Source organism: Klebsiella sp. I138, from assembly GCF_051131765.1.
In the GTDB taxonomy this organism is placed as follows: domain Bacteria; phylum Pseudomonadota; class Gammaproteobacteria; order Enterobacterales; family Enterobacteriaceae; genus Klebsiella.
In genome coordinates, this window is the sequence record NZ_CP180447.1 from 1317270 (window position 1) to 1373939 (window position 56670).

The 56670-nt window shown below is 52.5% G+C and carries 57 protein-coding genes (2 of these 57 running past the window's edge); 15 read left to right on the forward strand and 42 right to left on the reverse strand.

All coding sequences use genetic code 11. From position 1 onward, the window contains the following. On the reverse strand, positions 1–759 hold the 5' portion of the coding sequence (locus tag ACMYSK_RS06130; protein ID WP_434641057.1) for a LysR family transcriptional regulator. Its footprint begins 90 nt before the window's first position; only the first 759 of its 849 coding nucleotides appear in the window; the start codon lies at positions 757–759; its stop codon lies off the left edge, out of view. Positions 760–850: 91 nt separating this feature from the next. On the opposite strand from ACMYSK_RS06130, the gene ACMYSK_RS06135 reads away from it, so the two are divergent. Continuing rightward, positions 851–1921 (forward strand): NAD(P)H-dependent flavin oxidoreductase, encoded by a 1071-nt coding sequence (locus tag ACMYSK_RS06135; protein ID WP_434641058.1) that lies wholly within the window; start codon positions 851–853, stop codon positions 1919–1921. A 32-nt stretch (positions 1922–1953) separates the two neighbouring features. On the opposite strand, the gene ACMYSK_RS06140 is transcribed toward ACMYSK_RS06135, so the two are convergent. Genes ACMYSK_RS06140 through ACMYSK_RS06155 form a run of 4 tightly spaced genes read right to left on the reverse strand, consistent with a single transcriptional unit; the run spans position 1954 to position 5256 of the window. After that, on the reverse strand, positions 1954–2613 hold the full coding sequence (locus ACMYSK_RS06140) for a methionine ABC transporter permease (RefSeq protein WP_434643923.1): 660 nt from the start codon (positions 2611–2613) through the stop codon (positions 1954–1956). Next, positions 2610–3401 (reverse strand): methionine ABC transporter ATP-binding protein, encoded by a 792-nt coding sequence (locus ACMYSK_RS06145; RefSeq protein ID WP_434641060.1) that lies wholly within the window; start codon positions 3399–3401, stop codon positions 2610–2612. The genes ACMYSK_RS06140 and ACMYSK_RS06145 overlap by 4 nt, the downstream gene beginning before the upstream one ends. Then, on the reverse strand, positions 3398–4204 hold the full coding sequence (locus ACMYSK_RS06150) for a MetQ/NlpA family ABC transporter substrate-binding protein (RefSeq protein WP_434641061.1): 807 nt from the start codon (positions 4202–4204) through the stop codon (positions 3398–3400). The genes ACMYSK_RS06145 and ACMYSK_RS06150 overlap by 4 nt, the downstream gene beginning before the upstream one ends. Before the next feature lie 23 nt (positions 4205–4227). After that, positions 4228–5256, reverse strand: a complete 1029-nt coding sequence (locus ACMYSK_RS06155) for an isopenicillin N synthase family dioxygenase (protein ID WP_434641063.1) — start codon at positions 5254–5256, stop codon at positions 4228–4230. Between the two features lie 284 nt (positions 5257–5540). On the opposite strand from ACMYSK_RS06155, the gene ACMYSK_RS06160 reads away from it, so the two are divergent. Next, complete coding sequence (locus tag ACMYSK_RS06160; protein ID WP_434641064.1) at positions 5541–5819, forward strand: VF530 family DNA-binding protein; 279 nt, start codon at positions 5541–5543, stop codon at positions 5817–5819. 26 nt (positions 5820–5845) lie between these two features. On the opposite strand, the gene ACMYSK_RS06165 is transcribed toward ACMYSK_RS06160, so the two are convergent. After that, positions 5846–6793: an AraC family transcriptional regulator gene (locus tag ACMYSK_RS06165; protein ID WP_434641065.1), complete on the reverse strand. Its 948-nt coding sequence runs from the start codon at positions 6791–6793 to the stop codon at positions 5846–5848. A gap of 108 nt (positions 6794–6901) precedes the next feature. Here ACMYSK_RS06165 and ACMYSK_RS06170 point away from each other — a divergent pair, with 108 nt between their 5' ends. Then, entirely contained in the window at positions 6902–8101 is a 1200-nt protein-coding gene (locus tag ACMYSK_RS06170; RefSeq protein WP_434641066.1) for an MFS transporter, read from the forward strand. A gap of 44 nt (positions 8102–8145) precedes the next feature. On the opposite strand, the gene ACMYSK_RS06175 is transcribed toward ACMYSK_RS06170, so the two are convergent. Together ACMYSK_RS06175 and pgtP are read right to left on the reverse strand one after the other, a co-directional pair. Beyond that, complete coding sequence (locus ACMYSK_RS06175; RefSeq protein WP_434641067.1) at positions 8146–8592, reverse strand: GNAT family N-acetyltransferase; 447 nt, start codon at positions 8590–8592, stop codon at positions 8146–8148. Between the two features lie 189 nt (positions 8593–8781). Then, positions 8782–10167 (reverse strand): phosphoglycerate transporter PgtP, encoded by a 1386-nt coding sequence (gene pgtP, locus ACMYSK_RS06180; RefSeq protein WP_434641068.1) that lies wholly within the window; start codon positions 10165–10167, stop codon positions 8782–8784. Positions 10168–10632: 465 nt separating this feature from the next. On the opposite strand from pgtP, the gene ACMYSK_RS06185 reads away from it, so the two are divergent. The 3 genes from ACMYSK_RS06185 to pgtA are packed head-to-tail and all read left to right on the forward strand — an operon-like array spanning position 10633 to position 15123. Then, complete coding sequence (locus ACMYSK_RS06185; protein ID WP_434641069.1) at positions 10633–11889, forward strand: ABC transporter substrate-binding protein; 1257 nt, start codon at positions 10633–10635, stop codon at positions 11887–11889. Then, a complete protein-coding gene (gene pgtB / locus ACMYSK_RS06190) occupies positions 11886–13889 on the forward strand; it encodes a two-component system sensor histidine kinase PgtB (protein WP_434641071.1) in 2004 nt (667 codons plus the stop codon). Before ACMYSK_RS06185 ends, pgtB begins: the two co-directional genes overlap by 4 nt. After that, a complete protein-coding gene (gene pgtA, locus ACMYSK_RS06195) occupies positions 13879–15123 on the forward strand; it encodes a two-component system response regulator PgtA (protein WP_434641073.1) in 1245 nt (414 codons plus the stop codon). Before pgtB ends, pgtA begins: the two co-directional genes overlap by 11 nt. An 11-nt stretch (positions 15124–15134) precedes the next feature. Here the strand turns inward: pgtA and ACMYSK_RS06200 are convergent, their stop codons facing one another. Both ACMYSK_RS06200 and ACMYSK_RS06205 read right to left on the reverse strand, forming a co-directional pair. After that, positions 15135–16460 carry a uracil-xanthine permease family protein gene (locus ACMYSK_RS06200; RefSeq protein WP_434641075.1) on the reverse strand — a complete coding sequence of 442 codons (1326 nt, stop codon included), beginning with the start codon at positions 16458–16460 and terminating at the stop codon, positions 15135–15137. Positions 16461–16516: 56 nt separating this feature from the next. Continuing rightward, positions 16517–17641: an aryl-sulfate sulfotransferase gene (locus ACMYSK_RS06205; RefSeq protein WP_434641077.1), complete on the reverse strand. Its 1125-nt coding sequence runs from the start codon at positions 17639–17641 to the stop codon at positions 16517–16519. 199 nt (positions 17642–17840) lie between these two features. Between ACMYSK_RS06205 and ACMYSK_RS06210 the strand changes: the two genes are divergently transcribed. Continuing rightward, positions 17841–18869 carry a LacI family DNA-binding transcriptional regulator gene (locus ACMYSK_RS06210; RefSeq protein ID WP_434641079.1) on the forward strand — a complete coding sequence of 343 codons (1029 nt, stop codon included), beginning with the start codon at positions 17841–17843 and terminating at the stop codon, positions 18867–18869. A gap of 31 nt (positions 18870–18900) precedes the next feature. Here ACMYSK_RS06210 and ACMYSK_RS06215 read toward each other — a convergent pair whose 3' ends face one another. The 3 genes from ACMYSK_RS06215 to ACMYSK_RS06225 form a co-directional block, all read right to left on the reverse strand. Further along, on the reverse strand, positions 18901–19449 hold the full coding sequence (locus ACMYSK_RS06215) for a DUF924 family protein (protein WP_434641081.1): 549 nt from the start codon (positions 19447–19449) through the stop codon (positions 18901–18903). A gap of 32 nt (positions 19450–19481) precedes the next feature. After that, positions 19482–20093 (reverse strand): maltose acetyltransferase domain-containing protein, encoded by a 612-nt coding sequence (locus tag ACMYSK_RS06220; protein ID WP_434641082.1) that lies wholly within the window; start codon positions 20091–20093, stop codon positions 19482–19484. Between the two features lie 205 nt (positions 20094–20298). Next, the gene (locus ACMYSK_RS06225) at positions 20299–20880 is read right to left on the reverse strand and encodes a nuclear transport factor 2 family protein (protein WP_434641083.1); all 582 of its coding nucleotides are present in this window, start codon (positions 20878–20880) and stop codon (positions 20299–20301) included. A 109-nt stretch (positions 20881–20989) separates the two neighbouring features. Here ACMYSK_RS06225 and ACMYSK_RS06230 point away from each other — a divergent pair, with 109 nt between their 5' ends. Continuing rightward, entirely contained in the window at positions 20990–21874 is an 885-nt protein-coding gene (locus ACMYSK_RS06230) for a LysR substrate-binding domain-containing protein (protein WP_434641085.1), read from the forward strand. A gap of 8 nt (positions 21875–21882) precedes the next feature. Here ACMYSK_RS06230 and ACMYSK_RS06235 read toward each other — a convergent pair whose 3' ends face one another. Continuing rightward, positions 21883–23106: an MFS transporter gene (locus tag ACMYSK_RS06235; protein ID WP_434641087.1), complete on the reverse strand. Its 1224-nt coding sequence runs from the start codon at positions 23104–23106 to the stop codon at positions 21883–21885. Between the two features lie 223 nt (positions 23107–23329). Here ACMYSK_RS06235 and ACMYSK_RS06240 point away from each other — a divergent pair, with 223 nt between their 5' ends. Continuing rightward, positions 23330–23704, forward strand: coding sequence for a winged helix-turn-helix transcriptional regulator (locus ACMYSK_RS06240; RefSeq protein WP_434643925.1), 375 nt, complete (start codon positions 23330–23332; stop codon positions 23702–23704). Between the two features lie 110 nt (positions 23705–23814). Further along, positions 23815–24177, forward strand: coding sequence for a hypothetical protein (locus ACMYSK_RS06245; protein WP_434641089.1), 363 nt, complete (start codon positions 23815–23817; stop codon positions 24175–24177). Positions 24178–24317: 140 nt separating this feature from the next. On the opposite strand, the gene ACMYSK_RS06250 is transcribed toward ACMYSK_RS06245, so the two are convergent. The 3 genes from ACMYSK_RS06250 to ACMYSK_RS06260 all read right to left on the reverse strand — a co-directional run bounded on the left by ACMYSK_RS06250 (position 24318) and on the right by ACMYSK_RS06260 (position 26598). Next, positions 24318–24635 (reverse strand): putative quinol monooxygenase, encoded by a 318-nt coding sequence (locus tag ACMYSK_RS06250; RefSeq protein WP_434641091.1) that lies wholly within the window; start codon positions 24633–24635, stop codon positions 24318–24320. Between the two features lie 132 nt (positions 24636–24767). Further along, positions 24768–25661 carry a dihydrodipicolinate synthase family protein gene (locus ACMYSK_RS06255; RefSeq protein WP_434643928.1) on the reverse strand — a complete coding sequence of 298 codons (894 nt, stop codon included), beginning with the start codon at positions 25659–25661 and terminating at the stop codon, positions 24768–24770. Between the two features lie 46 nt (positions 25662–25707). Beyond that, positions 25708–26598, reverse strand: a complete 891-nt coding sequence (locus tag ACMYSK_RS06260; protein WP_434643931.1) for a DMT family transporter — start codon at positions 26596–26598, stop codon at positions 25708–25710. 111 nt (positions 26599–26709) lie between these two features. Here ACMYSK_RS06260 and ACMYSK_RS06265 point away from each other — a divergent pair, with 111 nt between their 5' ends. The 3 genes from ACMYSK_RS06265 to ACMYSK_RS06275 all read left to right on the forward strand — a co-directional run bounded on the left by ACMYSK_RS06265 (position 26710) and on the right by ACMYSK_RS06275 (position 28953). Further along, positions 26710–28044: a PLP-dependent aminotransferase family protein gene (locus ACMYSK_RS06265; protein WP_434641093.1), complete on the forward strand. Its 1335-nt coding sequence runs from the start codon at positions 26710–26712 to the stop codon at positions 28042–28044. A 54-nt stretch (positions 28045–28098) separates the two neighbouring features. Next, positions 28099–28533 carry a GNAT family N-acetyltransferase gene (locus ACMYSK_RS06270; protein ID WP_434641095.1) on the forward strand — a complete coding sequence of 145 codons (435 nt, stop codon included), beginning with the start codon at positions 28099–28101 and terminating at the stop codon, positions 28531–28533. An 84-nt stretch (positions 28534–28617) separates the two neighbouring features. Next, on the forward strand, positions 28618–28953 hold the full coding sequence (locus ACMYSK_RS06275) for a YcgJ family protein (RefSeq protein WP_434643934.1): 336 nt from the start codon (positions 28618–28620) through the stop codon (positions 28951–28953). A gap of 163 nt (positions 28954–29116) precedes the next feature. On the opposite strand, the gene ACMYSK_RS06280 is transcribed toward ACMYSK_RS06275, so the two are convergent. The 20 genes from ACMYSK_RS06280 to ACMYSK_RS06375 form a co-directional block, all read right to left on the reverse strand. Then, complete coding sequence (locus ACMYSK_RS06280; protein ID WP_434641096.1) at positions 29117–29770, reverse strand: helix-turn-helix transcriptional regulator; 654 nt, start codon at positions 29768–29770, stop codon at positions 29117–29119. Between the two features lie 14 nt (positions 29771–29784). Continuing rightward, positions 29785–30513: a fimbrial biogenesis chaperone gene (locus ACMYSK_RS06285; RefSeq protein WP_434641098.1), complete on the reverse strand. Its 729-nt coding sequence runs from the start codon at positions 30511–30513 to the stop codon at positions 29785–29787. 24 nt (positions 30514–30537) lie between these two features. Beyond that, on the reverse strand, positions 30538–31638 hold the full coding sequence (locus ACMYSK_RS06290) for a fimbrial protein (protein ID WP_434641100.1): 1101 nt from the start codon (positions 31636–31638) through the stop codon (positions 30538–30540). A gap of 15 nt (positions 31639–31653) precedes the next feature. After that, positions 31654–34200 (reverse strand): fimbria/pilus outer membrane usher protein, encoded by a 2547-nt coding sequence (locus tag ACMYSK_RS06295; protein WP_434641102.1) that lies wholly within the window; start codon positions 34198–34200, stop codon positions 31654–31656. Further along, positions 34169–34924 (reverse strand): fimbria/pilus periplasmic chaperone, encoded by a 756-nt coding sequence (locus tag ACMYSK_RS06300; RefSeq protein WP_434641104.1) that lies wholly within the window; start codon positions 34922–34924, stop codon positions 34169–34171. Before ACMYSK_RS06300 ends, ACMYSK_RS06295 begins: the two co-directional genes overlap by 32 nt. A 59-nt stretch (positions 34925–34983) precedes the next feature. Then, positions 34984–35541, reverse strand: a complete 558-nt coding sequence (locus ACMYSK_RS06305; protein ID WP_434641106.1) for a fimbrial protein — start codon at positions 35539–35541, stop codon at positions 34984–34986. Between the two features lie 2095 nt (positions 35542–37636). Next, a complete protein-coding gene (locus ACMYSK_RS06310; protein WP_434641108.1) occupies positions 37637–38224 on the reverse strand; it encodes a cupin domain-containing protein in 588 nt (195 codons plus the stop codon). Positions 38225–38282: 58 nt separating this feature from the next. Next, a complete protein-coding gene (locus tag ACMYSK_RS06315) occupies positions 38283–38984 on the reverse strand; it encodes a DUF1989 domain-containing protein (RefSeq protein WP_434641109.1) in 702 nt (233 codons plus the stop codon). Between the two features lie 2 nt (positions 38985–38986). Continuing rightward, a complete protein-coding gene (locus ACMYSK_RS06320; RefSeq protein WP_434641111.1) occupies positions 38987–40231 on the reverse strand; it encodes a M20 family metallo-hydrolase in 1245 nt (414 codons plus the stop codon). Continuing rightward, on the reverse strand, positions 40231–41016 hold the full coding sequence (locus ACMYSK_RS06325) for an amino acid ABC transporter ATP-binding protein (protein WP_434643936.1): 786 nt from the start codon (positions 41014–41016) through the stop codon (positions 40231–40233). Before ACMYSK_RS06325 ends, ACMYSK_RS06320 begins: the two co-directional genes overlap by 1 nt. A 31-nt stretch (positions 41017–41047) precedes the next feature. After that, positions 41048–41689 carry an amino acid ABC transporter permease gene (locus ACMYSK_RS06330; protein WP_434641113.1) on the reverse strand — a complete coding sequence of 214 codons (642 nt, stop codon included), beginning with the start codon at positions 41687–41689 and terminating at the stop codon, positions 41048–41050. Continuing rightward, complete coding sequence (locus ACMYSK_RS06335; protein WP_434641115.1) at positions 41686–42345, reverse strand: amino acid ABC transporter permease; 660 nt, start codon at positions 42343–42345, stop codon at positions 41686–41688. Before ACMYSK_RS06335 ends, ACMYSK_RS06330 begins: the two co-directional genes overlap by 4 nt. 10 nt (positions 42346–42355) lie before the next feature. Further along, positions 42356–43201, reverse strand: coding sequence for a transporter substrate-binding domain-containing protein (locus ACMYSK_RS06340; protein WP_434641117.1), 846 nt, complete (start codon positions 43199–43201; stop codon positions 42356–42358). Positions 43202–43566: 365 nt separating this feature from the next. Beyond that, positions 43567–44217, reverse strand: coding sequence for a helix-turn-helix transcriptional regulator (locus ACMYSK_RS06345; protein WP_434641119.1), 651 nt, complete (start codon positions 44215–44217; stop codon positions 43567–43569). A gap of 58 nt (positions 44218–44275) precedes the next feature. After that, positions 44276–44815, reverse strand: a complete 540-nt coding sequence (locus tag ACMYSK_RS06350; protein ID WP_434641120.1) for a fimbrial protein — start codon at positions 44813–44815, stop codon at positions 44276–44278. Positions 44816–44860: 45 nt separating this feature from the next. Further along, the gene (locus tag ACMYSK_RS06355) at positions 44861–45370 is read right to left on the reverse strand and encodes a fimbrial protein (RefSeq protein WP_434641122.1); all 510 of its coding nucleotides are present in this window, start codon (positions 45368–45370) and stop codon (positions 44861–44863) included. Positions 45371–45426: 56 nt separating this feature from the next. Further along, a complete protein-coding gene (locus tag ACMYSK_RS06360) occupies positions 45427–46434 on the reverse strand; it encodes a hypothetical protein (protein WP_434641123.1) in 1008 nt (335 codons plus the stop codon). A gap of 59 nt (positions 46435–46493) precedes the next feature. Further along, on the reverse strand, positions 46494–49079 hold the full coding sequence (locus tag ACMYSK_RS06365) for a fimbria/pilus outer membrane usher protein (protein ID WP_434641124.1): 2586 nt from the start codon (positions 49077–49079) through the stop codon (positions 46494–46496). Between the two features lie 81 nt (positions 49080–49160). Further along, positions 49161–49841, reverse strand: a complete 681-nt coding sequence (locus ACMYSK_RS06370) for a fimbrial biogenesis chaperone (RefSeq protein WP_434641126.1) — start codon at positions 49839–49841, stop codon at positions 49161–49163. Between the two features lie 75 nt (positions 49842–49916). Beyond that, positions 49917–50444: a fimbrial protein gene (locus ACMYSK_RS06375; protein ID WP_434641128.1), complete on the reverse strand. Its 528-nt coding sequence runs from the start codon at positions 50442–50444 to the stop codon at positions 49917–49919. Positions 50445–50828: 384 nt separating this feature from the next. Between ACMYSK_RS06375 and ACMYSK_RS06380 the strand changes: the two genes are divergently transcribed. Together ACMYSK_RS06380 and ACMYSK_RS06385 are read left to right on the forward strand one after the other, a co-directional pair. Continuing rightward, positions 50829–51488, forward strand: a complete 660-nt coding sequence (locus ACMYSK_RS06380) for a helix-turn-helix domain-containing protein (RefSeq protein WP_434641130.1) — start codon at positions 50829–50831, stop codon at positions 51486–51488. 124 nt (positions 51489–51612) lie between these two features. Continuing rightward, positions 51613–52257 carry a helix-turn-helix domain-containing protein gene (locus tag ACMYSK_RS06385; RefSeq protein WP_434641132.1) on the forward strand — a complete coding sequence of 215 codons (645 nt, stop codon included), beginning with the start codon at positions 51613–51615 and terminating at the stop codon, positions 52255–52257. Between the two features lie 144 nt (positions 52258–52401). On the opposite strand, the gene ACMYSK_RS06390 is transcribed toward ACMYSK_RS06385, so the two are convergent. From ACMYSK_RS06390 to ACMYSK_RS06410, 5 genes are all read right to left on the reverse strand, one after another. Further along, positions 52402–53280: an NAD(P)-dependent oxidoreductase gene (locus tag ACMYSK_RS06390; RefSeq protein ID WP_434641133.1), complete on the reverse strand. Its 879-nt coding sequence runs from the start codon at positions 53278–53280 to the stop codon at positions 52402–52404. Between the two features lie 259 nt (positions 53281–53539). Next, complete coding sequence (locus ACMYSK_RS06395) at positions 53540–54256, reverse strand: ABC transporter ATP-binding protein (RefSeq protein ID WP_434641135.1); 717 nt, start codon at positions 54254–54256, stop codon at positions 53540–53542. Next, on the reverse strand, positions 54253–55128 hold the full coding sequence (locus ACMYSK_RS06400; RefSeq protein ID WP_434641136.1) for an ABC transporter ATP-binding protein: 876 nt from the start codon (positions 55126–55128) through the stop codon (positions 54253–54255). The genes ACMYSK_RS06395 and ACMYSK_RS06400 overlap by 4 nt, the downstream gene beginning before the upstream one ends. Next, positions 55125–56411: a high-affinity branched-chain amino acid ABC transporter permease LivM gene (gene livM, locus ACMYSK_RS06405; protein ID WP_434641138.1), complete on the reverse strand. Its 1287-nt coding sequence runs from the start codon at positions 56409–56411 to the stop codon at positions 55125–55127. The genes ACMYSK_RS06400 and livM overlap by 4 nt, the downstream gene beginning before the upstream one ends. A gap of 10 nt (positions 56412–56421) precedes the next feature. Further along, positions 56422–56670, reverse strand: partial view of an ABC transporter permease subunit gene (locus ACMYSK_RS06410; RefSeq protein WP_434641139.1) — the final stretch only. It continues 666 nt past the right edge of the window; 249 of the gene's 915 nt are visible here — the last part of the coding sequence; the start codon falls outside the window, past its right edge; it ends in the stop codon at positions 56422–56424.

The following is a 56670-nucleotide window of genomic DNA, read 5'->3' on the forward strand; positions in this document are numbered from 1 at the left end:
CTGCGCCTGCTTCACTGGCGTAATCTGGCAACCTGCGGGCAGTGTCATGATATCAATCACGCTCTGCGGCAGGATGCCGCTGCAGCTCCCGGCAGCAATGCAGGCAATCATCGCGTGGTACGAGCCTACGTCCTGAACATCAACATTCGCGGTGGAGGCTAAAAATGCTTCGCCGAGAGCCCGATAGGTGCAGCCTCTGGGGAAAGCCGCGAGTTTGATGTCAGCCGAATTTTTCGGGCGCACCAGCATCAGCTGCTCGACGAAAACGGGGACCGCATCGATATCCGCAGGGCAGACGGGTTCACCTTCGGCGGAAACCGGCAGGCTCACCAGTGCACAGTCGAGGGCGGCACTTTGCACCCGTTCAGTTAACTGCCGCGTAGGCTGGGTGTGCAGCGTCAGCTCGACCGCCGGGCAGATCGCGCGGAACTGGGGAAGGAGGTGAATGAGCCGGCTGGCGGCAGTGGCTTCCATAGAACCCATACGCAGGATCCCGGTGGGCTTCGTCGGGTGCAGTGCCTGCTTAGCCTCATCGGCAAGGCTCAGTATTCTTAACGCATAGTCAAGGAAGTGCTTTCCGGCAGAAGAGAGCACCATTTTTTTGTTTCCCCGAACGAACAGTTCAACATCCAGCTCTTCTTCCAGCTGTTGAATTCGCGTGGTGATGTTCGATTGCGCGCGGCCCAGTATCCTGGCGGCCCGGGTGATACTTTGCTCTTGCGCGACAATTTTAAAGATCAGTAACGTGGTGTGGTTCATACTTTTCTTCTAAATATGGAAATGATATTGATCTTATCATCTCAAATAGAGATGGTAAGCACCCGGCATCACACATTCTAGCAGGGTGATTATGACCAACCGCCTTACACAGATACTTGATATTGCTTATCCCATCATACAGGCACCAATGGCCGGTGTCTCAACCCCTGAGCTTGCCGCTGCGGTGAGTAACAGTGGGGGGCTCGGTTCGCTGGGCCTTGGAGCATCGACCGTTTCCCAGGCCGAAGTGCTGATCGCCCGTACCCGTCATCTGACTTCGCATCCCGTTAACGTGAATCTGTTTTGCCACGCGCCGGCGCGCCGGGACCCGCAAACAGAAGCCCGATGGGTAGCGCTTTTGCGCCCGCAATTCGCCCGTTTTGGCGGCGAACCGCCCGAGACGCTGAGTGAAATCTATCAAAGTTTCCTTGAGAATCAACGCATGGCCGAGCTGCTGCTTGACCTGGTGCCTGAGGTCGTCAGTTTCCATTTCGGCGTAGCGGATAAAACGCTGATTCGTCGCCTGAAGGAAAAAGGCGTAGTGACCATGGCCAGCGCCACCAGCGTGCCAGAGGCGCAGCGGATAGCAGCCCAGGGCGTTGATATCGTGATTGCCCAGGGCTATGAGGCAGGCGGCCATCGTGGGATCTTCGATCCTCAGGCCGGCGATCGACAAATGAGTACCCTGACGCTGCTCCAGGCGCTAAAGCAGGCAGTGTCGATACCGGTTGTTGCTGCGGGAGGGATCATGGACGGCGCAGGGATCCGCAGCATGATGCATCTGGGCGCAGACGGTGCCCAACTGGGGACCGCGTTTCTGCTGTGTCCGGAATCAGCTACCGACCACGGATATCGTCAGGCGCTAAGTGCTGATCCTGCGCCAACAACCGTGGTAACCACGGCGATTTCCGGCCGCCCGGCTCGCTGTGTTAATAATGCATTTTGTGAAATCGGCCGCCGGCACCCTGAGTGTATGCCTCCGGACTACCCGGTAGCCTACGATGTGGGTAAAGCGCTGGCCAGCGCGGCAAAAGCGACGGGTGAGCAGGGGTTTGGCGCCCACTGGGCCGGGGAGAACGTCGGAGCAATCCGGGTGTTGCCGGCAGCAGAACTGATGCGCGCGCTCATTCACGAAGGCGGATTTTCTTCTCAGCAAGCGTGACGGCTACGACGGTCCGCCACGCTTGCTGAAGTCTAGCGGCGGTGGGCCAGCCGGCGAACCAGGCGGTCGCCCGCCATCTGCACGCCTTGTACCAGGGCCACCAGTATCAGTACCGTGCCGACCATCACTTCATTATTGAAGCGTTGATAGCCATAGCGAATCGCCAGATCGCCCAGTCCACCGCCGCCAATCACGCCAGCCATCGACGAGAAGCCAATCAGCATAACAATCGTCAGCGTGACGCCGGCCAGCAGGGTCGGCAGCGCTTCCGGCAACAGTGATTTAAAAATAACGTGCCACACAGAGCCGCCCATCGATAAGATGGCCTCAATGCGCCCGTAATCCACTTCATCCAGCGCATTCTCCGTCAGCCGGGCGAAAAAAGGGAATGCGCCGATCGTCACCGGCACCACCGCCGCCGTGCTCCCGAGCGTTGTGCCGATAATCAGCCGGGTAAACGGGATCAGGGCGATAAGCAGCACGATAAACGGCAGCGAGCGGCCGAAATTGATCGTTGCCCCCAGCAGGACGTTGAGTCTCGGCATCGGCAGCAGTCCGTTTTTGCGCGAAATAAACAGCACAACGCCGACAGGCAGGCCGATCAACACGGTAAACAACGCCGCCAGACCAACCATATACACCGTGTCCAGCGTACCGCCAAGCAGCAGCGGCCAGAGATCCTCCCAGCTCATGCGACTGTGCATAATGGCCTCCGGTGATAACCATGGCGAGCGAGAAAATCGCGCTCCGCCTGGGGGTCGTGCAGTAGCGACTGGCGTAGCGTCGACCACGGAGCCACCAGCAGTTCGGCAATGCTGCCGCTTTCGACGATCTCGCCATTTTCCAGCAGCGCAGCGTGGTCGCACAGGGTTTTGACCACCTCAAGCTCGTGGGTAATCAGCACTATCGTCAGATTCAGGCGCTGATTAATATCCGCCAGCAGCCCCAGTACCGATGCGGTCGTCTCGGGATCCAGTGCGCTGGTTGCCTCGTCGCACAGCAGGACATCAGGCCCTACCGCCAGCGCTCTTGCGATACCGACGCGTTGTTTCTGCCCACCCGATAGCTGAGATGGAAACGCCTGTGCTTTATCGCTCAGTCCGACCAGCTCCAGCAGCTCCGCCACTCGCGCCTGGCGGGCGGGTTTTGACACCCCGGCAATTTCCAGCGGCACGGCGATGTTGTCGGCGACGTTGCGCGCGTGCAACAGATTAAAATGCTGAAAGATCATGCCGGTACGCAGGCGCCAGGCGCGCAGAGCGGCATTATCCATTTGCGTAATATCCTGTCCGTTCACAATAATGCGGCCCGCCGTGGGCCGCTCCAGCAGATTCAAACAGCGGATCAACGTACTTTTCCCGGCGCCGCTGCGCCCGAGGATGCCGTAAACCGCCCCCTTCGGGACATGCAGCGATACATTGTTCAGCGCCGGTCGGCCTGTTCCGGCGTAAGTTTTACTCAGCCCGGTCACCTCAATCATGACTGAGGGGCAACCGGGATAACCGAGCCGTTATAGCGTTGACGGATGAACTCGGCCACCTGCGGTGAGGTCAGGTCTTTTGCCAGCTGTTTAATGCGCGGGTCGCTAGCCAGGGAGGGATTGGTGACCAGAATATTGGCATACGGGTTATGGCTGGCGCTCTCAAGCCCAAGAGCGTCCTTGGCCGGAGAAAGCCCGGCTTCCAGCGCATAGTTACCGTTGATGACGGCCAGGTCGACATCGTCCAGAGAACGTGGGATCTGTGGGGATTCAATTTCGAGAATCTTAAGATGCTTCGGGTTCTCCACGATATCTTTTGGCGTAGCAAGCGTCGTGGCCGGGTCGGTGAAAGTGGTGGCCAGCTTGATAAGTCCCTGGCTTTGCAATAAGAACAGTGCGCGGCTCAGGTTCGTGGTGTTATTGGGGACAGCGACGGTGGCATTTTCCGGCAGCGAGGCGAAGTTTTTGTGCTTGCGTGAATAGATGCCCAGCGGCTCAATATGGACCGTCGCGGCGACGGTAAAGGTTTTGCCCAGCGCCTTTTCCTGATCTTTCAGGTAGGGCACATGCTGGAAATAGTTCGCGTCGACGTCGCCGTTAGCCAGCAGTTCATTGGCGTTCACGCCGCTGGTCAGTTCAACCACTTTCAGATCGAGGCTCGGATCGATTTTCTTGATGTAGTTAAGGATCTCCGCATGCGGAACTGGGTCAGCCGCCACGCGTAGCGCGGCGGCCTGTGCAGACGTCCAGGCCAAAGAGAGAGACAGAGCAACCCCTGCCAGTTTAAAAGCGGCATTTTTCATGGTGTTTTCCTTTATTTTTATGTTTAAACGATCAGTTGCTCGGCGCGTTCGCGAAACACATCCTGGTAGTAGCGTTCAGCCACATCCGGATGAGAGCGCAGGCGGCCCTTCAGGTAATTCCAGCCCACTTCGCGCAGCAGCGGGTTTTGCGGATCGCTGTCCGGGCCGAGTGCTTCCTGCGCCAGTTCCGGCGGAAGGGTATACACCGGTACGGTGGCATCCAGCTGCGCGCCGAGGAAAAAGGCGATAGAGAGACGTTCCTGGTGCGCCGGGGGGGACACCACCCGATGTACGGTAGCCCGCAGATAGCCATTGGTAGCCAGCTCAAGCAGCTCACCAATATTGACAACAAAACTGTTTTCCAACGGAGTGGCATCGATCCAGCGGCCCGGGGCCACTTCCACCTGCAGTCCTTTTTGCTCATCCTGAAGCAGGAAGCTGAGGAACCCGGAGTCCTTATGTGCGCCCACACCCTGGTGGCTTTGCGTTTCATGCTGGCCTGGATAGCGGATCAGTTTGATGTGCTCATTAGGCTTATTGCCGTACAAGGTATCAAAGGCGTTGTCAGGTAGCGCCAGCGCTTCGGCAAAGGCGCGCAGCAGGGTGATGCCCACCTCCGTCATGGCGCGCTGCCAGCTCAGTAGCGTCGGTTTTAATGTAGGTAAGGCGTCCGGCCACAGGTTAGGTCCCTGGAGACGCTGCCAGCGCGGAGCACCGTCATCCAGCCGTAGCGCCGGGCGTTCGGCGCCGATGTCGAACTGTTCACGCCAGTCTGGCTGCCCGCGGGTTAGCTCTGATGCGGCACGGTTATAGCCGCGAAAGTGAGGGGAATGAATCATGGCCACCGGCTGTTTTTGTTCATCAGACAGGGCAAAGAAACGACGGGATTGCTGCTGAACAGCATCCTGCAAAGCGTCGTCGACGCCATGATTGATGAGATAAAAGAAGCCGATTTCACGGGCCGCATGGCGCAGGTCGGCTAAAAAAGCCGTTTTTTCAGCAGGGGCGGCGTAGCGTGCAAGATCGAGAATCGGCAAAGTTGTTGCGTTCATTGTGTTCTCCGAAGACGGGATTCAGGACATAGCGTTTATTCAGATTCAGGATTCGGGGACAACAACAGCGCATGGTGATTTCCTCATTCAGGTGGGTGAATACAGCTTGCCCTGGCGGAAAATAATCAACCAATAACGTTCTTTTCTAATTTATGACCGGGCAGGGTTCTGTGCTTTTGCGAATAGTGAATAAAGGCGTCGCGAAAATTGTTTCCGCCTTGCGCAGGGCCGATGTAGCCAGTATGGTGTGCGACATTTCTCAAGTATTCAGGATTAAACATTCAATGCAGCCTTCAAAAGATCCTCTTCACGGCGTCACCCTTGAGGCTTTACTGAACGCTCTGGTGGCAAAGTACGGCTGGGCCGAGCTGGCAAAACGGATCAATATCAACTGTTTTAAGAGCGACCCGAGCATCAAATCGAGCCTTAAATTTTTGCGCCGCACGCCGTGGGCGCGCACAGAAGTCGAAAATCTCTATATTGACTCCCTTGATGATTCGACGCCCGCTGACACACCGCTTCCAACCGATAGTCCGTGGGCTAACTGGCAGAATAAAAAGTAGGGAACAGCGTTGACGTGGTGACGTGGCTATAGCGGAACTTCTGCGCGTAGCGACCCCGGGGCTTTGCCGGTGATGCGCTTAAAGGCCCGGCTGAAAGCGGCCAGGGAGCTGTATCCCAGTCTGAAGGCCACTTTTTCCAGGGTCTGACCTTCATCCGAAATATACTGCACGGCCAGCCGCATCCGCAGTTCCGTGAGATAGCGCGCGGGCGTGGTCCCTGTGGCGGCGAGGAAGCGTTCCGCAAAAACGGAACGTGAGGTCCCGGCCTCGCGGGCAAGCTCTTCGACTTTCCAGTTGACGCCGGGCTGCTGATGCATTGCATAGATAGCCCTGGCGAGTTTCGGATCGCGCAGCACCTGCACCCAACCTGTTGCGTTACCGCAGCCGCACTCGACCCAGCCGCGAACGATCAGCGCTGCCACGACATCGGCAAGCCGCGCCAGAATACCGGCATAGCCCGCCTGGCGTGTGAGCGACTCTCGTTCCATGGCCAGCAGCAGCGGGTGGATTTCGGGCCAGGTTTTCAACAAACGGCTCACCAGCATCACTTCCGGCATCGCTTTGACCAGCGGCTGCATTCCTCCCAGTTCAAAATCCATGCAGCCACTGAAGATGACGGTATTGTCCGCCTCTTTCTGCGCACCCTCGCTTTTGACGCAGCACACCGTGCTGCATACCGGCTCACTGGCTAACTGCATGACATCAATAACCTGCGCCTGGGCATCGGACATTAACGCATGGCTCTCGCCGTTGGGGATAAACAGTGCATCGCCGCTTTCCAGGGTCAGCTGCAGGCCGCTGGCCATTCGCAGCAGCACCTGCCCGCGGCTCACAAAGTGGAACTGGGCTTTACCCGGCACATAGCGAAAACCCACCCCAAACGGACGACCGGTTTCGATGCGGCGGTAATTAACCCCTGAGAGGCGCATGCCGCGCAGGAGTTCACTGGTGAGGTCGAGTGTCTGGCGAGTCATATACGCATTCCCGGACGAATTATCAATAATTGCAGAGTATGCATCATAGATCGTCCGACGGGAAAGCCCTAATCTTGCCGGGATGTTAATTATTCTGGAGAGATGTATATGAGTTCCTGCATAACTGCCGAAGAAGGGATGGCCACGGCCAGACCCGCATGGCGCGCCGTGTATGCTCTGGCATTGGGCGTTTTCGGCCTGATTGTCGCAGAGTTTCTTCCCGCCAGCCTGTTAACACCGATGGCAACCAGCCTTGGCGTCAGCGAAGGGATGGCGGGGCAGGCGGTCACCGCAACGGCCATGGTGGCACTCATCACCGGGCTGCTGATCACCCCCGCCACTAAAAATATCGATCGCCGCTGGGTACTGATGTTCTTTTCTGTCCTGCAGATCATTTCCAGTCTGATGGTGGCCTTTGCCATGTCGCTGGAGTTTCTGCTGCTGGGGCGCCTGCTGCTGGGAATTGCGATTGGTGGATTCTGGTCGATGTCGACCGCGACGGCGATGCGCCTGGTGCCTGCGGCGTTGGTGCCGAAAGCGCTGGCGGTAATCTTCTCAGCCGTATCGATCGCCACCGTCGTCGCCGCGCCGTTGGGCAGCTATCTCGGCGGTCTGATTGGCTGGCGTAACGTGTTTATTCTTTGTACCGTACCGAGCCTGATTGCGCTGCTGTGGCAGCTGTGGGTATTGCCCTCTATGCGCCCGGAAAGCGTGGGCAGTTTTGCTACGCTGTTTAAGGTTCTGCGCCGTCCCGGCATGGTTGGCGGGATGCTGGCCACCATTTTAATCTTCAGCGGTCATTTTGCCTTTTTCACCTACCTGCGCCCGTTTCTGGAAACCGTGGCCCAGGCTAGCGTGGAAGGTGTCTCGCTGATTCTGCTGGGGTTTGGGGTCGCGAACTTTATCGGAACATCTCTCGCCGGGCATCTGCTAAACCGAAGCCTGCGGCTGACGCTGGCGCTGGTTCCTTTTGCTATGAGCATCCTGGCACTGATGATGGTGACGTTCGGCCACATCGCGATGCTTGACGGCCTGCTGGTCGCCATGTGGGGTTTTGCCTTCGGACTGGTGCCGGTTGGCTGGTCTACCTGGCTGGCGACGACGGTGCCGGATGAGGCTGAAAGCGCTGGCGGGCTGCTGGTTGCGTCCATTCAGCTGGCCATCGGTGCCGGGGCGGCCGGCGGCGGGGCGGTGTTTGACCTTAATGGCGCCAGCGGCGTTTTTACCGGCAGCGGGCTACTGCTGCTCAGCGCAATGATTATTGTCTTTGCCGGCGTACGGGTGACATCGACGGTCAGTGAAGAATAAATCTGCGAAGCGTCAACGATGCGCCTGCGGGCGCATTTTTTGGCCTACCGTTCCGGCCAGGCCGCCATGCGTTTCAGCAGGCGGTACGCTCCTTCGTCGCTTATCCCTTCATCAATCGTGACAAAGCCGCAGGTGTCATAAAACGCCAGCGCATTGCGGTTGCGCGTCAGGCACTTCAACTGATAGCCGTGCTCTTGCCAGCCGGGTAATGCCCGCAACAGCATTTTGCCAACACCGCATCCCTGATGCGCGCAGGCCACATGCAAATGGTGAATAAAATGCTCTGGCATCCAGACGGAAATAAAACCCGCCAGCTCTCCCTGCGGATCATGTGCCAGCCAGATTGTCTCACCTTCGGTCTGCTTATCCAGATCGGTTAAGCGGAACCCGACAACGTCCAGCCACGTAAAGGTATGACGTCGCGATAAAAGAAACAGCTGCTGCAACGCGGGCCAGTCATGCCGGGTTGCCTGGCGAACAACAAGAGTCAATCTCACCCCCATTTTGGGCTTAAGCCAGGAATATCCTGGACGGCAACGCGATTATAGCGTCTGCGTATGCCGGGAACAAAAACCGGCACGGGTGGGTGTGTTTTATCCGTCAATTCAATGAGGTCGCCGTGATTTCTGGCTAACCCGGCGACGACTTTCCGCCGTCGGGAACGCCCCTGTGTTACCGATTTACACCTGCGCCAGCGTCAGCTCTTGCGCACTGGCTGCCTCCTGGCGTTTACGTTCCAGCTCCAGCACCCCGCGGTGCGACAGATAGCAAAACAGAATGCAGCACACCACGCCGCCCATCAGAAGATAGAAACCGCCGTGCCAACCGAGTTTATCGACCATCACGCCAAATAAACTGGTACCCAGCGTTGCACCGAAGATGTAACTCATAAAACCGCGCAGGCCGACCGCAGAGCCGACTGCGAAACTCGGGACAATCTCCATGGTTTGTACCGAGGCCAAAAATTGCGGGACGTAAATCAGGCAACCGACGATAGCGGCAAACACCGTGACCATAAATAGCGAATCACTTTTCCAGTAGCCGATCAGGCAGAAGAAAATCAGCGTCATGCAGATCATCGCCAGCGGCATACGGCGGCCTTTAAACAACTTATCTGACAGCCAGCCGGCCAGCAGGGTGGACGGAATGGCCGCCCATTCGAAAAACAGGAATGCGACGCTCATTTCTTCCTTGGAGAAGTGCTTCACCGTCAGGAGGTAGATAGGCAGCCAGCTAATCATGCCGAAGCGCACCATGTAGACGAACACATCAACCATCGACACGTACCAGGCATTTTTATTTTTCAGTACGTAGGTACAAAAGATCTGCCCAGCACTCATGTTTTCCGGGGCTTTTTCAACTTTGCCGGTATTCAGCAGCACTTTTTCTTCCGGCAGCATTTCATCGAGCGCCGGTAAGCCTTCGCTACGCGGCGAGCCCTTGCCCAGAACCAGTACCACGAGGGCAAACAACACCGCAACCGCCGCCGGTACGATATAGCTGGCAGTCTGCCAGTGTTCGGATCCCAGCAGCGCAAAAGCGGTGCCGACGATAGGGGCAACAATCCCGCCGCCAACGTTATGCGAGATGTTCCAGAAGGCTCCTACCCGGCCGCGTTCGCGGCGGGGGAACCAGTTAGCGATGGTAATAAACGACGGACCAACGCCCATCCCTTGAAACAGGCCGTTGATAACGACCAGCGCGACAAAAATCCAGAACGCGTTGCTGAACCCGAGGCCTACGTTTACAACGGCGCACATGACCAGCCCAAATGCCATAAACACTTTCGGGCTGGCCTTATCCGCCAGGCTACTCATTACGCCTTTACTAATACCGTAGGCGATCAGCATGCAGCTGCTGAGCATCCCAATCTGGGTGGCGCTGAGATCGAGCTGATCTTTGAGGTAGGGGGTCGACAGCGTGAAGTTGTTTCGTACGATGTAATAGGCCAGATAACCAAGAAAAACGCTCAGCAGCGCCTGCATACGATAGCGTTTATAGGTGGGGGTAATTTGTTCCGCAGGAATAGTGGTCGTGGCGACTTTGGGTTTTAATAATGAGAGCATAACAGTACCTGTATTTTGTTATCGGTGGTGAGCATCGAGATAATTAAATAAAGCTGTCGTGAATACGCGATGAATTGTGATGAAAACAAAGTCACAAAACAATCCACGCTATTTGAGTCAAAAGTGACTCAAATATGAAAATGGCAGTCCTTTTTTTGACTCAATTATATTTCTTTGGTTTCAGTTTTTGTATGGGATACTTAATCGCCGGGCCTGGCTATATTCTGGTTGCTATGTAATTCAGTACCTCAGTTAGTTTGACCTTGTTAACAGTATGATTTTAATGACAGGGGTATGCTGTTAATTATCCTGTGAGATTAAGCTGGTTGCAGATATTTTTCTGGCATCATCGCTTTCGTTCTGGGCCATGAACCTTTTTGTCACAAATCGTCGTGCGATATTATTTAATCATCTTCTGGTTTTATGAAAACGATCACAAAACCATTTCAGTATAAAGGGCATCTGATGAAAAAACGGTCAAACAAACGACAGCGAGGATGTATTATTGGACTCTTAGTCAGTTTCCTGACGGTCTTTTCAGCCGAGGCTAAAAAAAATGAGCTGGTGATTGCGACCACCTTTTCGCCCGATGCCACGGCCTATATCATCAGTCGCTGGCAGACTCAGCCCCAGTCGGTCATCATTCGGACGCTGAACCGGACTAGCGCATCGCTGGAACAACTGCTGGATGGCGCCGGGGGCGAAAATATCGATCTGGTGCTGACCTCTTCCCCGATGCTGTTGCAGCATCTGCAGGAGCATCAACGGCTGGCCGCCTACCCGGATGCGCCGGCGCAGTCGCAGCAGCTGGTACCCGCATCGATCCGCAGTACCGCTGTTGCGGTGGCCATCTCGGGGTTTGGCCTGCTCATTAACCAGCGGAATCTCAGCGAGCGCCATTTGCCGCTGCCCACCAGCTGGGACGATCTTATGCAGGCGCGCTATCAGGGAACCTTGCTGATGAGCAGTCCCTCCCGCTCGGACACCAACCATCTGATGGTCGAGTCGCTGCTACAGCAGCAGGGCTGGAATCACGGGTGGGAAACCATTCTGAGCGTTGCGGGAAACCTGATCACGATTTCCAGCCGCAGCTTTGGTGTGGCGGATAAAATCAAAAGCGGCTTAGGTTCGGTCGGCCCGGTTATCGATAACTACGCCAATCTGTTACTCGACGATCCCAACCTGGCGTTTCACTATTTTCCGCACTCGGCCGCATCGCCCACCTACGTGGCGCTGATCCGTAATAATTCGTACCCAACGGATGCCCGACATTTTATTCAGTTTTTGCTAAGCCCGGAAGGGCAGCAGGCGCTCTCGGATACCAATACCGGAAAATACTCTATCATTCCCGACCCGGGAAATACGCCGCGCGCGCGCCAGCAGCATCAGCTGCTGAGTGAACCCTCTCTCAACTATCAGCTGATCCTGCAACGCCAGCGGCTGGTGCAAAAGTTGTTTGATACCGCGATAAGCTTTCGCCTGTCGCAGCTGAAAGACGCATGGCGGGCGCTACACAATGCCGAGGCCCGGCTTAAAACGCCGCTGCCGGAGGTTCGCGCGCTGCTGACCGCCATGCCGGTGAGCGAACAGCAGAGTAGCGATGAGCACTATCTCCGGCAGTTGGATAATAAAGATCAGGCCGAGCAGCTGATGATGGAGTGGCAGCTCTTTTTTCAGGAGCAGCAGCGCCAGGCGATCGTCAAACTGGAGAACCTGAAATGAGGTTGCCCGGCTTTATCAAAAACCTGACCATCAGCGCCAGCCTACGCGGTGCATTCCTGACCGGTGCGCTGCTGACGCTGGTCGTCAGCGGCGTCAGCCTCTACTCCTGGCACGAACAGAGCTCTCAAATTCGCTATGCGCTCAACGACTATTTCCCACGGATCCAGACCTCGTTTTTGATCGAAAATAACCTCAACACCCTGGTCGATCAGCTTAATGAATTCCTGCTGGCGGCAAATACCACATCGCGCCTGCAGTTACGTAACCAAATCCTGCAACATCTGGATGACATCGACACGTTAAGCCAGCGTCTTGATATGCCGGAGCGCCAGCAAATTGAGCTGACCCTGCGCGACAGTCGTCAGCTTCTCGCCAGACTTGACCGCTCGCTCTACAACATGTTTATCGCCCGGGAGAAGGTAAACGAAATTACCGCGCGGATTAACTGGCTGCATGATGACTTCACTTCGGAGATGAACTCTCTGGTGCAGGACTTCAGTTGGCAGCAGGGGGCGCTGTTAGATCAGATGGAGGACAAGCAGGGCACGAGCGTTCACCGTCTGCAGGCTAATCTGCGGGCGGTACAGGGTGAACAGCAGCAGGTCTATACCCTGGCACGCATCGAGAGCCAGATTATCAGCGACCTGCGTGACAGGTTGACTGAGGTCCAGTCCATCACCGAGGGAGACGGTAACGTTGAAGGGCATATTCGCTACCTGACCTATCTCAAACAAACCGCAGATGAAAATATGCATCTGCTGGAAGGTTATCCCAGTACGATAACCCTGCGGCAAACCATCGATGAACTGCTCGACACCGGCATCGCGGAAAATAAAATGCCGGCGGCGATTCGGGAATATATTGAGGCGCAACAGGCGTTATCGCAGGTGACGCAAGCCAAAGACACCACGCTGGCGCGTTTTCGCGCTCAGCTGGAGTCCCAGCTCAGCGACAGCCACAATAAAATGCGCACATTTAATCAGCGTCTGGAACATACCATGTGGTTTAGCGGCAGCCTGATTCTGATTGCCACCCTGTTGGCGCTGGCCCTGGCGTACTTGCTCAACCATTATTTTATCCGCTCACGGTTGGTTAAACGCTTTAGCCAGCTTAACCAGGCGGTGGTGCGTATTGGGCTGGGTGACGTTAACGCTGCCATTCCCGTGTATGGCGAAGATGAACTGGGGCGCATCGGTAAACTGCTGCGTCATACCCTGGGGCAGCTCAATCAACAACGTCTGCTGCTTGAGCAGGAGATAGCCGAACGCAAAAGGATCGATACCCATCTGCGTACGACCCAGGATGAACTGGTTCAAACGGCCAAGCTGGCGGTGGTCGGGCAGACAATGACCACTCTGGCTCATGAAATTAACCAACCGCTGAATGCTCTGTCGATGTATCTCTACAGCGCGCGGACCGCCATTCAGAATCAGCAACCGGCCAGTGCCAGCCAGATGCTGAGCAAAGCGGAAGGGCTGATTGGCCGAATCGATGCGATTATCCGCAACCTGCGGCAGTTTACCCGGCGTTCGGAGGCGGATGCGCCCGCGAGCGTCGTCGACCTGCGCCGCGCTTTCGTTTCCGCCTGGGAACTACTGGCCCTGCGCCACAAACCGCTGCGCGGCGTGTTGAATCTGCCGTCAGATATGCCGCAGGTGCTGGGTGATGAAGTCCGTATTCAACAGGTGCTGGTCAATGTGCTCACCAACGCGCTGGATGCAGCCCAGGAAGCGCCCCGCATTTGCGTCGAATGGACCTCTACCGCTGAGGGCTGGACGGTAACGATTGCCGATAATGGCTGCGGCTGGCCGCTGGCGCTGGCGGAGTCGCTGCTGAAGCCGTTTGTCACCAGCAAGCAGCTGGGGCTGGGTATCGGCCTGTCGATCAGCGAATCATTAATGATACAGATGGGAGGGCATTTGCGGCTGGCGTCGACGCTGGAAAATCATGCCTGTGTTGTTTTGCAATTTTTACCCACGGAAATAAGCCATGCTCACTGATCACCATAATATCTTGCTGATTGACGACGACAGCGATGTCCTTGATGCCTATACGCAGCTGCTCACCCAGGCCGGGCACCGGGTTTATGCCTGTTGCGATCCGCTGACAGCGCAGGACCTGGTGAGCGAAGCGTGGCCCGGTATTGTGCTGAGCGATGTGTGTATGCCGCACTGTTCCGGAATCGATTTGCTGAAGATCCTGCATAAACACGATCCGCATTTGCCGGTGATGTTGATTACCGGGCACGGTGATGTCCCGATGGCGGTCGAGGCGGTAAAGAAAGGCGCATGGGATTTTCTCCAAAAGCCGGTCAACCCGGAGCAGCTGTTAGGCCTGGTTGATAAGGCGCTGGCCCAGCGCCAGTCGCAGGTAGTCCGCCGGCAGTGGCAAAAAGAGCAGCTGGAAGATAATCTGATTGGCCGCAGCGAGTGGGTGATTCAGATGCGGCAAACGCTCCAGCAGCTGGCTGAAACGGATGTTGCCGTCTATTTTCACGGAGAACGGGGAACCGGGCGGACGCTGGCTGCGTGCTATCTGCATCGCCTTAGCGCTCGCCGCGACCGGCCGATTGTATTCGGTGATATTCTGGAAGGCCAGGAGGCTCCGCTGCAGGCATGGTGTGAGCAGGCGCAGGGCGGCACGCTGGTCCTGCGCAACCTTGAGTTTCTGACCCAGGCGCAGCAGCTGACCCTGGCCCATCAGCAAGGACAGGATGAACCGCCGTGCCGCCTCGTTACCACGGGACTTCAACCGCTCATTACCCTGGTGGGTAATACTCGCATCATTCCGGACCTTTATTACTGTTTCGCCATGACCCAGCAGTTTTGTCCGCCGCTCTCGCAGCGCCTTGACGATATCGAGCCATTATTCCGGCACTACCTGCAGCAGGCCTGCTTGCGCCTGAATCATCCGCTGCCTGAAGTACCGCCAGCGCTGGTAAAAAAGCTGGTCACTCGTCACTGGCCGAATAACGTGCGCGAGCTGGCTAATGCAGCCAAGCTGTTGGCCGTGGGGGTAATGCCGTTGGCCGAAATCTCCAACCCGCTGTTGCATCAGGTTGAGCCTGTGCAGCTTGACCAGCGAGTTGAGGATTATGAACGGCAGATTATTATTGAGGCCCTGAATATTCATCAGGGCCGAATCAACGATGTCTCGGAATACTTGCAGATCCCGCGCAAAAAGCTCTATCTACGAATGAAGAAGTTTGGCTTAGACAAGCACCATTATCGCTAATCCAGCGCGACCTAATGCTTTACCCGGGCAGTAACCCGTTTTTCGCTCACTATAAAGAGCGAATTGACGATGATAGCGGTCAGGGTGCCGGCCGCCATACCATTGCCCAGTAGCATCTGCACCACTGACGGGAAATTCTGATACAACCCAGGGATGAGAATCGGCAGCATTCCCATCGCCAGACCGGTGGCTAATGCGTAGGTTTTCCCCGGCGTATGCAGCGGTTCGCGGGCAATCATATCGATGCCGATAACGCCGATGATACTAAAAACAATCACCGCCGTACCGCAAACTACCGGCCCAGGGAGGCAGGTGGCAAGGCGAACCAGTGGGGAAAGCAGTGCTATCATGATCAGCAGCAGTCCCGCCATTGCCGTGACGTGGCGGGAGCGGACGTTGGTGGTACGCACCACCCCGATATTTTCCCCCGAGGTAATGATCAGCGAAGTACCAAACATCCCGCCCAGCAGCGAAATAATGGCGTCACCGCGAATCGTCCGGGGGATTGCCTTGCGCACATCCTGCGTCGAGTTGACGATCTCCGCGGTAGCCATCGTTTGCCCGGCGGCCTCAGCCATTGAGATAACAGCGTAGATCAGTAACGGTAGCGACGCGGTGAGATTAAAAACGGGCCAGCCGAACGGGAATAGCTGCGGCAGGCTAAACAGTGGCCCGTTGCTGACCTGGCTGAAATCGGTACTGCCCAGTGCCACGCCCAGCAGGGTGCCGGCCAGTAAGCCAAACATCACCGACAGCTGACGGAGGATCCCGGTAAATGCGAGGGCGAAGATAAGCGTAATCAGCATGGTCGCCAGCGCCAGAATAATGTTGGTTGGCTGTGCAAAATGACCGCTGCCTGGTTGCCCGATAATCAGTCCGCCGTACAAACGAATAAGGTTAATGGAGACCATCAACAGCATAATTCCGATGATAAATGGCGGGAAATGGTGGAGGAAACGGCGGAAAACGGGCAGGGCAATAAAGTAAAACAACGACGTTAAGATGACTGCACCAATCGCCGTCTGAATAGAGGTCTGTAACGCAATCGCGATGAAAATGGCAATTGGCGCGCCGCCCGGCACCATAATAAAAGGCAGCCGAGCGCCGACGTTGCCGATACCGAGGCTTTGCAGTATCGCCCCCAGGCCGCACATCAAAAAGGTCGCGCTCAGCAGCGACGTCGTGACGGCATCGCTAAAATGCAGCGCCTGGGCGATAAGAAATACGGCGGTGATTGGCGTTGCGGCCACCACCAGGACATGCTGAAGCGCGAGCAGCAGCCGGGTTTGCCAGGACAGGGCTTCGTTATCAGATATGTTCGAGCCAGAACGCGACATAAATGCCTCCCAAAGAGGTCAAAAAGTAGCCGTCGGCGTGGGCCGACGGAGAACGGTTATTTCAACCAGGGTACTGCGTCGGCAGCATAGCGGTGCGCGCGGAACGCGCTGTTCTGCTGGCCAGGGATAATGCCCTGACTAAGATGTTCCGGGTAGGTGTTGAAGAAGGGAATGATGTATTCCCATACCGTTTCGCCCTGCGGCGTCACTTCGAACAGGCGGCCAAATGCCGATTCACAGATAAAGGTATTGCCGTTCGCCAGACGCTGAGCGCTTCCCATGTAGGGCGAGAAAAAGGCGGGCGGGAAAATATCGCGGTATTGCCAGGTGATAGCCTGCGTGCGCGGGTCGAACTCCAGCACCGTTGAGTGCGGGGAGGTCACGCCCTGGCGCAGATTGCCATTATCGAATACCAGAATGGTGCCATTCGCCATCTCGACCGGGGTATGTTGCTGGGCGACAATATCCGGACCCGCATGCCAGACAACGCTGCCATTCTCTTTTTCTACCGCAATGACACCGGAGGTGGTGCGCAGGCTCATCAGCACCAGGCCATCATGAGTGACGGACAAACCGTTGATCATCGGCCAGTGGCGACGGTCGAAGATCGTATGTATCGGATAATCTTCCGGCGCCAGATGCTCCCAGGCGCGCCATTCCCATACGACTTCGCCATCGCGGTTGACCTCTTTGACGACATCGCTCTGAATGATGCCATCTGGCGCATCGCGGCGCGGGTCACCGCCGGTGATTCGGGCTGCTATCTCCGCCGGCAGTGGCGCGGCTGCGGTGTACAGCAGATGACCATTTTCCAGCCACTGCGCGTCGTGATGATGAAATATATCTTCGTAATGCCACACCACCTCGTTATCGGGCGTGACTTCATAGAAATCGCCGCCGTGCCAGAGATCCCAGGCCGGGTAGAGATTCGCCGAAGTACGATGGCTCCCGTTATAACCCAGGTTTCCGTTGGGCAGCAGCACCGCATCGCGCCCGGCGCGTACCGGAAGCTGCCACTGGTGCGCCACTTCTCCCTGCTCATCGATCAGATAGACCCGGCCCTCCGCCGTCTGCGGAGCGAAAAGGGTATAGCCGCCAAAGCTTTTCTCCCTGTTGGCGAACGTTAAGCCGCTCGGGCGGCGCCCGAGGGTAAAAGCAGGATCCTGAGATAAGTGTGCCACGTAGCCTCCTGAAAAACCGATTTGCCGTAAAAATTGTTCATTAAAACGTTTTAATGAAGAAACATTAGATAGGAATGGTCGTTTCAGAGCTATGGAGGAACGGCACTTTTTTAATATGATTTCGTTATGTCATAGTGCGGAAATTCATACCCTGGAAATGTGCTAACCTGAGCGTAAAATCCCAGGGAACGCCAGGACTATGTCTGTTCACGAAAAAAAACGCGCAAAACTCATCGACGTAGCCCGTTACGCGGGCGTGTCGCCAGGGACCGTCTCCAATGCGTTGCACAATACCCGCTTTGTTGAGCCTGAGACCCGGCGGCGGATCGAGGAGGCGATTCAGGCGCTCAACTACACCCCTAATATCCGCGCGCGCCAACTGCGCACCGGGAAAACCAATACGATTGCGCTTCTCTCTTCTCTGCCGCTGACGATTGCTTCCGGGGCGTCAAAACTGGGCTTTATGATGGAAATTGCGCTCACAGCGGCGATTATGGCGCTGGAGAAGCAGCACGCGCTGATCCTGGTCCCGCCGGGAAAGAACCCACTGGATATGGTGACGTTTGACGCCGCGATTTTGCTTGAACCCGCGGAAAATGACCCTCAGCTACGGGCGTTGGAGCAGGCCGGCATACCCTGCATCACTATTGGTCGTACGCCGGGTACGCCCACGCCGGTTCCGTGGGTAGATCTGCATTCATCGGCAACGGCTACGCTGCTACTGACGCACCTGCAAATGCAAGGCGCAAAACAATGTGCGCTTTTTGTCGGCACAACGCGTCGGGCCTCAACGTTGGAAACGCAAGCCGCCTACCAACTGTGGTGTGAATCCCGGCAGGTACCCGTCATCTATTATCTTAATGAAGAAGAGGGAGAAACCGCCGGCTATCAGGCCGCTCGTCAACTCCTGCAGGATAATCCCGCGGTCGATGGCCTGCTGGTGCTGGTCGACACGTTTGCCAGCGGGGCGGTTCGCGCCTTTCATGAAACAGCGACCGCGATCCCTCAGAGGATGCGCATAGCCACCCGTTACGACGGTATTCGCGCCCGGGAATCTCAGCCGCCACTCACCTCGGTAAATATGCATCTGGATGAGATTGCCCGCCAGGCGGTGACGCTACTGTTTGCGGTGCTGGCCGGGCAAAACGTCTCTGGCAGCCGTGGCCAGATGCCGGATCTGGTTATCAGATCCTCAAGTCGCATGTCCGATTGGGCCGAGCCGCTTTGAATGATGCCCTGGACCGGTCACCCGGGCAGAGCTAGCGTTGCTGATTAAGCCAACGGCGCTCTTCCGGCGTTGATATTCTGCCAAGCGCCTGGTTGCGATACGGATAGCGGCCAAACTGGTCAATTACCTGCTTGTGCTGTATTTCTGCGCTGAGCGAGCGTCTGCTCGCGTAGCGTCGGTAAAGGACGAGTGCGGCGTCGTGGATGCGCGCGGATTCCGAATGCATGAAGGGCAGTAGCGCAAAATCGCGTCTTTCAATGGGAAGCGGGTCGAAGTCGGGCTGTTTGACCAGCTCCTGCGCCAGGACCAGCGCCATACCGTCGGCGGCAAACGAAAGCGGGCTGTTGCGAAACAAATTGCGAGAGAACTGATCGAGCACGATGATTTCCGCAAGCCGGCCGGAGGCACTGGTGCGCCAGTCGGCCAGCTCCCCACGGACGGCAGCCTGATGCCAGTCAACAAAACGGCCGCGAATTTGCTCATCAAAACGCTCGTTTGCGCAAAACCAGCGTTCGGGTGCGGTTTCGTCAAACCAGAATCTCAGGATTTCCTGGGCATCTCGCGCTGTGTTAACCGACATCTTCCGCTCCTGTTCTGCACTTCCAACGGGTTTTACTCCGTGTCCGCGACCGGCTGCGGTAAACCCGCCAGCGCATTCTGCCGGTCTTGCTCGCCGATGGGGCGCAGTACCCGGCAGGGAACGCCGGCGGCCACGACGTCGGCAGGAATATCTTTCGTTACCACGCTGCCGGCACCAATCACGCTGTTGCGCCCGATGGTCACGCCAGGGTTAATGATCGCGCCGCTGCCAATCCAGACATTGTCTTCCAGCGTGACGGTTTGTGAAAACTGCTGACCGGTGATGCGGATCGTCGGGTCAATCGGGTGCCCGGTGGTCGAGATCGTGACGTTGGGGGCAATCATGACGTTATTACCGATAATCACCTTGCCATCATCGACAACCACCAGATTAAAATTGGCGTAGAAGTTATCACCGATGCTTATCTGACTGCCGTAGGCCACGTGCAGCGGGGGTTCAATCCATACGTTCTTCCCGGTGCGGCCCATCAGCTGACGGATTAGCGCCACGCGTTTTTCCGGTTCAGCGGGCGATGTATGGTTAAATTCATAAGCCAGCGTTTTGCCTCGTAGCCGCTCCTCTGGCATCCCTTCACCCATATCGGTATACAGGTAGCCACCGGCGAGTCTTTCCCTTTGCGTCATTATTTTGAGATCCTGTGCGTTGCTAAAGTAGGGGCTTACGCATCTGGCCTGCGAGTCATCCCGCGTCCGGTCAAGGCCAGTGGTCGAGGGTAGGGTCGTCACCAGGGTGATAAGCCAAAGAATCAATGAGGGCTATGAAAGCCACTTTCTTATACATATCACGGATTTGTGGTAAAAATCGAACCTAATATTGCGGATATTTCACTCAGGCCTGTAGCCAGCGTTTTGCTTCGGCTTTCATCTTCGCTTCCAGTTCACTGCCGCGGGTAGCAAATATCCGTCCCAGCGGAAAACCGCTCTGCTCAAGCAGATAAGCCAGCGAAGCATATTCCCGCGGGTACTTCTTCGCCACGGATTGATCGATGTCGATCGGGCCCAGCGGAAAGGTAAAGGTGCCCATATCGTAAACGCTCTGACGATGGAACAATTTCCACTCCCCGTCTCTTTTTTCCGCCAGATCGTAAAAGCGGTTATGACACTCGCAGCCCAGGTTGAGTTTGACATTCTCAGCGATAATCATGGCGTTAGTTTCAAGAATCGCTTTGCTCCCGTTGGTGCTGAAGGTGATGACGGGCGTACCAATAAGATGTTTCGTGCGCAGGTCGGATTCCCCCATGCGCATGGAACCTTCGACAAAATCGCTTGCCAGCCCTTCAAACCAGGTAATTTCTATCGTGCCATCGGGGTGGAACAGATTGCGTAACGCCGCCCATTCGCTGAGGTCGCGATGCATCCAGCCATTGACCAGATCGTTGAGTTGTTGACGGTCTTGTTGTTGATTGTGCATAACGTGAGCTCCTGTAAGTTAACGGCCTTCAGTTTGCAGATCGCCAGAGTTAAACTCAAATAGATAGATCTGACTGAACAATCATTTTAGATGATGAATGGAGGGACGTATGGAACTACGCCATCTACGTTATTTTCTGGCCGTGGCAGAAGAAGGGCATTTCGGGCGCGCGGCCGAGCGGCTGAATATTGTGCAGCCCGCATTAAGCATGCAGATCAAAGCGCTGGAAACGGAACTGGGCGGGGCGCTGTTTATTCGCACCAGTCGCCGTGTCGTTCTCACCGACGCCGGAAAACTCCTGCAGGCGGAGGCGCAGCGTACGCTGGACCAGGTCGCACATACCCGTCTGACCGTTGAGCGTTCCTTGCGCGGTGAAACGGGCCGCGTTCGGGTAGGGTTTGCCGGCAATGCTATCTTCAGCGGAAAGATGATTAACGACCTGCGTCAGTTCCGAAAGCGCTATCCGGATGCGGAGGTACTGGTTGAGGAGATCGGTGCCCAGCAGCAGGTCGCGGCAATTCTTGCCGGGCAGCTGGATATTGGCTATACGCCAGATAATAGTACAACCAGCACGCCGGCTATCACCACGCATCAGGCTGGTCGCTGGGAGATGATGGTGGCGCTGGCAGACGATCATCCCCTGACCGCTCATGCGCAATTAACGGTGGATATGCTTGCCGGAGAGCCTTTGATTCTGCACGACACTCACGATAATCACGAGCGCCTTTATCTGATGCTGGGCCAGATGCTGGGGAACCAACTGCGCATTGCTCACCGTTCGGGGAGCACTCTGAGCGTACTGGCGATTGCCGCCGCTGGCCTGGGGTTGGCGCTGATTCCTGCGCCGTTGCAGCAGGTGACAATTCCCGGCCTGGTCTATCGCCGGCTCAGCACTCCGGAAGTCATGGCGAATCTGGTGATCATCGGTCGCACCGTTGAGCCAGGCAGCACTGTCGCGGCCTATCTCGCGCTGGCCACTCGCCCACAAACGTAGACGGACGGTTATTTTTTCTGTAATGCCAGCCAGAAAATCAGCGCCGCCGCGCTGATACCCGCGCCCGCCCAACACACCGCATACCAACCCCACAAGGCATAGCATTGTGTGGCCACCACGGCACCGAGCGCGCTGCCTGCTGAGTAAAAGCACATATACGCGCCGACCAGGCGACTTTGCGCGTCAGGTCTGGCAGCAAATATCAGGCTCTGGTTAGTCACGTGGACCGCCTGAACGGCGAAATCCAGCAAAATGACCCCGAGGACCAGCAGCAGCAGGGAAGTTTCGGCCCTGGCAATAAAGACCCAGGAAAAGAGCAGTAATGCCAACGCAATGCCAGTGACGCGCTGGCCGGCGCCCTGGTCAGCCCAACGTCCGGCCTTTGATGCGGCCAGAGCACCGGCAATACCCGCCAGGCCAAACAAACCGATCTGCGTGTGTGAAAGCGATTGAGCGCTGAGGGGCAATACCATGGCGGTCCACAATATGCTGAATGCGGCAAAAATCAGCAGGGCAAAGACCCCTCTGACACGCAGCGTCTGCTCTGTCATCAGCAAGTGGAAAACCGAAGCCATTAGCGTCCGGTAAGTACCTTCCATGGGTTTTTTCCGGGGGGCAGGGATCGCTTGAGAAAGTACGCCGGCCAGCAGCAACATCAGGCTGGCTGCGCTCAGATACACCGCGCGCCATCCGGCAAGATCGGCAATGACGCCCGAAGTAAGGCGCGCCAGGAGGATACCCAGCACTACGCCGCTGGTGACTATTCCCACCGCTTTGCCGCGTTGAGTCGGGGCGGCTAACGAAGCGGTGTAAGCCACCACGATCTGCACGACGACCGCCATGATCCCGACAACTGCCATGGCACCGAGGAACATCAACCAGCGCTGTGACAACCCCGCGATCGTCAACGCACTCGCCAGCAGTATTAGCTGGGCGATCGCCAGATATTTGCGGTTAACGAGATCGCCGAGCGGCACAATAAACAGCAGACCTACCGCATAGCCAACCTGGGTCATGGTGACCACAAATCCGATCGCCCCGGGCTGTACGTGCATGCTTGCCGCCATTGAATCCAGCAGAGGTTGCGCAAAATAGACGTTAGCGACGGCCAGCGCCGCGGTGAGTGCAAACAAAAAGGTGAGCCAGGGAGTTAACCGTGGTTCTGCCCGGTCAGTATCCGCTGCGCTGTACGCTAATGCTATTTCCTCTTTCAGGCCAGGCTTCGTCTTCATGATAATTTCCTGTTGAGATTTTGGTTTCTTTTAAAAACCAGATTGGCGATTTTTATCAGTGATGGTTTTTTTTTGCAACCGATTTTGATTGCGATTATTCTGGTTGCAGTTCAATTCACGCAATGCATGAAGGTGGTGGCGAATGGCAAAGCAGAAATCCCTTACCGACGGTGAATGCCCTGTCGCCAGGACCCTGGAGGCAATTGGCGAGCGCTGGTGCATGATGATCATTCGTGAAGCCTTTGACGATGTCCGGCGCTTCAGCGAATTTCAAAAAAACCTCGGCCTGGCAAAAAACATTCTCGCGTTACGCCTGAAGCAGTTGGTCGCTTTGGGGGTATTCGAAATATGCCCGGCGTCCGACGGTAGCGCTTACAAAGAGTACGTGCTTACCGAGCGCGGTCGCGCCGCATTCCCCATTGTGGTAGCCATGCGGCAGTGGGGGGAGCGCTATATGTTTGAGCAAGGCGGGGTGCACTCGGTATTACTGGATAAGGCCGCGAATCAGGAGCTGTTACCGCTCGAAGTTCGCTCCGCCGGGGGCAAAACGCTGGCACCGCAGGACTGCTATCGGCGACGGGTGGTGAAAGGTGAATAGGGGCTGAGAATGAGGATCTGACGGTGGGCTATACTCACACTTCTTCCCCGGAGTGACGGCCGTACCGTATTTCCGGGCACTGTTTATCCCAAGAAGTGAGGTCATGCCTGATGGATCCTGACATTAAGGGGGGAATTGATATTGCGATGAAAGTTCCCTCGCACCAGTACCAACAGACGGTTGATTTTTACCGGCAGACGCTCAGATTGCCGGAGATTACGGATAAAGCGCCCGCTACCGGTTTTATCCTTGGCCCAAACCGGCTGTGGATCGATGAAGCACCAGCCCTGAGCCAGGCGGAAGTCTGGCTTGAGCTATTCACGCCAGATTTTATCGCAACGGAAAAGTATGTAGCCCGCCAGGGCGTGGTCCGCTGCGACGCCGTTGAACCCTTACCGGAGGGGTTTAAAGGGGGATGGATTATGAATCCCTGCAATATTGTCCATATGCTGCGGGAACCTGAAGCCTGGTAATCCCGCGTTTCCGACGTACGTCGGATGCTGATTTCCCCCTTGAGCGGGTATCATGCGCAAGAGGCCGTTCGGGCCTCTGTGCATGTGTTGTTACCTTACTCAGCCCGGACCGCCGGTATTCTTCTACAAAACGAACGGGTTTACAGTTTAGTCAATCGCTGCACGTTCAGGCTTTCCAGCTTGCCATCCAGAATCTCCAGAAAATCATCGTGATAGGGCATGGCGACATGTTTTTTCAAATCGTCCTCCGATTTCCAGCGCTCGATAAAGATAAACGATACGTTACCCCGGTTGCTGAGGTCGCGGACATCAGGAATCGCGTGACTTTCGTGCAGGTCGTATTGCAGGCATCCCGCTTCCTGATGTGTAGGGGAGACCATTGCCCTGGCAGCATGACGGATCGTATCGATAAATTCCGGGAAGGGGGTAAGGGTGGCAATAATGTTGACATCACTCATTGAGGCGCCTTTTGTTCAACGGGGATAAACCTGGGGTATTTGAGCCAGGGGGTGAATTATTCAGGGTAGTTAAGAACCGTGCGTTGTTCCAGCCGGAGTCTGTTGTGTCAACCTGCCACCAGACGGCACCTTTCATACCCGTAACGGCAAGGTTTCCAGCGTCCCCTGAAGCAATGTGCGCTCCTCACCTGTCAACGTTTGTAGTGGGAAGGGCAAACAAGGAGTGGGTACAGCACCGGTCAGCTCCGCGAGGGTGGCAATCACCCGCAGACTCCCGTGGCGATGATAAAATGGCCACAGTGGTTCAAGCGCTGTATTCAGCCGATATGTTTCGTTTTCATCCCCGAGCAACGCCGCAGTGGACAAAGCAAGGGCGTTGAGGGGGAAAAGACCGGCCAGCACTGAATACCAGATATCACAGCCGGCAAGCATTCCCATAGCGGATCTGGCGTCGCCGCTGATCCCGATTGTAACGCTCTCGGCTACCCGGTTTTTCAGCCTGCTGACGCGCTCCTCCGCACTCTTCCTGTCCGTCGGGAAATCACCGAGTTTAATCGACCCAATGTGGTTCAGGCCGGATAGCGCGATCAACAATTCATCTGTGAACTCAAAACCGGTCGTCGCCGGGTTGTCATAGATGCAAAGCGGAACAGATAATTCACCGGTCACGCGCTCATACAGCCTGAATACCTCATCTAAGCTCAGCTTCTGATAGGCCAGTGGCGCCAGCAAAACGCCCTTTACGCCGGCTTTCTGGGCATCATCGGCCAGGCGCAGCACTTCTTCCGCACTGACGTGGCCAATACTGGTCATGACCGGCGTATCACCCGCCGCCTCTACCGCCAGCTTTGTTGCCCTGAATCGCTGCTCACGCGTCAGGTAAGCATAACTTCCGGTGGAACCCAACGCCCCAATGGAATGTACGCCAGCATCTGCCAGACGCTCTATTAACGCCGTGAATGATTTTTCTTCGATTTCACCCTGCACGAGTGGAGTCAGCGGAAACGCGCACAGCCCTTTAAATATCATCGATTCCTCTTCATACCATGAATACCGGAGTTGAACGTGTGTTTTACCGGGCAAATTTTCGTGAGCCCATTACGCACAAAATAACGCCCAGCGTGATCAGCATCATCAAGGGGTTGACGGCTTCATGCAGCAACGTTGCCGAGAGCGCCAGCCCCAGGAATGGCTGCAATAATTGCAGCTGACCAACGGCGGCGATGCCGCCGATGGCCAATCCTTTGTACCAGAAAATAAAGCCAATCAGCATGCTAAATACTGAGACATATCCCAGCGCTATCCAGGCCGGAGTACGAATTTGAGTTAAAGAATCAGGCAGGGTTATAACTGATGCCGCCAGCATAAAGGGCAGTGAAATAATCAATGCCCAACTGATCACCTGCCAACCGCCCAGAACACGGGTCAGCTTTGCTCCTTCCGCGTAGCCCAGACCACAAACGATGACGGCCGCAAGCATTAGCAAGTCTCCGGTCAGCGATACGTTTCCTCTTTGGGATAACGCAAATCCCATAACCAGCAGGCTCCCCATCAGCGAGAAAAACCAGAAGAGGGGCTTTGGACGTTCACCGCCGCGAATCACGCCAAAAATCGCCGTAGCCAACGGTAACAGACCGAGGAAGACGATGGAATGCGCCGACGTCACGTGCCGTAACGCCATTGCCGTCAGCAACGGGAAGCCCACAATTACACCGAGTGATACGAGTATCAATGGCAAAAGGTGTGCCGCCTGCGGACGTTTTTCACGAAATCCAAAGATGAGCATCATGGCCAGGATTCCGGCTATGGATGCCCGGAGGAACGTCAGAAAGAATGGGTCCATATCGAGTACCGCAATGCGCGTTGCGGGTAACGAACCGCTGAAAATCACCACGCCCAACACACCATTTAGCCAGCCGGCAATAGAGCCCGATTCTGTTTTACACGCTATGAAATTCACCACAATCACCTCAGAGTACGGGAGCGCCCAGGCTTGAGCATCTGTGAGGCCGATGGTAATCTCACGAATCTAATACAATCTAATACAATCAAATTATTGTCATGGATACATTTGATGAAAGCCCGCTATAAAGCCATTGTTGACCGGTTCGCCGCAGTGATTCGCTCTGGTGGTATTGCACCGGGAACGCGTCTGCCGACTCATCGGGAACTGTCCGCAAAGGAGCATATTTCTCTGGCAACGGCGACCCGAGTTTATGCGGAGCTGGATGCGATGGGACTGGTTAGTGGGGAAACCGGGCGAGGGACATTCGTCAGGGAAATTTCGCTGCCGCCTGGTCATGGGATCGACCAGCAATTTGTTGCCGCCGATGTCCTTGATTTGAACTTTAATTATCCGACGTTATCCGGGCAGGGTGATGTATTGCGTGATGCGCTGCGCCGGATTGCCACGGCTGGCGACATTGAATCACATTTACGTTACCAGCCTCATGCCGGCAGACTCAACGAGCGCGAGATTATTGCCGGGCATTTTTCCGGGAACCGCTTTCATCCCGTGGCGGAGAACGTCATTATCGTGAACGGCGCACAACACGGGCTGGCAATTACGGTGATGGGCCTGCTCAGGCCTGGCGATATTGTTGCCGTTGATGCGCTCACCTATCCCGGTTTTAAGGCGCTGGCTGCGTTATTTCATCTCGAACTGATTGCCATTCCGTCACTGGCCGATGGCCCGGACTTTGCCGCACTGAATCGGCTGTGCCAAAAAAGAGATGTGCGCGCGGTATACACCATGCCCACGTTGCATAATCCTCTGGGATGGGTGCTGAGCCAACGGCAGCGAAAAACGCTGGCAGAGATTGCCCGCACTCATGATCTTCTGATTATTGAAGATGCGGCCTATGCTTATCTGGCCAACCGTCCTCCTCCACCGGTGGCTGTTTTTGCACCGGAACGCACCGTCTACATCAGCGGGTTTTCCAAAAATGTAGCTACCGGGCTGAGAGTGGGCGCCGTTATCTGTCCTGAGTTGCATCGTTCCGCGCTGGAAAGAGCGGTGCGGGCAACAACCTGGAATACACCGTCTATTCAGACAACCCTGATATGTAACTGGATTCAGGATGGGACCGTTGCGCGTTTTGAAATGCTGAAACGGCGGGATGCGCGCCACAGACAATCTGTGTTGAGAGAAATGCTAGGGGATATTCCTTGCATCACGCATCCGGGGTCATATTTTGCATGGCTCCCTCTGGCGGATGAGGCAAGGGCGGATCGCATGGTACGGGTACTGATGAACAATAATATTTCTGTTTCAACCGCTGAGCCATTCTGTACGGCCCAGACGGTACCCCAGGCCATCAGAATAGCGCTCGGCTCGGTGAGTATCGAACACTTGCGTAGCGCGCTGGCACAGGTCCGCAAGGCTGTTGAATCAGAACAATACGGTTAGCAAAAAATACGGTCAAGGGTAACAATAATCTGAGCAGTGTTAAGGAGTGTCTTAATGATGGTTCTTCAGGGCAAAGAAGCGCTTAACTCGATTGACTGGTCAGCACTGGCAGAGTTAATCGCCGTCGGCGGGCTGGGGCAACGTGAAACGCAGCTGCTTGAACAGGCTTTTCGTCACAGTACTTTCTGCTGGTTTGGTTTTCACAATGGGCAGCTCGTCGCTGCGGCCAGAGCGATTAGCGATCTGACCTGGTGCAGCTATCTGGCTGATGTGGTCGTGGCGCCGAGCCTACAGGGACAAGGTTATGGTCGGCAGTTAATGCAGCTAATATGCAATGCATTATTACCCTATGGTAAAATTTTTATTTATTCCGTACCGGACAAAACCGGGTTTTACCAGCGTCACGGATTTGAATTACTGACAACGGGTATGGTCTGTTCGAGCGAGGAAAGTATGGCTAAAATGCATGAGCAGGGTTATATCCTGTGATGAACCGGACAGCGTCAGCAACTGTTGATGCGATGCACTTACTAACAGGATTATTCAGTGAATAACAAAACAACGCCTTTTGTCATGACATTCTTTCTGGTTGCTGCGGCAATACCCGCATTTGCAAAACAACCGCCGTCCCTTTTTTCACCAGAAACGCATGTCCTGTGCGACAAGTATATTTGTGCGACGGCTACCGATGGCGTTTCTCGGGCTATGACCGAGAAACATCTGGGTAAGCAAGCAGCGCAGCGACTGAGTTCACAGGGGAAATTTGATCCGACTTCGTTTACCTTTACCGGCGGAACCTTCTGCGATATTAAGGAAAAACTGTGCCGTGAAGACCGATATTATGGCGCAGATGGCAAACACAGTGGTGCGATTTCTGAAAAATATACCCGATTACTGTTCGGTAAATAATATTTAAGCGGGTATGAGTGATAAAAAGTAGGGAGGATGCCGCTAGAATTGAAGTAGCGGCGCCTGATATCTGGTCCCAAAGATAATACCGACGCGCTGGCTGTAACCTTCTGAAAAGGAGGGGATTTTACAAAGAAATAGTACTTAAAATAAATCAGCCGTTTTAAACCGTATGACTGTACTCTTCGTGATTATTGCGCCTGATCCTATTATAAATATAAGGTTGCAGCTGCGCTCCCAACTTACAGGAAAGTTCATTTCGGAGTAGATAGATGACCTTATCACTAACCTTTAGTGCATGGGAAACATCTTTTATGCTCATACCTTCCAGCAGGTGGAAGATCATCTGCTGCTCACGAAGCGTGAAACGAAAATCCTTACACTGTCTTTTTTTATCATGATTAATCGTTGCGGCGCAGTGCATTAAAAATACGCTCATTCGTTCCTTAACTATTCTCGGACTATTATTGCTGGAAATATGCAGAAATGATGTCTGGTCCGGGTTGTACATATCGACAAAAAACAAGACGTTAGTTAGCATAATCCGTTTTGATTCCTGCCATTTTGCGGGCAGAATAATATCGGGTTCAAATTTTTTGCTCCTGGCGCTGTAGATATCAAAAAACCTTAGTGAAAACGGAATGAAATCAATGTATTTATCGATTAAATGAAATGGAATGCCTTCGCCGATATCATTGCGCAGGCTGGACATTTGTAATGACTCTTCAAAAATTGCATTGATGGCAATACCATCATAAACATTTTTGGTGAGGTAGATAAATTTATAGCGCAGACTTGATGCGTTGAAGTCGAGCATGTTTAATTTCCTTATTATTTATTAAAAACATTTCCCACACCGTAATCATCAACCCAGTTAAATGATACTAACTGGGTCCCCAGAGTAGAGTTACTTTTCAAAGGGATACGTATTGATGCATTAGGTAATATCATTCCATTGTCAGGGATGTCTTTTATACGTTGACCGTCATTTAACGTGATATCCAGTAGGGTAAAATGCAAAGGTGATGGGTTAGCCATCTCGATGCAATAATGACTCCCGCATTTCACTGTCGAATACGTCAATCTCTTCACTTCGTTTTCAGGCCTGAGTTTAGCAACATTGGCAGGTCGATAAAATATTTTTATGCGCGTACGAAAGGCGACTTGCAATAAGTTATCATTCCGATTATCTTTTGCATTTGGCTTTGGCGGGACCTCAAGCACATTCAGCCAAAACAATGACTCTTTGTCCGCAGGCAATATGCCTGGGCTACCAACAAACTGGAGCCGTACTTTTCGTGCTTCTTGTGCATTCAACCTGAATACCGGTGGTTGAATGAGAAAGGGCATTTTTATATTTTCAGGTCTCTCCAGAACATCATCGCGATCGGTCCATAATTGCATTAACACTGCGCCATTGCCTTCGTTTTTGACGCTAAATGTTACCTCACGCTCACTTTCATTCAATATGAGACGAGTGTAATTGATATACGTGGCTGAACTGACCATCGGGCAGTACGTAAGCCATAACACAATAAATGCCAGAACGAATTTAATCATAGCGTCAGTTCCAGTCAAACCATATCACTTATAGCTTAAAGTAAATGTTGCCGCCCCGGTAATTGTCCCGGAAGATACCGTGTTATCCGTTTGATATAACCCGGCACGTAATGGAACTGTGTACGTGGCATTGTTTTTGGTTGAGTCATAATCAGTCAGTAAATAAGATGTATTAAATGACAACGGGATATTCTGGTTATTGAGTAATTGAATACCCACGCCGCTCGCACTGGTGGCCTGCGTTGTGTTTAAAGCAAATACGCCCATTGAATTATCGATAATAGCGGTTGTCGGCGTAAATAAATAACTAATACTGGCTAATCCCGCCGGACATTGCGTAAATACCAGATCAAAATCAGTTCTCGCGGTGGTGTAGCCAACACCGGTAAATTCGCTACGACTGACCGATGGTAAATTAACCGTGACATCTGAGGTAGTACAGGTTCCCCCGGTGGTGGAGATGTTTAAACCGCCGGATTTAAATTCGGCAATCATGTAAGTTCCGGAGCCTGCGAAGCTTGATGCCCCATAGGTTTGATAATGACGCATATAAATAGGATCAAAAATACCCGTTGTTCCAGCAGTTAAGGTTGTTGCCGTTTTTACAAATCGAATTTGCACGTCTACGCCGATGTTCCAGGTCGGATTACTACTGTCATAACTGACATTATATGAAGGCCCCGGAGTTTCATATATGCCAGGTACAGTACCGGTCAGTGGAAACCAGTCGCTGGTTTGCCCTTTGATGGTGTAGCGCCAGCGCAGAATATAACCCAGGCCGGCTTTTACTACCGTGTTATAAATTGTATAGGTTTGCCCATCAACCTGGGTGCTTCCTGTCGCTGCATATGGCGGATCGCCTTGCGCCGTCATCGCCACGGTATATCCCTGGTAGGAGGTGACGTGTTTGCATGTCCAGGCCGTTGGGTTAGAAGATGTGAGCCATCCACCTAATAAATCGCCCACCTGCGCATCTTTCCCGACCTCCACGGTGGCTGAGCTGAAATATTGATAGTAACCGTTAGTCCGATCGCAGTTCACCCACGTACCGTCTGCCTTAGCATACCCACACAGCCCAATAAAAGTGAGCAAACACAAGCCTATTACCCGTATCATTTTGTTCATATTCCTGTGCTCCATTTATTGGCAGACCGCGTTAATCAGTGGCATATCATTTATTGATGTAGTCCGTTTAAGCGGTATCTGATAATGAAATGAACAGCGCTGGCTGCCATTATTACCCCACTGGACATATAACCGGCCTGATTCATTTTTCACGCGCACAAAACCCTGACCACCCTGGGTGATATATCCGACGTTATTGTTAGTCTCATCGAAAATAGAGGAACCGAAAGGCAAAACCTCGCCACCATGACTGATATTCAGAAGCGCTGAATGGCCGATGTCGGTCTTATATTTCATCAGGACCACGGCACCTGCCGTTGGTACACTATTCTGGCTGGTAACATCCAGTGAGACGTCATTTGAAAGACCTTTGGGGTCAAGCTCTATCGTATTCTGGCGATATGGCGTCAGGTAGGGGACGGCTGCCTTGCCGCTGTTATCAAGACGCAAGCTGTTGTTGCTGGTAATTTTAGCGCCACCGGCATTTTCAGCCTCAATGACGGCCATCGTATCGCCCATGATAGGTGTGAGGACAATACCATTACGCCAGGCTATCGCGCCGCCCGACATATTCATGCTGTATTGCTGGTAACCATTGCCCGCAGAAAAACTGCCACCCAACGTGCTCCAGGGCGATGTCCAGTTACCGCTGACGCCACCGGTATTTTTGTCGGCACTGTCTTTATAGTGATCAACGCTGGCGAACGCGTTGTAGTTAAATTGACGATCGGTACCTAGCGTGCCGGCAATGGAGTTCTGTAGGCCACGATGATCGCGTTCCTGAACATAGGTGGAGCTCAGATAGGCCGTGCGTGCACTTTCACCCAGCGGCAATGAGATACCGATGGCAATTTTATTATCCCATTTACCGGTGTCCAGATCGCGGGTCCGGTTAGCATTGACGTTGAGAGTAAACTGTTTAAATCCGTTGCTATAACCTATCTGATATTCGGTATCTTGCCCGTTCCTGTTCCAGTAATCTTGAGTACTGGCGCTGATATTAAAGCTGCCCCAGGTATCCGAAAGATTTTGTGCAGCGCTGAGCTGAATGCGGTTTTTCCGGTTAATACTGCTACTGTAATAACCGCTATGAGAACGCTGCTGGGAATCCCGCAAGAGCATTGCGTCATTCATATCGTAGTAGCCCGAACTTGAATAACGATAGCTCGCGAGGGTGATATTGGTATTGGTGACGGGTAATATCTTGGCAAACGATAAACGAATGCTTTGCCCTTCGGCACTGGCCTCGTCATACAGTTTTGTTCGCGCATGCGCAATATCCGCCGATATTGCGCCAATGCCGGTATTCAGGGCAACGCCCACCACCGCCGACTGATAGTCCTGCCCACCCAACAGACCGGTATAACCCGTTATAAGGTTGGTAAAACCATGACGCAGTGTTCCCATCATGATTTCCGGTTCTTCATTGATAGTTGTGTTGTGGTAGCGGCCTCCCATCAGGGAATAGCGCGTGGTCCCCGGGCGTAGCAGTTCAGCAATCGACGCAAAGGTCACGGTGAAACTGTGTTCACTCCCATCGGCTTCTTTAACCGTCACTAATAGATCGCCACCGGTACCCGTAGGGTAGAGATCATCGATGACAAATGGACCCGGTGGAACCGTCGATTCATAAATGCGCATCCCACGCTGGCTAACGCGAACTAAAGCGTTGGTGTTAGCAATGCCGTTAATGAGGGGAGCAAACCCGCGTTGCGAATCGGTATACATCCGGTCGTCAGACATCAACATGACACCGCGAAAAGCGATGCTATCGAAAACTTGTCCATCGGTGGACGATTCGCCAAGAACCAGTTTGCTCTTGAGCGGTACAATAGCGCGCTCCAGGTAGGTATTCGCATTGTCATAATTCCATCCGCGACCGTCGGTCCAGTTAAAAGAGCCGCGATAGCGGAGTCGCCAGACGTCCCAGTTAAATCCGCCTTGTAGGCCCAGATACTGCGTCGAAATAGAATCACTTCCCGACATTTCCGAGTGATAGGCGTTATAGTCATATTGCAGCGTGGCGGCGGTAATGCCATTATCCCAAAGTTCCGGGCTGACATAACCTCGGGCATTGCGTAATAAATAGATTTGAGGTGATTGCACGTTAATTCGCTGCATCGACACATCATAGCTGGCGACCAGATCGGCTGCGATATCCTGAGGCTGTACACAGGCATGCTCTGATTTTAACTTTTCTATTATTTCTGGTTTTAGTTTTTCAATATCAATGCCCAAACTTGAGACTAAATTTAGATCGAAGCAAGGTTTGGCAATGGTTGATTTTTCCTCTGTCATCTTAAAGGTGACATTAGTTCTGCCTTTCCATCGATCATTGACATACAGCTCTACTGAGTATTCGCCTGCGGGTACGGGGTTACCCCGTGAATAAGCGCTGACATCAACGTCTGATCGCATAAAATCCGTATTGAAAATAACATCATCATTTTGTTCGGCATATGCAATCTGAGAAAAAACGATGGAGAATAGAATACATTGTGCAACCTGGGATAAATGAAATAGGGTGCTATTAGTTTTGGGGACTTCGCAGCATCTGTTCATTTTTAGTATTCCCGCCAAAGTCATTAATTACGCTATAAAATAAAGTGAGCCCATATAGGCTATCTGCTCTTTTTTTGGTTAACTGGAGATTAAGTTCTCCTTTAGGTTCGATCATTCTTCTGGGGAATTTTTCAACAGAAGCTACTGCCGGAGAATCTTTTGCCTTGCGAACATCAATGCTGCTAAAGGTAATGAAATAAGGGGAACTGTTTTTAACATTTAACGTATTGCCACGGAGTTCGAAACTGATATTTCTGTAAGCCTCTAATGGCGTTTGCGGTAAGTTGTCCGGGCGATAGAAAAATTTAATCCTGGTGCGAAAAGCGAGCTGTATCAGATTGCTGCCTGATTGAATCATCGTCGTTGGTTTTGGTGGTACTTCAAGCATATTGAACCAATACAGCGTTTCTCTGTCCTGCGGCAGAGCAGGGTTGGCAGCCATAATGCGTAATGCTTGTCCTTTGTTTGGATCAATTCGAATAACCGGTGGCGTAATGATAAAAGGGACTTTGCTTTGTCCAGGCTTTGCTTTTACATCACCATCGTCCATCCATAGCTGCAAAAGATAGGGATTCTTTCCATTGTTTTTCAGTTGTACGATAGATTCTTTATCTTTAGCATTATAAATAATACGTGTCCCATTAATGACGACATCAGCCAGTGCTGAAATAGAAATTAATCCAGTGGCAACAAAAACCATGCTACAGATTGTTTTTTTAAACATGCAAGAACCTCATCATTATAAAAGGGGTAAAGGCCACAGCCTTTACCCCTCGACTGGATTTACTCGTAAATCATTGTGTAATCAACCTGAGTAGTCACTGACCCAGGAATACTTGCACCTGTTGCATAATATTGTGCAAAGTAGTTCAGAGTACCGTTTCCAGTAGCAATGCTTACCGGGATATCATTCTGCCCGTTTGCAACAGAAGCGCCAACAACCAGAGGCTGACGGTCAGCATTCAACAACTGAACTTGCACATTTTGAGCGGTGTCCGCGACGCTGCTGTCGATATTTAAACGGCCAGTATCGCTGTCAGTAAATGCACCAGGTTCAAAGTAGGTCTGCGCGGTATCTAATGACGTACCGGTGCAGCCACTGAGTGAAATATTAAAAGGTGTCATACCTGCTGTTGCACCAGTAGCAGCAAGAGTAGAAGAAGATACGGTAGGCAACGTTACTGTTGCGTCTGCACTACCTCCGTCAACAGAAATGGTACAGGTTGTATCGGTAATTTGCCCATTAATAGTAATAGTGCCATCTACCGCGAAGGCAGATGTCATTACTGCTGATGTCATTACCAGAGCTAATGCTGAAAGAGCATATTTATAGTTACGCATGGAATCCCCTATTTTTATGATGTTGGTGCATGATATATCGACAATACTTTTGGAGATTTATAATCAACCACTCCTTTAAATAAAGAGGTAATACTATCGATGTTGCGTAATGATCATATACAGCCATTACTCAACATGCAATAATAGGAATTTTCAAGTCATTGGCTTTATTTATTTTAAAGTCACTCCTGTGTGTTGGTTTGTGTTTTGATATTTAAAATATATATCAAATTGGATTTTTATATCGGCCTTATCGTATAAAAAAACATAAAGTATTGTAAGTTGTCAGACTTGATCTAAATCAATTTAGACTGATTGCACTAACAATGTTGTAACGGTATCTGTTCGTTTTTGGTACAAAAACAAAACGAAAGAAGTCATGTTATGTATATTTTTATCGCCGATGCGTAATGCGATGGAAAATTCTTTATTCAGTCAACTTCATATTATAAAAAAGCCTTTTATATTAATGCATTGTACTTATACGAACGAAGGCAATCATTTTCATGGGAAATATCTTAATGATCCTGAATAGTTTAATGGTTTGTTAAATTTCAACTTTTCTCGTGATTTACGTCAACAGTGATTTCTCATGAGGAATCCAATTAATGCAACATAATAAACCAGAAGCAAGCTGTGTTTTATTTACAAAAAAACATAATGTCGCTTTTAAATGAAAATGAGCAGCAGGTCACTTAAGCAAAATCGCCTGTTTTATAGGAAAAGTCTTAAGCGCCGTAAGTTTAAAAATTGATTTTGCCGATAATAGAGACACCCGCGCCAGTATCCCGGCAACGGGAAGTGTGAAAAACTGATTAATGTTCTGATAGTTACGCTTCAGATCCTCATGGCAGGCAGATATCCTGTGGCATACCAGAAGAGCAGGGGGATTGGCGCATCAAACCAGTTCTGAACTTTTTGCCGGCTGGTAGCGGATCAAAATCCACGTAGTACGTGTTTTGTGAATTATTATCATTAAACATTGTTGGTCATAAAGTCACTGTGGCGATGAAATGCGTCACTGAGTTGGCTTGATGGTGAGTGATCTCTGGTGATGCTGACAATCTGTTTGAGTTGACGTTCGGCTTTGCGGTTAAACTGAAATATCCTTTATTTAGCCTCAGTTGAAAAGAGTCCATCGCTGAATAATTAATATCGGTCTGGTGTCATTTTATAGACGTTATTGTTTTCACGTTTCCCGATACCAACACCGGTGACAGTGATGATGTTATCGTCAACGCGGTATGTCAGCGCTGCATCCAGCGCCGAGTAACTTTAAGCGTTTGGGTTTTGATCGGCATATCTCTGGCCAGGTAAAATCGTGAGTATCAGCGATACTCTCGTAGAGAAGTGTCGGAAAAGATTCAGAGCGCAGATGATGTGCAACGCACGCGCGACAGACCAGATATCAGGTGGCGGCCGCGACGTTGGTTAAGAGCTGTGTTCACAGTAGCGTTCAAGCAAACGGTAGCTGCGTCTGTCTGAGAACATCAGCAGGATGCAAAACGGATGATATAACGATGGCCATGCAAGTTCAGAAAGATCCTGAACCGGTTTACGTTATTCATCGAGAGACGGTCAGCATTCTTCCTGGTGCTTTGCGGGTTGGGCAAGCCAGAAAGTCAGCACACAACCATGAGCAAAAATAGCCGAATCCTGTCTATCTCCATACAAGTGCGCATAATGTATATTATGTTAAATGCCATTAAAGAGATGCTGAGTTTATCGGTATTCACAGGCCACCTCCAGTCTTGTCCTTCCCACCCGCGCTCTCCTTCTTCCCGATGTACTCTCACCGGTGATTTTCTTCATCAGCGGATTTTTATGACGATAACGGACATGAACAAACCTATCCAACTTTTTTCCCGTCAGCTGTAGCATCCTTGAGTGTTGATAAATGCGACACTTGTCCGCCGCTGTTGCAACCACACGCGTATCTGTTTCACCAGTAATGCCCGGATTTGAGTCAACATTCGATTGCAAAACCACAACACGCCGGCCATTCCGCACCCATCCAATTGAGCCAGCAACCGTTGTACCGTGGTATGTCAGAAACCACACTTTCCGCACCCGAAACGTCCCCGGTTGCAATGGCTCAGAACGTAACTGGAGTATTGACCCAGAGAACTTTGGCTACAACGGTGCCGATATTGCGGTAACCATGCGGAATCTGGCTGGGAAAATAGAACGAGTCACCTTGCTCAAGGAGCCAGACATCATCCCCCAGGCGCAGCTCCAGTTCGCCTTCCAGCACATAGCCTATCTCTTCACCATGGTGCTCAATCAGGCCATCGCTGGCGACGCCGGGTTCGATGATATGAATGTTGCCCTGTAACAAACCACCTTTATGGTGCCAGGTCAGGTTCTCCAGCTCGATGCCCCCTTTTTTACTGCGCTGCAAAAAACGCTTACGGTTTCGCTGCGCAGGCTTCAGTACGGGCTGGTTAGCGGTCCACTCGTCGGCCATCAGGTCGGCAATACTGGTTTCCAGCGCTTTTGCCAGACGGTGCAGCATTGCCAGCGACGGCGAGGCGGCATCATTCTCCAGTTTGGATAGCAGGCTTTCCGAGCATTCCACCTTTTGTGCAAGCTGCTTGAGGGTCATTTCCTGCACCAGACGGGCGTGGCGCAACCGCATTCCCAGCGGAGTTCCGGTAGATTTGATATCTGCGTTTTTTTTCATCTGTCTGCTTCATTAAAACCCGCCAACGGCCTGCATGACGCAGGCCTGGCAAGATAAATCATTCCACAACGGCGAATTGGATTTCTTTCGGTGAGCAGCCGTTAATCGGCACAATGTCCTGCGGGCAAGCGGACATGACGACCACGCAATCCAGCTCCGCTCGAATTTCTACATAATCACCTGCTTTGCTGACGGTTGGCAACCAGGAAATGGAATAATCAGGGTTTACGGGTGTGTTCATCCACAAATTGAGCGGCTGAGGGACTTCACGTGCGCGCAGACCAATCGCATTCAGCGCCATACGCATATTGTCGGCGCAGCTGTCGTGGTATTCCGTAATGCCCATATTGGTATAACGGTACAGATCGCAGGCGGCGATCAATGTGTCGTGCACTCCTGGCGAGGTATCGGTCAGCAGCGTGGCGATGGCGCGGCGTTGGTTGGTCACCAGAACATCGCCTGGCTGCGGGATGATTTTGTCAATAAAGGCACGGGTATGTTCCATGGAAGCAAACTCGCTAAGATCGCTGGTATTGAAAAACCATGTGTCGCACACCTGGCTGCCTGGGGTATTGATGATCTTGATCACCTGCCCTTTTTTCAGCAAAACGGCACGCCCACAGCGCGGAGGAATAGTATACAGCTCGTTTAAAATCGGTGCGCCATCGACTGAAACAGGAGAGTTTGCGGTCGGGTTGATACCCAGGGCATCGCCATTGTCTTTGTCGCAGCAAGTTGGATAGTGTGCAGTTGCAGTCATGATTAAACTCCTTCAAGTGATTGGGATAGCTCGGTCAGTGCGCAGGCCAGCGTTCGGGCTCCTGCTGCCAGTGAGCGAGGATCGGTATATTCAGCCGGGTTGTGGCTAATGCCTTGATGGCTGGGGACAAAAAGCATGCTGGTTGGACAGTGTTCGGCCAGAGACTGGGCGTCGTGAAATGCACCAGACAACAGATCCATATGCGCGATACCCAGCGCATTTCCGGCCGCTTTCAAAACCTGATTGATGCGCGAATCAAAGGTGACCGGCGTTTTATTAAGCAGCGACTCAATCCTCACTTGTTCGCTTGCCAAAGAAGCAATAACCGCATCGAAGTGCGCCAGTTTTTCGGCCGATGGATGGCGATAATCGAGGGTAAAACTCACGCTCGACGGGATGGTGTTGATGGCATTTGGCGTGATCTGCCATCGGCCAAACGTCAGCCGTAACTCCTCATCTGCCGTATCGCCCGTTGCCTTCTCGATGAGCGCAAGCTGTTCGCGTGCCAGGGTCATCGCATCCTGGCGCAGCGCCATCGGCGTGGTCCCCGCGTGTGCCGAAACGCCATGGCAGGTAATCTGATACCAGCGCACGCCCTGAATGCCTTTGACGATGGCCAGCGGCAAGGCGCGACTTTCCAGCACCGGCCCTTGCTCGATATGTAACTCAACGAAGCAGGCCATATTGCGATCCGGACGGAGCGGGATGGCCGCAAAGCGGGCCTGATGGTTTGCCAGCGCATCGCGAAACAAGACCCCATCAACGCCCGTCGCGCCTAGATGTTCGGACAACCTGTCGGGATCGACGAAGGTGCCGGATCCCATCGCCCCCGGCGCAAAGCGGCTACCCTCTTCATTGGTCCAGATGACGACTTCGACCGGGCGTTCAGTAACAACCTGTGCATCATTGAGCGCTTTCAGACACACTAACCCGGCCATCACGCCATAACAGCCATCGTAGTTGCCACCGGACGGTTGTGTATCAATGTGGCTACCGGTAGTGACAGGCGATACCGCCAGTCGTCCCGCACGCCGGAAGAATAAATTTGCCGCAGCATCGCGGTAGACCTCACACCCAAGCTCTCGGGCAAGATCAATAAGCCAGGCCCGAGCATCGAGCTCTACCTCACTCAAAGCCTGACGATCAACGCCGCCATTCTCTAACTTTCCGTATTCTGCAAGCTGTGCTAACAGTTGGTTCAGCCAGTTCTCATCCAGGTAGCGTGCGACCCGTAAGCTCGCTTCCATCATGGTAATTTCTCCAGCTCTTCGGGTTGCAGAGGCCGCCGAAACAGCGGTGCAAGGAAGCTCCTCAGGCGATCGCTTTTCGGCTGCGTAAAAATGTGTCGCGGCGTACCGCTTTCAATAATGTTGCCGTCAGCCATAAATATCAGCCGCGACGAGATATGGGCCGCAAACGCCATCTCATGGGTGACCATCACCATGGTCATGCCCTGCCCGGCGAGATCCCGGATAACGTCCAGCACCTCTTCAACACGTTCCGGATCGAGTGCCGAGGTTGGCTCATCGAGCAGCAATAATTCCGGGTTCAGCGCCAGTGCGCGGGCAATACCCACCCGCTGTTGCTGGCCGCCGGAGAGTCGCACCGGCCAGTCATCTGCTTTTTGCGCCATCCCTACACGCCCCAGTGCAGCCATCGCGGCGGCTTTTGCCGTCTGGCGGGACATTTTTTTACCCAGCACCAGTGGCGCGGCGACATTTTCCTGTACCGTCATATGTGGCCAGAGATTGAACTGCTGGAACACCATCGAGAGCGGCCTGCGCACATCGGCAATGAGGCTGGCGCTATCCGCGTGTGCGAGTCCTCGCTGCGTGCCGGAATAACCGAGCAGCTGCCCTTTAATTAACACCTCGCCTTTGTCGTAGGCTTCGAGAAAATTCATACAGCGTAGCGCGGTGGTCTTTCCGGAGCCGGACGGGCCGATTAGCGTGACTATCTCTCCATGATCGACGCGTAAATTGATGTCATTCAATACCCTATGATTTGCAAATGACTTGCCTACATGGCGCATTTCGAGCACCGGCGCAGATGTGTTGCTCACGTTATTCTCCGGTTCGTAGTCGGTGGCTTAGTGTTTTTATGCTCATACTCACCCCCTGCGCCAGCAGCCAGTAGCTGACGATCAGCAAGGTATAAGGCAGGACATAGCTGTAGGTGTTAGCAACGATCTGAGTTGTTGTCATGGTCAGTTCCGGTACGGTAATGACCGATGCAACCGCACTCTCTTTGATAGTCAGAATGAACTGGTTACCCAGCAGCGGTAGCGCAAATTGAACGGCTTGTGGCGTCTGGATATGCCAGAAACAGCGAATCGTCGAGATGTTGTTCGCCAGTGCCGCCTCCCGCTGACCTGGCGGAATGTTATTCCACGCGGCACGAAAGATTTCCCCAAAATAGGCGGCGCTATAGAGCATCAGCGATAGCAGTGTGGCTTCAATCGCACTCAGCATGATGCCGATGGTCGGCAGGCCAAAGTAGATGACGGCCAACTGTGCGAGAAAGGGTGTGCCACGGATAACCCACACGTAGGTACGCCACAGGTGAAAGGCCAGACCGTGTCTGCCACAGAGTCCATTAAAGGCAAACCCCAACAACATGCCGCCGAACGCGGCGCAAAGGCTTATCCACAGCGTCACGCCCAGGGCCTGAATGTAAGCTGGCAGGTATTGCGTGAGTTCAGTCATCGTTGTTCCCTCTGCCAGTGGCGTTCCGCCTGGCGGCCCAACAGCGCCAGCAGGCTGGTCAGTAGTAAATAGACCAGTGCAACAGCCAGATAGACCTGCAGCGGCTGGTACGTAGATGACGCCAGTTGCTGGCCCACACGCATCAGATCTGTCAATGCAATGACCGACACAACGGCTGAGGCTTTGATCACATCAATCAGTTCAGAAATCAGCGACGGCAGCGTAGCCCGAACGACCTGCGGTACCTGAATACGCCATAACACCTGTCGTGGGCTAAGCCCGCAAATCGCGGCGGCTTCTAGTTGACCTGGGGTGATACTGGCAAAACCGCTTTGCAGAATTTGCGCTTGATAGGCTGCCGTGTTCAGCGTTAATGCCAGCGTGGCGGCCGCAAAGCCGGGAATGTCGAACCCCAACTGCGATGGCAAATAAAAGCAGAGCAGAAGCTGCGCCAGAACCGGGGTGCCGCGAAACAGACTGACCCATACATGGGCCGTCATTCGGTAAATCCGTAACGGGCTTGTCGACATCCGCCATACGCCAATACCCACCATAAAGCCGGCAATCATCGCTGTCAGACACAGCGTTGCGGTGGTGAGCGCTCCCTGAATCAGCATGGGAAGCCAGTGGATAAAGCTCGTTATGAATTCCGTCATCGTTTCCCACTCACAGCGCCGGTACTGGCATTTCTGTTGCCGGAACGGTCATCGTGAAGCCGAACCATTTCTGTTGCAGCGCCTTCATGGTCCCGTCACGATTGGCTTCAATAATCCCGTCGCCGATCAATTTCACCAGAGAGGCACTGTCGGCATCTTTACGCCCTACCCAGCCAAAGAAGGTCTGCGGTCCTATCATTTCCGGCAGTGTGGCAAAAACGCCCGGCCGGGTTTTGATCAACGGACCAAGGTTCGAAAGTGACTGGGCAACGCCATCAAGACGGTGAGATGCCAGGTCGGCATAGGCTTCATCAAACGCAACATACTGTTTGATCTCTTTAATCCCAGGTTTGCCGCTGGCGCGCAGCGCCTGGTCGAAGGATTGCAGAACCTGTAGCTGGCCAGAGCCAGCCTGTGAGCCCACCACTTTGCCGCTCAGGTCATCAGGAGTTTTGATCGCGCTATCCTCTGCTCTTTTGAGCAGTGCAACGGTTGATTCCGCCACCGGAGCGGTGAAGCCGAAGCGTTCAATACGCTGTTTATTGACGGTGACGGCGGTGACCACAAAGTCGAATTTTTTCGCATCAAGCCCCGGCAGGATCCCCTGGAAAGGCAGATCCATCTGTTTCACTTTCACCCCTGGCAATGATTTCGCAAGGATGTGATTCATCAGGTCAACGTCATAGCCAATGATTTTTCCGTTATCAACATATTCAAAAGGGGCGTATCGCGCTTCAGTGGCAACCGAGATCTCTTTTGCTGCTTTAATTCTTTCAAGCAGGTCGGCACTGAAGGCCGTGGAGCAAAAAAGACAGGTGGAGATAAGCACGGGTAAGGCAAAACGATTTAGCGTCATGGCATGGCTCCATTAAAGAGATATGAATTTCATGAAAGTTACTTGAATTTATACAAGCATGAGTCATGCCAATGGCGTTTAAAGGAACGATAAAGTTTTTATCATTATGAAAAATAATATTTATTTTATGCTGGATAACGGGATGTGTTCAGTGCAGGTGCTTTGGGGATGAAAATATGAATGGCTATCATGCACACAAATGGTGCTTTTATTGTTTGAAAAGAGTGCAAAAGCTGGAGTGCTAGTCAATGGTGAACAGGTCATGCCGAATAAAGCAGCCAACCGCGTCTGTCACGGTATAGCTGCTCAGTTTCTCAGATTGCCCGGCAATATGGGATGCATTCAGACAGACTCTGACCTCTTCCTCAGTTGTTCAAGGCTGCCAGTTCAGCACTCACATACCCGCCATTTGTTTTCATAATACTGAGAAGAGCCAACAGCTCACAATTGCTCTTAACATTAAATTTCATCATCAACCGGCGCTTATGTGCGGCGATGGTTTTTGGCGTCAGTTCCAGGTGTCGGGCAATCTGCGCCACATCCTCCCCGACGCAAAAACGATCGACTATTTTCACCTGCTGCGGTGTCAATGTGTCATGACGACACTCCTGGCAGCGTTGTTGCTGCGAGCCTGTCAGGTTACGCTCCTGGCAATTTCCCCACCCCCTGAGAATTAATCTTCCTACTTTTTCAAGAGAATCATTTTTATTAATAAAAATAATATCATTTATACATAATGGCAGGCTTGAACCGTAAGGCGTAGTGACGCCATCATGAATACCAATGATCATGCTGTGTCGTTTTCTGTGCAACAAAATCTTATGGCAAAGGCTGCTTTCACCGGCGGAGAAATGTTTTACAATAATATCCGCCTGCGCAACGCTTTCCTGATTACTGCCAAACTCAAAAACCACTTCACCTGCATGCGTAGGTCGTAACAACTCCCTCAGTAATTGCCCGATTCCCTGGCCGTAGAAGTTGTCTACGCTATTCATCATTACATTCAGTGTGTTCAATTATGAATAACCTTAGCGGTAACATAAGTATTAGCGTTTAAATAATCCAACCGAAATATTACTGATAGGTAAAGTCTATCTGCATCGTGCTGATTATTGTTCCGGGAGTGACATTGCCCGTACTGGTGAACGCGCGTGCTTTAAATGGATAAGAAACCGTGTGTGTCGTGGCATTTATAGTCTGAAGCCATGTGCCCTGCCCTGGATTTACCGATGTATCTGACCAGGCGGCCGAGGCAGGAATAATTTTCACGCCTAACCCTGTCGCTGTTCCGGTGTTAGCAAAAAGCATATTATTCCCCGTGTAAGGGGTGCCAGAAAATGTTGCCAGTGATTTTGTGGTGCTTGCCGGGCAATCTTTTAGTGCCACGGTAAACGCCTGCTCCGTACCGCCATAGACCCCTGCTGATGTCATATCCGTGGCCGGAATATCGCCAAGATTGACGTTCAGGTTAGTATTCGCGGTATCAACATTACAAGGCGATGCAATAACGTTGCCGGTGATATTAACTAATAATGGCGCCGCATTGACACACTGAATACCAGAGGCAATAAACAGCGCACTGATCATTGTTTTTGCTGTAGTGTATTTTCGCATAATTAATCCTTAATATTTCCATAAAGACAGCGGTGATTTTTTATTTCATTGATAGGTAAATGAAACCTGTAATACCGTATTGACGGTTCCCGGCACAGATGTCCTGTCCGTTGCGTACATCCGAGCCAGCAAATTAAATGTTGCTGAACGATCTGACTGCACATTAACCGTGACATTCGGTGCAATCGCTGTGACCATTAGACCGGTATCCGCATTGGCTATCTGCACCGAAATATTAGATGCACTGCCGTCGTTCTTCCATAACCCTGCCGCATACTGGCTCACGGTACCGATGAATACCGCCGTCGCCATATTGATGCTAACCGGGCAACTCTTTAATTTAAAATTGAAAGCGACTAAAGGGGAAACAATTGTCGTATCCAGCGTTGATGTCAATACATTACCAAGATTAACATCAACTGAATTATCCCCATCAACAACACACGGCGTTGCGGCAACCGCACCGCTAAAATCTATCTTTGCATCATAGGCGAATACGCGTCCGATACTGAACACAGAGATGATAAACAGTATTATTCGATATCGTTTTTTCACAGTGACTCCAGCTCCTGTGTAAGGATACTTGCGCTACAGGACATGATAAAAATAAATTAATTATAATAAACCGTAATGGTTATGTTTGTTGCGTAATTGCCGATTGTCGGCGTCGTATTCAAATACGCTAATTTTGTTGTAAATGGCACCGTTGCTGACATAACGCTGGTCATATCCACAAAAGGCGTCACGTTGCTAAAATCTACCGCCTGCCCCGTATTATTGTTAATTAACCCGAGTTTTAATCCATTGCCAAGGTCAAGATTATTTCTATCAGCCAAAGCACTCGATGAAGCATACTGCGCTGTTAATTTGAATGGTGCTGAACAGTCTTTTACTACCGTCGCTGTAAACATCTTATCGGCGGCTGCCGGTTGCCCGGCCACGGCATTGAATGTATTAACGGTATCAAAAACGATACTGGGTGGGCTGACCGTAACGTTCGCCGAACAAGGCATAAAGCGGATCCCTGTCAAGCCACTGTTCGAATAAGTAAAGTTTTCACTGATATTCAACCCCCCTGACCCATCAAGCTGAAATACGGTAACAATATCATAACCCGAATAGTATCCGGTCGTGGCGCCTTTCTTTTTTATAAAAACATTATAGCTAAAGGTAAAATTAACCGGGTAGGTGCTTTTACATATTGCCTCAGTATAATTACATACGGGGATAACAATGGGCAGCGCCACCTGGTATGCATTCATATCAATATTATTACCATTCAGCACAATACCGTACTCAATCCCCGTTGCCAGCGGTAGTCGCAGTGGATTGGGATATAAATAGACATTCTCTGCGGGTCCCCCCCGATCTTTCCAGCAGGTAACATTCATGGTTCTGTTTTCAGAACGCCAGATAACCGTCCCATCTGGCACCGATTGCGGAACGGCAATACTCCCAATTGGTTCAGAGAAACCAAATGAGCCGTTATCGGCAGACTGGCAGCGTAGCGCTAATGCACTGTTAGTCATCAGCATTAACGTGATAATAATAAACAGCGCTGATTTAATATTCCTGAAAAAATTCTTGAGCACGCACTGTATATGTGTTTTTACTTTCATTATCTTCACCAGATAAATTAATACGGTCAGCCATTAAACTGATATGAATAGTATTCCTGTTAGCGACACTGACCGGTTGAGATAACCATCCCGCTCATTGTATCGGGTTCAGGAAGAACATAATCAAGATGGCACGATTGTTTCCCTTCGGTTCCCCACTTCACTTCCAGGGTGCCATCCGGTGCAAGACCGGTTAAATAGACCTGGCCGTTATCACCCACAATAAAGCCCTGAGTATTTTTCTGCGTCGTATCGCTTACCATGGCGCCAAAAGGTACCGGCGTACCGTCCCGGCGTAGCAGGGTCATCATTGCGCGCTGGCCCACGCGGGTGACAAACGTTGCCCGAACGACGGCGCCACGGGTCGGAACAACTTTCTGGTCGGTCAAATCAAGATCGATATGATCCGAAAGTGTTTCAGTATTCAGTTGGATCTGATTACTGCGGTATGGACTGGTAAAAGGCACGATGGCATAGCCGCGCCAGTCGGTCTTCACGCCGGTCTGGTTGGTGATGCCAACCCCGCTTGCACCAGGTGCCTGAACCAGCGCGATGGTTTCGCCCAATGGTTGGCCCATCGTGATGCCGTTTTCATGCACAATCACGCCACCCTGCACACCGTAGTTCACATTCTGACTGTTTCGGTCGTAGGCATAGCCAGCAGTGACTTCCGCGTAGGTTCCGCGGTAGTCGGCATTGATATTGCCCGTATTACCCGTTCCCTGGCTACCGTATCCCTGTTGGATGTTCCAGTTCAGGTTATTATCCGTGAGCGCCGTACCATTTAGCCCAACGGTGTTGGTGGTATGGCCATGTTTACTGGTGTTCAGGTTATTACTGGCAAAAGTCCGTGGTAGAAAACGATCCAGCGGTACGCTGATGTTGAAGCTGAAGACATTGTCACGTTCATATACCCGCTTGCCGCCGCTATCACCGTTACTACTCCGGCTGGCCGTCGAGTTTTCGTTATAGCTATAGTTCAGACCGAAACTGATACTGTTCCAGCTATTGTTATACCCGCCGCCCACCGAGCGCATGGTGCGATTACTGTTCCAGTAATCTTCACTGACCCAGCTAAGCGAAACCGACCCTGCGTTTTGCCAGAGGTTTTGGCTGAGCGTCAACTCACTTCGGTTGCGGCGCCGTTCAACGACCGGCGCCCTGTCACCACCGCGATAGGTATCCATCACCTCTTGCAGACTGTAATACCCATCCGTTGAATAGCGATAGCCGGCAATAGCAAAGTTCGTCCCTGTTTGGATCACGTTCTTACTGTAACGCACCCTCCAGGACTGTCCGTTATCCTGCGGTTTATCCTGCATCGTCGACCATGCCTGGGTGACATCGGTGGAAATTGCGCCAAAGTCACCGAGGTTTTTTCCTACGCCGGCCGCGAGTGATTGATAATTGCTGGCCCACTGACCACCGCCGTATGCCGTCACTCCGGCGGGCAAACCGTAAATCAGCGTCCCCTGGCCAAACGGAGTGTTATCGACCTGACTATCATAGGAACGATATTGCCCACCGGTCAGGCTGTAACGTACTCGCCCTTCGCGTTGCAGCACGGGTAAAGACGCAAATGGCACCACGAATTGCTGCATGCTGCCGTCGGCTTCCTTGATAGTCACCAGTAGATCACCGGACCCACCCGTCGGGTACATATCGGTGATTTCAAAAGCGCCGGGCGCGACATAGCTCTGATAAATGACGTAGCCATTCTGGCGGATCAATACCTGGGCATTGGTACGCGCAATCCCCCTGACGACGGGGGCATAACCCTTCAGACTATCCGGGAGCATGTCGTCGTCAGAAGCCATCTGCCCCCCGCGAAACGGTATACTGTCAAAGACGTCGCTCGGCGAGGAACTGTCGCCCAGCGTTACCAGACTTTTTAACCTGATAACGCTGCGCTGTACGTAGGTATAGACCGTATCCCACTTATCCTGACCGCTGCTGTCACGATTCCAGGTGGTGTAATTTCGTAACCGCCATGGTCCAAGGTTCACGCCCGGCCGAAGGTTGGCGTACTGACTATTGCCATCTCGCGCTTCACTATTGCGTGCATAATTGTTTGAACCGCTCAGGCTATAGTTAAGCAATAATGCCGGGATACCATTATCCCACTGACTCTCGGCAACATACCCGCGCGGTTTTTGTGCAAGCGCGGCTTGTGGAACTCCGATTAATAGCTGTTGGGCACTAAAGCGGAAATTTGCCGATAGTTGTGGAACGGCGCTTAAGTCAGCGCATTTCATTTCCGCGTTGCTCAACCCCGGAAAATTTGCCGTTTTGATTCCCATCTCATTCAATAACGCAACGTTTAGGCAGGGCTGCAAATGTTCATTGCCGCTGGCATCTTTCTGCATATTAAATTCGACGTCGCGGGTATCGAATTGTTGTTCGTTAACATAAATATCAACGCGATACACGCCAGGCTGCTGACCGCCCCCTTCTTCAAATACGCTTAAATCCGTGCTGCCTTGATGCGGGTTACCGATTTCTAAAAGCGCCGGGTTAAAATATTCACGAGCCTGTGCGCTGATTGCTCCTGCACCAAGCGCAAGATGCCCTGCGATTAATAAAGCCAGACGATTTATATTAAAACTATCCGTGTATTTATTATGATTTTTATTGCTATTCATCATATTTCTCCAGGGCTCACGACCGCAGTGACACACCCAGCTTTTACCGCTTTAAGATTAATGTTGCCGTACTGTTGTCGTTATTTATTGCAGTGAGACGTGATGTTCATTACCGATACCGCCGAAATCGCTGATAATTTTCCAGCTCACCGCCCCACCGGTCATTCCCGCGGACAGAGGGAAATTTGCCGTTGTGCCTGGTGCAACGTAGGTGATATCCGGGATGTCTTTCCCACCTATCTTGACACTCTGGAAATTCATATAGAATGGCGTTGGGTTGGTAACCTGCAATTGATTGCCTTTTCGCGACCAGACCAGTTTTTCGGTACTTTCCTCAGGAATACCGCCCAACCCCTGCGGGCGATAAATGAGTTTTATCCGTGTTTTGACAGCAATCTGCAGGGTATTTTTATTCGTTTCTTTCTCGACGGATGGAATAGATTTAATATTTATCCAGTAAAGGGACTCTTTATCCGTAGGCAAATTACCGCCGGCACGCACTACGCGCAGGACGTTATTTTGCCCGCCATCCAGACGAAACAACGGTGGCGTCAGCATAAAGGGGGCTTTCTGAGCGCCACCGTCGACGGTTTCGACCCATACCTGAATCAGATAAGGCGCCTTGTCGGGGTTATTGACGCTCAGTGAAGACTCCTTCTTACCTCCGTCATAGATCAAACGCGTACCACCGACAACCACCCCGGCATAGGATGAGGTGGCAGAAACCAGTAACGCTACCAGCGTCAAACCTGGAATAATTTTCATAAAAAACTCCGATTATTTAAAAAAGAGCCGGACCCATGGCGTTCCGGCTGTATGACTGACGGGCTAAAGGGATGCTTAGTTGTAAGTCACCGAGAAGTTAGCCGTTGCGTTAGCCGGGCCCGGTTGAACCACGGCTTGCGTGGCAACGTAACGTGCCACAAATTTCAGGGTGTTATCCTGGGTGCTAGACAGTGGATAGGCTTTGGACGCGGTGAACAGCGGCAGCACGGTATTGGCATCATCGGACAGCTGGACACCTACACCGCTCGCATTTCCCGCAGCCGGCGTCAGAGCCAGGACGCTGTTGTCACCATCAACATTCGTTCCGTCAAACTTAACCATGGCGTTATGCACGGTGTCCGGGCAGTTTTTCAGAACCAGGGTAAAATCTGTGGCCGCAGCGGTGGAACCCGCACCGGTAAATTCAGATTTTTGTACCTGGCCCAGCGTCACATTGAGGGGGGATGACGGCGTATTCACGACGTCACAACCCGCATCAATAATTTCACCGGTGAAATTAACCTGGCCACCCGCAGCGAAAGCAGATGTTGCAGACAGAACGGCAGTCACAGCAAAAGCAGCAGAGATTAAATTCTTTTTCATTTAACTATTCCTTAATTTGTATAATTAGCTTTGGGAAACCCCAGATATAGCTGTTTTCATATTATTAATTTCCATTAATAATAATGTTGATGCGTGCACTTCATTTTTGCTTAGGTACAAGGTACTGCTGGCGATATTCAGACGGGTGCTTTAATTTTGAAACGAACTCAACAGAATTCTATTTGCAATCATTATTACAACCGTTTATACCCGCCTCCTTGCTTAAATCAATTTTCGTCAAAACCCAGGTTTTACTCAAGGTTTTTCTGGGTGTAATTTTACACCGTAACATTTATTCACATCATTTCTGTTATTTACCATAATGCGCCCAGTAGTAACTCCATCAGAAATCCCGGACATTATTATATACAGGTGCATTACGTTATGACTGAACAACAAAAGCCTTTCTTTACAGAAAACTATGAGCTTGAGAACCAAAAGCCCATTTCTGACATAGACTTGTTAATGAGTCAATTCTCACCAATATCTAACAAATTAGAAACAGTTAATCGACAGATTATTAACTATCATGAGAAGGGTTTAAGGCGCTGTTTTTTATTACATAAAGGAACTGTCTCGCTCTATCGGAGTACCGACAGCATGGTATTAAATACCGAGTCAGCGCCTTATGTTTTTGGATTGAGTACCCAGTTGACTGATTCAGACTACCTTTTTATGCGCACGCATGACTCATCAGATGTCAGCTGGTTACCCATTGAAGAGGCTAACCGGATTATTGCCAGACATAATTTATGGAAAAGTTTGTCGCAGCTGCTTATTTATACCGTGACGCGCGTCTACGATCACTGTTCGAAGATCTCTTCACTGTCGTCCTATGAAATCATTCGTTATCAATTATATGAACTCATGAACGAAATGCCTGAACTGAGAAACAGCGTAACTATTGCCAATTATATTCAGTGTCGCACGTTTCTCTCCCGCAGCAGTATCATGAAAATACTTGCCCAGCTCAAAGCGGGCAATTACATTACGACGGAGCGAGGTTTACTAATCGCTATAAATAACATCCCTTTGCGCTACTAAGGTCATTCCGCATATCGCGCTTTAACATCATGATAAATGGCCATAATGTGATAAGTACGAGCTGAGGGCTTCTAACAAATTATGCTAAAATTAACAAATCTTCTGTCTGATGAAGCGCTCTCTTATGAAAATTATGCAGCCACCATCCAGCGGAGCCGAGCTCATTCAGTCGCAATCCACCCTTGATCTGATTGATAAACTCAGCCCTTTTGTTGTTTTTAACCGCGTCCCTGCCGGGCGGCGTTTTTTCTACACCGTTGAAGATGTCAGGATGTGCTATCTCATACGTAGCGGGCGAGTACGCATCCGCCGCGATGTCGATGAACTCGTTGTCGTTTCCTTACCGGTTCCTAATGTCGCGGGTATTGCGAATCTGCTGCCAGTGGAGTCCGGGTTATTTATCGAAACGATGGATGAGTGTGAGCTGGCTTGTCTGACGGTCACGCAGGCCCGCCAACTGGTAGAGCAGACCAACGCCTGGGAAGAGCTGGCTGGTCATATATCTAAAGTTGCGGCAAATTTGTTCAACCATAACGTCATCATGACGGCACCGACGGCCTACGAAATTATTCGGTTTCAGCTTCTGGCGTTGATGCAAGAGCAGAACGACATCCGCCAGGCGACAACGGCAGCAAAATATGTTCTGCAACGAACCCGGCTCTCAAGAAGTTCGGTGATGAAGATTTTGGCGCAGTTAAAGCAAGGCGGCTATATACAGCTGGAGGATGGCGTGCTGACGTCGCTTAATCATCTGCCGGCAAAATATTAACCGGCAAATCCAGACATTGAAGAAACTACCCATTACCTTATGATTTATAAAACTTTAATTTAAATAGCGCACGCTACGTGAATTCTGCGAGTTTAGCAGGACAGTTATGCGTAAGAATTCACACAGGCGCCCTGCTCTTATCGACTATTGTCCTGTCGTTGGCCTTCCCGCCAGCCAGGCATATACCGACGCCAGATCCCGATCGGCAAATCCCTCTTCAATCGCCTCATCCCAACAGTCGGCTATTTTGCTCAGGATCGGCAGTTCCGTATCTTCCGCTGCATCGAGCGCCAGTCTGGCATCTTTCAGCGCATGGCTGAGCTGCATCTGCGGAGCGAAATCGTTCTCCGCGATCATATCCAGTTTGGCTTTCACATAAGGCGCGGCCAGCGGACCGCCATCAAGCGCGCCCCAAAATTCTCCGGGCGTGAAACCCAGCTTTGCCGCCAGCAGCGTACTTTCCGCCACGCCTTCCATCATCGTAATCAGCCATGCGTTCAGTACCAGCTTCATTTTCTGGCTGTTGCCCGCCTCGCCAAACCATTGCGTACCGCGCGCAATCGCAGCGAAAACGGTCTCGGCTGGGGCACCTCGCTGACGATCCCCGCTGGCGAGGACCAGAATTTGCGCATTCTCTGCCGGCTTTTTGGTTCCTGACACCGGAGCATCGAGGTAGATCATCGCCGGGCAAAGCAGTGCCAGCAGCGCAATAGCCTCTTGTGTTTCTTCAACGCCAATCGTGCCCATCTGGCAAAATACAGCCTCTTTCTGGCAAACCGGAGCTATTTCGCGGATCGCGTTCAATGTGGCCTCACCGTCGGTCAGTACCGACAGAACCACATCCGCCGTCGCCGCAGCCTGTTGAGGAGTAGCATGGCGAATCAGCCCGCAGGCAAGCAGATCCTCACCCCGCTCGGGGGACCGGTTCCAGCCGTGAACGGTGAAGCCTTTTTTTAACAGATTGCTGGCAAAAGCATGCCCCATAGCACCCAGACCAAGAACGGCAACAGCCGGTAAGTTCATTCCATTTCTCCCGCGTTAATATTCACAGCACCTGCATAGCACCCGGCAGCGATCCGCACATGTCGATGATGTCGGTATCACCCAAACCGGGTAAAAGTTATTCAGTATGCCTGTATCCGTGGAATAAAGGCCAGCATGTTTATCGTCTTTATCCTGAAGAAATCAGTGAGTTGCCCTGGGGAGAAAAAAAACGCCGACGGTTAATCGTCGGCGAATGGCGTGATCGGTATTCATCATATTTTAGTGACAACGTCACCTTTCAGGCAACGCCAAGGTAGGCATTTCTTACATCCGGGTTGTTTAACAGTTCCCTGCCCGTGCCGGTTAACTGGATCTGGCCATTCACCATCACGTAAGCGCGATCGGACAGCTTCAGCGCATGATGCGCATTTTGCTCCACCAAAAACAGCGTCATCCCCTGCTGCGTCAGCTCACGCAGGATCTGAAATATCTGTTTAACCACCAGCGGCGCCAGCCCAAGACTCGGCTCATCCAACAGCAGAAGCTTTGGCCTGCTCATCAACGCGCGGGCAATAGCCAGCATCTGCTGTTCGCCTCCTGATAGCGTCATGGCGCGTTGTCCACGACGCTCTTCAAGCCGCGGAAACAGCTGGTACATTCGCGCTTTATCCTCATTTTGGTAGCGATTGCCCACGGGAATTGTCCCCATCAGCAGGTTTTCCTCAACCGTCATATCGGCAAAAATCCGCCGCCCTTCCGGCGCCTGGGCAATGCCATTGCTGGCGATAAAATGGGTGGACTGACGGCTGATATCCTGACCGCGATAGAGAATCTGTCCTTCGGCGATACGCGGCTGGCCAAAAATAGACATTAGCAGCGTGGATTTACCGGCACCGTTAGCGCCAATCAGCGCCACCGTCTCCCCCTCATTAACCGTTAAGGAGACCTGTTTCAGCGCCTGAATCTGGCCATAGAACACATCAACCTGGCGGAATTCCAGCAAGGGTTGGCTCATTCGGCGATCTCCTCTTCCTCTGTCCCCAGATAGGCCGCGATCACGCTGGTGTTCGACTGAATCTCTTTCGGTTCGCCCCGGGCGATCACATCGCCATGATCGAGCACGATGACGTGATCGGAAATCTCCATCACCATGCCCATATCATGTTCAATCAATAGCACCGTAATGCCATGATACTGGCGCAGGAAACGGATTATCTGGCTCAGCGCCTGAGTTTCGACCGGGTTAAGACCCGCCGCCGGCTCATCCAGACAAATCATCTCTGGCCCGGTACACATGGCGCGAGCAATCTCCAGTCGCCGCTGCTGCCCGTAGGAGAGCGTCCCCGCCAGCAGGTTGGCACACTCCTCCATCCCAACGACCTCCAGCCAGTAGAAGGCTCGATCCAGCGCCCGGTTTTCCGCCTGCCGATAGCCGCGGGTATTTAAGATCCCGGCCAGTAAATTACGATTCACCTGCATATGCTGGGCCACCAGCAGATTTTCTATCACCGACATCTCACGAAATAAGCGGATATTCTGAAAGGTTCGCGCCAGTCCCGCCCGGTTGACCAGATGCGTCCCGCCGAACATTTTGTAATAGAGTCGGGAACCCAGAGCGGTGGGATGGAAGAAATCCGCCGGTTGAATCTTTTGCCCCAGCACCTGGATCACATCGGTCATCCGCGAACGGGCATGCAGTCTTATTGCCCCACCGGTTGCACGATAAAATCCGGTCAGGCAGTTAAACACGGTGGTTTTGCCCGCGCCATTGGGGCCAATAAGTGCAGTGATCGACCCTCTTTTGACTTCAAGATTGACATCATTCAGGGCCTTAATACCGCCAAAATGCATCATCAGATGCTCAACCTGCAATATGTTGTCACTCATGGCGCCACTCCCTTACGTACCACAACCCCCGTGCGACTGGTACGCACCAGCCCACGTGGCCGCCAGATCATCATCAGCACCATCAATACGCCGAACAGCAGAACCCGATATTCGTCGAACCCCCTGAGCAGTTCCGGGGCTACCGTCAGGACAAATGCCGCCAGCACCACGCCAAGCGTTGACCCCATCCCACCCAGCACCACGATGGCCAGAATGAGCGCCGACTCAAAAAAGGTAAACGAGGTCGGGTTAACAAAACCCTGATAGGTGGCAAAAAAGACCCCGGCAATCCCTGCCGTCGATGCCCCAAGCATAAACGCCGAGAGCTTCACCAGCACATGATTCAGCCCCATCGCCCGACAGGCTATCTCATCTTCACGCAGCGCTTCCCAGGCGCGGCCAACAGGCATTCGCGTCAGTCGATGCTTAATGAACAGCACCAGCAGAACCACCAGGCACAGCACGGAATAAATAAAGATAAACTTGAGGTTGGGGTTATAGCTGATGTGCAGAAATTCGTGGATCGGCACCCCGCCGTCTTTTGCCCGGCGGCCAAACTCAAGGCCGAACAGCGTCGGCGCCGGGACGGAAACACCATTAGGCCCGCCGGTAAAGCTGACCCAGTTGTTGAGCACCAGACGAATAATTTCCCCGAACCCGAGGGTAACGATGGCAAGGTAGTCGCCATGCATACGCAGCACCGGAAAGCCCAGCAGCGCACCGGCCAGCGCCGCCATAATGGCGCCTATCGGCAGCATCGCCCAGAATCCGAGCCCCAGATACTCATAACCCAGCGCCAGCCCATAGGCACCAATGGCGTAGAAGGCCACATAGCCCAGATCGAGCAGCCCGGCCAGCCCCACCACGATGTTCAATCCCAGGCCCAGCAGGACATAAATCAGTCCGAGAATAGCGACCGTCAGCAGATATTTTGTTGCGATGACCGGGAATACAATCACCAGAACGACCAGCAGAGGAATAATCCAGCGCAGTCGCGAGCGGTAGCCGGCGGGTCTCACGTACACGCCGTCATCTGCGCCATCAAAGCGGGCAAGGAACCGGCGGCCGCTGCGACTTTCCAGCATCAGACTGAGTAGCAACCGCCCGGCCATCACCACGCCGACCAGCAGCAAAACGCGCTGCGTCGACAGATTGAAACTGTAACCTTTAAGCACAATACCCACGATCGGGCCAAATACTATCAGCGCGCACAAGCCGGCCAGGATGCTATCGATCAGGCAGCGCCTGATATCCAGCCCTGGCTTACGGGACACTTCAGCCATGTTCGACCCCTTAAACCTTGGCAACCATTGGGCGACCCAGCAGCCCTTGCGGACGGAAGATCAGGATCGCCACCAGCAGCGCGAAGGAAAAAACATCTTTATAATCCGAGTTCACCAGTCCGGCGAACTGCGCTTCGGCCACTCCCAGCAGTAAACCGCCCAGCATCGCGCCGGGCAGCGAACCGATCCCGCCCAACACCGCGGCAGTGAAGGCTTTGATGCCGATAATAAAACCGATATAGAAATCAAAAGTGCCGTA

Coding starts and splice junctions, on each gene's coding strand:
- pgtP (WP_434641068.1), bottom strand. CDS start 10,167: ATGCTCTCATTATTAAAACCCAAAGTCGCCACGACCACTATTCCTGCG.
- ACMYSK_RS06290 (WP_434641100.1), bottom strand. CDS start 31,638: ATGAACAAAATGATACGGGTAATAGGCTTGTGTTTGCTCACTTTTATT.
- pgtB (WP_434641071.1), top strand. CDS start 11,886: ATGAGGTTGCCCGGCTTTATCAAAAACCTGACCATCAGCGCCAGCCTA.
- ACMYSK_RS06295 (WP_434641102.1), bottom strand. CDS start 34,200: ATGAACAGATGCTGCGAAGTCCCCAAAACTAATAGCACCCTATTTCAT.
- ACMYSK_RS06270 (WP_434641095.1), top strand. CDS start 28,099: ATGATGGTTCTTCAGGGCAAAGAAGCGCTTAACTCGATTGACTGGTCA.
- ACMYSK_RS06280 (WP_434641096.1), bottom strand. CDS start 29,770: ATGCTCGACTTCAACGCATCAAGTCTGCGCTATAAATTTATCTACCTC.
- ACMYSK_RS06145 (WP_434641060.1), bottom strand. CDS start 3,401: ATGATTGAGGTGACCGGGCTGAGTAAAACTTACGCCGGAACAGGCCGA.
- ACMYSK_RS06220 (WP_434641082.1), bottom strand. CDS start 20,093: ATGACGCAAAGGGAAAGACTCGCCGGTGGCTACCTGTATACCGATATG.
- ACMYSK_RS06245 (WP_434641089.1), top strand. CDS start 23,815: ATGGATCCTGACATTAAGGGGGGAATTGATATTGCGATGAAAGTTCCC.
- ACMYSK_RS06265 (WP_434641093.1), top strand. CDS start 26,710: ATGAAAGCCCGCTATAAAGCCATTGTTGACCGGTTCGCCGCAGTGATT.
- pgtA (WP_434641073.1), top strand. CDS start 13,879: ATGCTCACTGATCACCATAATATCTTGCTGATTGACGACGACAGCGAT.
- ACMYSK_RS06155 (WP_434641063.1), bottom strand. CDS start 5,256: ATGAACGCAACAACTTTGCCGATTCTCGATCTTGCACGCTACGCCGCC.
- ACMYSK_RS06140 (WP_434643923.1), bottom strand. CDS start 2,613: ATGAGCTGGGAGGATCTCTGGCCGCTGCTGCTTGGCGGTACGCTGGAC.
- ACMYSK_RS06170 (WP_434641066.1), top strand. CDS start 6,902: ATGAGTTCCTGCATAACTGCCGAAGAAGGGATGGCCACGGCCAGACCC.
- ACMYSK_RS06210 (WP_434641079.1), top strand. CDS start 17,841: ATGTCTGTTCACGAAAAAAAACGCGCAAAACTCATCGACGTAGCCCGT.
- ACMYSK_RS06215 (WP_434641081.1), bottom strand. CDS start 19,449: ATGTCGGTTAACACAGCGCGAGATGCCCAGGAAATCCTGAGATTCTGG.
- ACMYSK_RS06230 (WP_434641085.1), top strand. CDS start 20,990: ATGGAACTACGCCATCTACGTTATTTTCTGGCCGTGGCAGAAGAAGGG.
- ACMYSK_RS06365 (WP_434641124.1), bottom strand. CDS start 49,079: ATGATGAATAGCAATAAAAATCATAATAAATACACGGATAGTTTTAAT.
- ACMYSK_RS06200 (WP_434641075.1), bottom strand. CDS start 16,460: ATGTCGCGTTCTGGCTCGAACATATCTGATAACGAAGCCCTGTCCTGG.
- ACMYSK_RS06135 (WP_434641058.1), top strand. CDS start 851: ATGACCAACCGCCTTACACAGATACTTGATATTGCTTATCCCATCATA.
- ACMYSK_RS06350 (WP_434641120.1), bottom strand. CDS start 44,815: ATGCGAAAATACACTACAGCAAAAACAATGATCAGTGCGCTGTTTATT.
- ACMYSK_RS06390 (WP_434641133.1), bottom strand. CDS start 53,280: ATGAACTTACCGGCTGTTGCCGTTCTTGGTCTGGGTGCTATGGGGCAT.
- ACMYSK_RS06285 (WP_434641098.1), bottom strand. CDS start 30,513: ATGATTAAATTCGTTCTGGCATTTATTGTGTTATGGCTTACGTACTGC.
- ACMYSK_RS06375 (WP_434641128.1), bottom strand. CDS start 50,444: ATGAAAAAGAATTTAATCTCTGCTGCTTTTGCTGTGACTGCCGTTCTG.
- livM (WP_434641138.1), bottom strand. CDS start 56,411: ATGGCTGAAGTGTCCCGTAAGCCAGGGCTGGATATCAGGCGCTGCCTG.
- ACMYSK_RS06250 (WP_434641091.1), bottom strand. CDS start 24,635: ATGAGTGATGTCAACATTATTGCCACCCTTACCCCCTTCCCGGAATTT.
- ACMYSK_RS06335 (WP_434641115.1), bottom strand. CDS start 42,345: ATGACGGAATTCATAACGAGCTTTATCCACTGGCTTCCCATGCTGATT.
- ACMYSK_RS06320 (WP_434641111.1), bottom strand. CDS start 40,231: ATGGAAGCGAGCTTACGGGTCGCACGCTACCTGGATGAGAACTGGCTG.
- ACMYSK_RS06400 (WP_434641136.1), bottom strand. CDS start 55,128: ATGAGTGACAACATATTGCAGGTTGAGCATCTGATGATGCATTTTGGC.
- ACMYSK_RS06370 (WP_434641126.1), bottom strand. CDS start 49,841: ATGAAAATTATTCCAGGTTTGACGCTGGTAGCGTTACTGGTTTCTGCC.
- ACMYSK_RS06310 (WP_434641108.1), bottom strand. CDS start 38,224: ATGAAAAAAAACGCAGATATCAAATCTACCGGAACTCCGCTGGGAATG.
- ACMYSK_RS06165 (WP_434641065.1), bottom strand. CDS start 6,793: ATGACTCGCCAGACACTCGACCTCACCAGTGAACTCCTGCGCGGCATG.
- ACMYSK_RS06240 (WP_434643925.1), top strand. CDS start 23,330: ATGATCATTCGTGAAGCCTTTGACGATGTCCGGCGCTTCAGCGAATTT.
- ACMYSK_RS06380 (WP_434641130.1), top strand. CDS start 50,829: ATGACTGAACAACAAAAGCCTTTCTTTACAGAAAACTATGAGCTTGAG.
- ACMYSK_RS06300 (WP_434641104.1), bottom strand. CDS start 34,924: ATGTTTAAAAAAACAATCTGTAGCATGGTTTTTGTTGCCACTGGATTA.
- ACMYSK_RS06150 (WP_434641061.1), bottom strand. CDS start 4,204: ATGAAAAATGCCGCTTTTAAACTGGCAGGGGTTGCTCTGTCTCTCTCT.
- ACMYSK_RS06185 (WP_434641069.1), top strand. CDS start 10,633: ATGAAAAAACGGTCAAACAAACGACAGCGAGGATGTATTATTGGACTC.
- ACMYSK_RS06315 (WP_434641109.1), bottom strand. CDS start 38,984: ATGACTGCAACTGCACACTATCCAACTTGCTGCGACAAAGACAATGGC.
- ACMYSK_RS06340 (WP_434641117.1), bottom strand. CDS start 43,201: ATGACGCTAAATCGTTTTGCCTTACCCGTGCTTATCTCCACCTGTCTT.
- ACMYSK_RS06395 (WP_434641135.1), bottom strand. CDS start 54,256: ATGAGCCAACCCTTGCTGGAATTCCGCCAGGTTGATGTGTTCTATGGC.
- ACMYSK_RS06385 (WP_434641132.1), top strand. CDS start 51,613: ATGAAAATTATGCAGCCACCATCCAGCGGAGCCGAGCTCATTCAGTCG.
- ACMYSK_RS06235 (WP_434641087.1), bottom strand. CDS start 23,106: ATGAAGACGAAGCCTGGCCTGAAAGAGGAAATAGCATTAGCGTACAGC.
- ACMYSK_RS06325 (WP_434643936.1), bottom strand. CDS start 41,016: ATGCGCCATGTAGGCAAGTCATTTGCAAATCATAGGGTATTGAATGAC.
- ACMYSK_RS06330 (WP_434641113.1), bottom strand. CDS start 41,689: ATGACTGAACTCACGCAATACCTGCCAGCTTACATTCAGGCCCTGGGC.
- ACMYSK_RS06275 (WP_434643934.1), top strand. CDS start 28,618: ATGACATTCTTTCTGGTTGCTGCGGCAATACCCGCATTTGCAAAACAA.
- ACMYSK_RS06160 (WP_434641064.1), top strand. CDS start 5,541: ATGCAGCCTTCAAAAGATCCTCTTCACGGCGTCACCCTTGAGGCTTTA.
- ACMYSK_RS06360 (WP_434641123.1), bottom strand. CDS start 46,434: ATGAAAGTAAAAACACATATACAGTGCGTGCTCAAGAATTTTTTCAGG.
- ACMYSK_RS06305 (WP_434641106.1), bottom strand. CDS start 35,541: ATGCGTAACTATAAATATGCTCTTTCAGCATTAGCTCTGGTAATGACA.
- ACMYSK_RS06225 (WP_434641083.1), bottom strand. CDS start 20,880: ATGCACAATCAACAACAAGACCGTCAACAACTCAACGATCTGGTCAAT.